At 59.1% G+C, this 57,671-nt stretch carries 40 protein-coding genes (2 of these 40 cut by a window edge); 15 read left to right on the forward strand and 25 right to left on the reverse strand.

Annotation, left to right across the window (positions count from 1 at the left end; genetic code table 11):
• Positions 1–84: the 5' end (the start) of a metal ABC transporter ATP-binding protein gene (locus tag ACIOZM_RS10795; protein ID WP_401213121.1), read on the reverse strand. Its footprint begins 585 nt before the window's first position; only the first 84 of its 669 coding nucleotides appear in the window; its start codon is at positions 82–84; its stop codon lies off the left edge, out of view.
• Positions 81–977 carry a GTP cyclohydrolase FolE2 gene (folE2, locus tag ACIOZM_RS10800; RefSeq protein ID WP_401213123.1) on the reverse strand — a complete coding sequence of 299 codons (897 nt, stop codon included), beginning with the start codon at positions 975–977 and terminating at the stop codon, positions 81–83. The genes ACIOZM_RS10795 and folE2 overlap by 4 nt, the downstream gene beginning before the upstream one ends.
• An 84-nt stretch (positions 978–1,061) precedes the next feature.
• Between folE2 and ACIOZM_RS10805 the strand changes: the two genes are divergently transcribed.
• Positions 1,062–2,261 (forward strand): N-acetylmuramoyl-L-alanine amidase, encoded by a 1,200-nt coding sequence (locus ACIOZM_RS10805; RefSeq protein ID WP_401213125.1) that lies wholly within the window; start codon positions 1,062–1,064, stop codon positions 2,259–2,261.
• Here ACIOZM_RS10805 and ACIOZM_RS10810 read toward each other — a convergent pair.
• The gene (locus ACIOZM_RS10810; RefSeq protein WP_401213128.1) at positions 2,258–2,635 is read right to left on the reverse strand and encodes a glutamine synthetase; all 378 of its coding nucleotides are present in this window, start codon (positions 2,633–2,635) and stop codon (positions 2,258–2,260) included. The two genes, ACIOZM_RS10805 and ACIOZM_RS10810, sit on opposite strands and share 4 nt — an antisense overlap.
• A gap of 233 nt (positions 2,636–2,868) precedes the next feature.
• Here ACIOZM_RS10810 and zigA point away from each other — a divergent pair, with 233 nt between their 5' ends.
• Both zigA and ACIOZM_RS10820 read left to right on the forward strand, forming a co-directional pair.
• The gene (gene zigA / locus ACIOZM_RS10815; RefSeq protein ID WP_401213131.1) at positions 2,869–4,074 is read left to right on the forward strand and encodes a zinc metallochaperone GTPase ZigA; all 1,206 of its coding nucleotides are present in this window, start codon (positions 2,869–2,871) and stop codon (positions 4,072–4,074) included.
• Positions 4,074–4,724: a DUF1826 domain-containing protein gene (locus ACIOZM_RS10820; protein WP_401213134.1), complete on the forward strand. Its 651-nt coding sequence runs from the start codon at positions 4,074–4,076 to the stop codon at positions 4,722–4,724. Before zigA ends, ACIOZM_RS10820 begins: the two co-directional genes overlap by 1 nt.
• A 4-nt stretch (positions 4,725–4,728) precedes the next feature.
• Here ACIOZM_RS10820 and ACIOZM_RS10825 read toward each other — a convergent pair whose 3' ends face one another.
• Positions 4,729–5,085: an NADH:ubiquinone oxidoreductase gene (locus ACIOZM_RS10825; protein WP_401213137.1), complete on the reverse strand. Its 357-nt coding sequence runs from the start codon at positions 5,083–5,085 to the stop codon at positions 4,729–4,731.
• A gap of 28 nt (positions 5,086–5,113) precedes the next feature.
• On the opposite strand from ACIOZM_RS10825, the gene ACIOZM_RS10830 reads away from it, so the two are divergent.
• The gene (locus ACIOZM_RS10830) at positions 5,114–6,079 is read left to right on the forward strand and encodes a CobW family GTP-binding protein (RefSeq protein ID WP_401213138.1); all 966 of its coding nucleotides are present in this window, start codon (positions 5,114–5,116) and stop codon (positions 6,077–6,079) included.
• 53 nt (positions 6,080–6,132) lie between these two features.
• On the opposite strand, the gene ACIOZM_RS10835 is transcribed toward ACIOZM_RS10830, so the two are convergent.
• Positions 6,133–6,546, reverse strand: a complete 414-nt coding sequence (locus ACIOZM_RS10835) for a DUF3301 domain-containing protein (protein WP_401213141.1) — start codon at positions 6,544–6,546, stop codon at positions 6,133–6,135.
• Between the two features lie 117 nt (positions 6,547–6,663).
• Between ACIOZM_RS10835 and pdxY the strand changes: the two genes are divergently transcribed.
• Positions 6,664–7,536, forward strand: coding sequence for a pyridoxal kinase PdxY (pdxY, locus tag ACIOZM_RS10840; RefSeq protein ID WP_401213144.1), 873 nt, complete (start codon positions 6,664–6,666; stop codon positions 7,534–7,536).
• A gap of 98 nt (positions 7,537–7,634) precedes the next feature.
• Here the strand turns inward: pdxY and ACIOZM_RS10845 are convergent, their stop codons facing one another.
• Positions 7,635–8,117: an acyl-CoA thioesterase gene (locus ACIOZM_RS10845; protein WP_003229693.1), complete on the reverse strand. Its 483-nt coding sequence runs from the start codon at positions 8,115–8,117 to the stop codon at positions 7,635–7,637.
• Between the two features lie 280 nt (positions 8,118–8,397).
• On the opposite strand from ACIOZM_RS10845, the gene ACIOZM_RS10850 reads away from it, so the two are divergent.
• Positions 8,398–10,161, forward strand: coding sequence for a cation:proton antiporter (locus ACIOZM_RS10850; RefSeq protein ID WP_401213146.1), 1,764 nt, complete (start codon positions 8,398–8,400; stop codon positions 10,159–10,161).
• A 21-nt stretch (positions 10,162–10,182) separates the two neighbouring features.
• Here the strand turns inward: ACIOZM_RS10850 and ACIOZM_RS10855 are convergent, their stop codons facing one another.
• From ACIOZM_RS10855 to uvrD, 4 genes are all read right to left on the reverse strand, one after another.
• Entirely contained in the window at positions 10,183–10,590 is a 408-nt protein-coding gene (locus tag ACIOZM_RS10855; protein ID WP_053163993.1) for an SMI1/KNR4 family protein, read from the reverse strand.
• A 138-nt stretch (positions 10,591–10,728) separates the two neighbouring features.
• Positions 10,729–11,604 carry a Tim44 domain-containing protein gene (locus ACIOZM_RS10860; protein ID WP_401213149.1) on the reverse strand — a complete coding sequence of 292 codons (876 nt, stop codon included), beginning with the start codon at positions 11,602–11,604 and terminating at the stop codon, positions 10,729–10,731.
• Positions 11,605–11,780: 176 nt separating this feature from the next.
• Positions 11,781–12,221: an EamA family transporter gene (locus ACIOZM_RS10865; protein ID WP_201229418.1), complete on the reverse strand. Its 441-nt coding sequence runs from the start codon at positions 12,219–12,221 to the stop codon at positions 11,781–11,783.
• Positions 12,222–12,366: 145 nt separating this feature from the next.
• Complete coding sequence (uvrD, locus tag ACIOZM_RS10870) at positions 12,367–14,550, reverse strand: DNA helicase II (protein ID WP_401213153.1); 2,184 nt, start codon at positions 14,548–14,550, stop codon at positions 12,367–12,369.
• A 257-nt stretch (positions 14,551–14,807) separates the two neighbouring features.
• Here uvrD and ACIOZM_RS10875 point away from each other — a divergent pair, with 257 nt between their 5' ends.
• The 3 genes from ACIOZM_RS10875 (at position 14,808) to ACIOZM_RS10885 (ending at position 19,141) form a co-directional block, all read left to right on the forward strand.
• Positions 14,808–17,681: a putative bifunctional diguanylate cyclase/phosphodiesterase gene (locus tag ACIOZM_RS10875; RefSeq protein WP_401213156.1), complete on the forward strand. Its 2,874-nt coding sequence runs from the start codon at positions 14,808–14,810 to the stop codon at positions 17,679–17,681.
• 150 nt (positions 17,682–17,831) lie between these two features.
• Positions 17,832–18,698 (forward strand): transcriptional regulator HexR, encoded by an 867-nt coding sequence (gene hexR / locus ACIOZM_RS10880; protein WP_007912071.1) that lies wholly within the window; start codon positions 17,832–17,834, stop codon positions 18,696–18,698.
• A gap of 239 nt (positions 18,699–18,937) precedes the next feature.
• Positions 18,938–19,141, forward strand: a complete 204-nt coding sequence (locus tag ACIOZM_RS10885) for a PA3496 family putative envelope integrity protein (protein WP_401213158.1) — start codon at positions 18,938–18,940, stop codon at positions 19,139–19,141.
• On the opposite strand, the gene ACIOZM_RS10890 is transcribed toward ACIOZM_RS10885, so the two are convergent.
• Positions 19,083–20,045 (reverse strand): LysR family transcriptional regulator, encoded by a 963-nt coding sequence (locus ACIOZM_RS10890; RefSeq protein WP_401213161.1) that lies wholly within the window; start codon positions 20,043–20,045, stop codon positions 19,083–19,085. The genes ACIOZM_RS10885 and ACIOZM_RS10890 overlap by 59 nt on opposite strands.
• A 190-nt stretch (positions 20,046–20,235) precedes the next feature.
• Here ACIOZM_RS10890 and ACIOZM_RS10895 point away from each other — a divergent pair, with 190 nt between their 5' ends.
• Positions 20,236–21,651, forward strand: coding sequence for an acetyl-CoA carboxylase biotin carboxylase subunit (locus tag ACIOZM_RS10895; RefSeq protein WP_401213163.1), 1,416 nt, complete (start codon positions 20,236–20,238; stop codon positions 21,649–21,651).
• 11 nt (positions 21,652–21,662) lie between these two features.
• Positions 21,663–23,471: a sodium-extruding oxaloacetate decarboxylase subunit alpha gene (oadA, locus tag ACIOZM_RS10900; protein ID WP_150649083.1), complete on the forward strand. Its 1,809-nt coding sequence runs from the start codon at positions 21,663–21,665 to the stop codon at positions 23,469–23,471.
• Positions 23,472–23,612: 141 nt separating this feature from the next.
• Here oadA and ACIOZM_RS10905 read toward each other — a convergent pair whose 3' ends face one another.
• The gene (locus tag ACIOZM_RS10905) at positions 23,613–25,766 is read right to left on the reverse strand and encodes an autotransporter domain-containing protein (protein ID WP_401213167.1); all 2,154 of its coding nucleotides are present in this window, start codon (positions 25,764–25,766) and stop codon (positions 23,613–23,615) included.
• A 200-nt stretch (positions 25,767–25,966) separates the two neighbouring features.
• Positions 25,967–28,933 carry an autotransporter domain-containing protein gene (locus ACIOZM_RS10910; protein WP_401213170.1) on the reverse strand — a complete coding sequence of 989 codons (2,967 nt, stop codon included), beginning with the start codon at positions 28,931–28,933 and terminating at the stop codon, positions 25,967–25,969.
• A 239-nt stretch (positions 28,934–29,172) separates the two neighbouring features.
• Between ACIOZM_RS10910 and ACIOZM_RS10915 the strand changes: the two genes are divergently transcribed.
• Both ACIOZM_RS10915 and ACIOZM_RS10920 read left to right on the forward strand, forming a co-directional pair.
• On the forward strand, positions 29,173–30,525 hold the full coding sequence (locus ACIOZM_RS10915) for a HipA domain-containing protein (protein ID WP_401213173.1): 1,353 nt from the start codon (positions 29,173–29,175) through the stop codon (positions 30,523–30,525).
• Complete coding sequence (locus ACIOZM_RS10920) at positions 30,522–30,800, forward strand: helix-turn-helix domain-containing protein (RefSeq protein ID WP_401213175.1); 279 nt, start codon at positions 30,522–30,524, stop codon at positions 30,798–30,800. Before ACIOZM_RS10915 ends, ACIOZM_RS10920 begins: the two co-directional genes overlap by 4 nt.
• 85 nt (positions 30,801–30,885) lie before the next feature.
• Here the strand turns inward: ACIOZM_RS10920 and ACIOZM_RS10925 are convergent, their stop codons facing one another.
• From ACIOZM_RS10925 to ACIOZM_RS10935, 3 genes are read right to left on the reverse strand one after another with little or no spacing between them, the layout of a single operon-like run.
• Positions 30,886–31,557: a GNAT family N-acetyltransferase gene (locus tag ACIOZM_RS10925; RefSeq protein WP_401213177.1), complete on the reverse strand. Its 672-nt coding sequence runs from the start codon at positions 31,555–31,557 to the stop codon at positions 30,886–30,888.
• A gap of 23 nt (positions 31,558–31,580) precedes the next feature.
• Positions 31,581–32,027 carry a GNAT family N-acetyltransferase gene (locus tag ACIOZM_RS10930; protein WP_401213181.1) on the reverse strand — a complete coding sequence of 149 codons (447 nt, stop codon included), beginning with the start codon at positions 32,025–32,027 and terminating at the stop codon, positions 31,581–31,583.
• Between the two features lie 10 nt (positions 32,028–32,037).
• Positions 32,038–32,661: an FMN-binding negative transcriptional regulator gene (locus ACIOZM_RS10935; protein ID WP_401213183.1), complete on the reverse strand. Its 624-nt coding sequence runs from the start codon at positions 32,659–32,661 to the stop codon at positions 32,038–32,040.
• A gap of 92 nt (positions 32,662–32,753) precedes the next feature.
• On the opposite strand from ACIOZM_RS10935, the gene ACIOZM_RS10940 reads away from it, so the two are divergent.
• Positions 32,754–34,307: a PLP-dependent aminotransferase family protein gene (locus ACIOZM_RS10940; protein ID WP_401213186.1), complete on the forward strand. Its 1,554-nt coding sequence runs from the start codon at positions 32,754–32,756 to the stop codon at positions 34,305–34,307.
• 22 nt (positions 34,308–34,329) lie between these two features.
• On the opposite strand, the gene ACIOZM_RS10945 is transcribed toward ACIOZM_RS10940, so the two are convergent.
• The 9 genes from ACIOZM_RS10945 to ACIOZM_RS10985 form a co-directional block, all read right to left on the reverse strand.
• Complete coding sequence (locus tag ACIOZM_RS10945; protein ID WP_401213188.1) at positions 34,330–38,922, reverse strand: dermonecrotic toxin domain-containing protein; 4,593 nt, start codon at positions 38,920–38,922, stop codon at positions 34,330–34,332.
• Between the two features lie 133 nt (positions 38,923–39,055).
• Positions 39,056–43,645, reverse strand: a complete 4,590-nt coding sequence (locus ACIOZM_RS10950) for a dermonecrotic toxin domain-containing protein (RefSeq protein ID WP_401213191.1) — start codon at positions 43,643–43,645, stop codon at positions 39,056–39,058.
• A 146-nt stretch (positions 43,646–43,791) separates the two neighbouring features.
• Positions 43,792–44,892: a polyamine ABC transporter substrate-binding protein gene (locus ACIOZM_RS10955; protein ID WP_401213194.1), complete on the reverse strand. Its 1,101-nt coding sequence runs from the start codon at positions 44,890–44,892 to the stop codon at positions 43,792–43,794.
• Positions 44,889–45,914 (reverse strand): histone deacetylase family protein, encoded by a 1,026-nt coding sequence (locus ACIOZM_RS10960; RefSeq protein ID WP_401213198.1) that lies wholly within the window; start codon positions 45,912–45,914, stop codon positions 44,889–44,891. The genes ACIOZM_RS10955 and ACIOZM_RS10960 overlap by 4 nt, the downstream gene beginning before the upstream one ends.
• A 265-nt stretch (positions 45,915–46,179) precedes the next feature.
• Positions 46,180–47,178: an AraC family transcriptional regulator gene (locus ACIOZM_RS10965; RefSeq protein WP_401213201.1), complete on the reverse strand. Its 999-nt coding sequence runs from the start codon at positions 47,176–47,178 to the stop codon at positions 46,180–46,182.
• An 88-nt stretch (positions 47,179–47,266) separates the two neighbouring features.
• Positions 47,267–51,805: a hypothetical protein gene (locus ACIOZM_RS10970; protein WP_401213203.1), complete on the reverse strand. Its 4,539-nt coding sequence runs from the start codon at positions 51,803–51,805 to the stop codon at positions 47,267–47,269.
• Positions 51,806–52,038: 233 nt separating this feature from the next.
• A complete protein-coding gene (locus ACIOZM_RS10975) occupies positions 52,039–53,043 on the reverse strand; it encodes an asparaginase (protein ID WP_401213206.1) in 1,005 nt (334 codons plus the stop codon).
• Between the two features lie 171 nt (positions 53,044–53,214).
• Entirely contained in the window at positions 53,215–54,666 is a 1,452-nt protein-coding gene (locus ACIOZM_RS10980) for an alanine/glycine:cation symporter family protein (RefSeq protein WP_401213209.1), read from the reverse strand.
• A gap of 501 nt (positions 54,667–55,167) precedes the next feature.
• Positions 55,168–56,592, reverse strand: coding sequence for an aspartate ammonia-lyase (locus ACIOZM_RS10985; RefSeq protein WP_401213211.1), 1,425 nt, complete (start codon positions 56,590–56,592; stop codon positions 55,168–55,170).
• A gap of 180 nt (positions 56,593–56,772) precedes the next feature.
• Between ACIOZM_RS10985 and ACIOZM_RS10990 the strand changes: the two genes are divergently transcribed.
• Positions 56,773–57,671: the 5' portion of a LysR substrate-binding domain-containing protein gene (locus ACIOZM_RS10990; RefSeq protein WP_401213213.1), read on the forward strand. The gene runs 10 nt beyond the window's last position; only the first 899 of its 909 coding nucleotides appear in the window; its start codon is at positions 56,773–56,775; the stop codon falls past the right edge of the window.

A 57,671-nucleotide genomic window follows, 5' to 3' on the forward strand; every position in this document is an offset into this window, starting at 1 on the left:
GCTGCCGCTTTCAAATTCCAGGGTAAGGGGCGAGGTCAGAGGCTGGCCGGGTGCGCCCCAGCTCAAGGCTTGGCAGCGGATCATGCGCTCTCCCGAGTCCAGTGACTTTCAGCGACCGCATCATGGGCGTGCAGACTTTCGGCGTGGATCACTCGTATGTGGAAAGCACTGACCCCCGGTGATCTGCGCAAGGCGAGATTGAGCCGACGTGCTGCGTCTTCGCAGAACATCAGGTTCTGGCCATTGGCGAGGGCGAACGCTTGCTCGTCGGCTCGTTTTACTGCGGTTTGCACGGCGGTGCCGAGCGCTGCTTCGGCGTCGTTGATGATGACGCTCAGCGGCAGTTCGTCGACAAACTCGTCGAGGTGAATATGAAGTTGGGCATTGCTGCGTTGACTGTGTGGTGTGGCGACGATGCCTTTGGTTGAACCGAGCCAGGCTAAAACCTCGGCGTGTTGCAGCGGCTTGTTGGCGAAATCATCAACGAATTGCGCTTGGATAAGTTGCCGGGCCAATGCAGCGGAGCAGGGGCAGGTAGAGGAATAAGCGACGTCGATTTTTAGTTCCACGTGGAACATCTGGTTTTTCAGGCTTGCTGCGATGCTCAGCGGATAGCTTTTCCAACCGGCCAATGGGCTGATCAGCGCAGGCCTTTTTAGCAGCAAATCGGTGTGAATATTCAGATAGGCGTTGTTAGATAAACCTTCATGACTGTCGAGAAATTGCTGGAGTACTCTGCGTAACAGGGCCGGTGAAAGGTTTTCTCTTTCGAGCACTTCCAGCGCCAGATACAGACGCGACATATGAATGCCGCGCGCCTCACCATCATTGAGACTCACCCCCGCATCGGCTTTCGCACTGACACGTTGGCCCTCCAGTGAAACAGGCAGAGCGATGCCGCACATGCCCACCCATTCGAGTGGCAACGTTTGGCGAGCAGCCTGCGCGGCGATATCCGGAAGTGTCAGCGCATTCATGTTCAAGTCCATCGTGTTGATTGAATTTGATGTTACATTATAACAATTCAAATCACGATGCCTTTTTCATGAACGGGCTTTCATATGCACAGACGCCATCTGCTTAATCTGATTCTGGCCAGCGCGGCCTTCGCTCTACCTTTCAGTGTTTCGGCGACGCAAATTCGAAATGCGCGGCTTTGGCGTTCGGATGACAAGTTGCGTTTGGTGTTCGATCTAAGCGGGCCCGTTCGCTATAAAACCTTTTCTCTAAGCGCTCCAGAACGGCTGATCATTGATCTTAGTGGCGCAAATTTGAGTGGCGATTTCAGTCAGCTGGCGCTGGAAAACACGGTGATCCGTTCGATTCGATCCGGACATTTTGGCCAGGGTGATACGCGGATTGTTCTCGATCTGGGCAGTCCAGTGTTATTGAACAGCTTCCTTTTGGCGCCGCAGGACGGCCAAGGACACCGGCTGGTGCTGGATCTGGTAAGCGCCAAAACGCCAGTTTTACCGATGGTTCCACGTGAAACACTTGAGACAAAGGGCCATCTGAAGCGCGACATTATTGTGGTTGTCGACGCTGGGCACGGTGGTAAAGACCCTGGTGCAGTCGGCTCCAAGGGCGAAAGAGAGAAAGATGTGGTGCTGTCTATCTCGCAACTACTCGCCAAACGCCTGAAAAAAGAGAAGGGATTCGACGTCAAACTGGTACGCAACGATGACTTCTTCGTCCCCTTGCGTAAGCGTGTGGAGATCGCCCGTCAGCACAAAGCCGACATGTTTATCTCGGTGCATGCGGATGCGGCGCCGCGTCTGACCGCTTCCGGCGCCTCGGTTTATTGCTTGTCTGAGGGGGGCGCAACTTCTGCGACTGCACGCTTTATGGCCCAGCGAGAGAACGGCGCAGATCTGCTCGGCGCGACCAGTCTGCTCAATCTAAAGGATAAGGACCCGATGCTCGCCGGAGTCATTCTCGACATGTCGATGAATGCGACCATCGCTGCAAGTTTGCAGCTTGGCAGCACGGTATTGGGCAGCTTGGCGGGCATCACCACGCTGCATCAGAAACGTGTGGAACAGGCGGGTTTTGCCGTGCTGAAGTCGCCAGATGTACCGTCGATTTTGGTGGAAACAGGCTTCATTTCCAATGTGCGTGATAGTCAGCGACTGGTTACCGCGAGGCATCAACAAGCTGTCGCCGATGGATTGTTTGAAGGATTGCAGCGTTATTTCCAGAAGAATCCCCCTGTCGATAGCTACATGGCCTGGCAACAGGAGCAGCAAAAAGCGCAGGTCTAGCAGCCGGTAATCCGGCTGCAAGTGAACTTGGCACTGCTACCACCGGAACTGGAGAAGCGATTGATCGTGGTCCAGCCGACGCGACGGGTATAGCCGACCCAGGCTTCCCCGTCGGAGGCGATGCCAGTGAAGAACGTCAGTTGCCCGAAGCGGCTGTTGGTCTGTGCCCAATAGCGCTGGCTGCTCTTGTCGAAACCCCGCAGGTAAATCGTGCTGCCGGCCGTGTTGACGCTATAAGCGTTGCCTTCGGCATCAACACAGGCCAGCAGATTAGCGCTGCGCGTGCAGTTGGCGAGGGCTGGAATTTGCGCCCAGGCGTTGGCTGCGCTCAACAGGGCAAGGCTCAATACCGCGCATTTCAACGCATTTTCCATCGCATTTCCTGAGGAGCAGATTAGGTGCAGCTTCCTGTTCTTTGTCGTCTACGGCAAGAGGGGGCTGGTATATTCATATTGTTATACTATAACATCAATTTGAATTGAGCCTGAGTCAGCCGATTTTCAAGCGTCTACTTCTGCGAGCACCTCGTTTGAAGCCAGAGAACGCCACGCGCTGCGCGAACGCACCATTTCGGGCGTTGATCGGCTACTACCGTGAGGATTACCCCATGTCTACCCAGCTTCCTGTGACCGTTCTTTCGGGCTTTCTCGGCGCCGGAAAAAGTACACTTTTGAATTACGTACTACGTAATAGAAACGGTTTGCGTGTGGCGGTGATCGTCAACGATATGAGCGAGATCAATATCGATGGCAGCGAAGTTCAGCGCGATGTCAGCCTGAACCGTGCAGAAGAGAAACTCGTGGAAATGAGTAACGGTTGTATCTGCTGTACGTTACGCGAGGACTTGCTTGAAGAGGTCAGCAAGCTCGCCCGTGATGGGCGCTTCGATTACCTGCTGATTGAATCGACCGGAATCTCCGAGCCGCTGCCGGTAGCGGAGACCTTCACTTTTCGCGATGAACAGGGGCAAAGCCTCTCCGATATCGCCCGTCTCGACACCATGGTCACCGTCGTCGACGGCATGAACTTCCTGCTCGATTACCAGGCTGCGGAAAGCCTCGCCTCTCGCGGTGAAACCCTTGGCGAGGAAGATGAACGTTCGATTACCGATCTGCTGATCGAGCAAATCGAGTTCGCCGACGTCCTGCTGATCAGCAAGATCGACCTTATCAGCAGCAGCGAGCGCGAAGAGCTGACGGCGATCCTCAAACGCCTCAATGCCACCGCCGAAATCGTGCCGATGGTGATGGGCGAGGTGCCGCTGGAGAAAATCCTCAATACCGGCCGCTTCGATTTCGACAAAGCCGCCCAGGCCCCCGGCTGGCTACAAGAGCTACGCGGCGAACACATCCCGGAAACCGCCGAGTACGGCATCGCATCCACGGCTTACCGCGCGCGCCGGCCGTTCCATCCGCAACGCTTTTTCAGCTTCATTGATCGTCAGTGGTTGAACGGCAAATTGCTGCGCTCCAAAGGGTTCTTCTGGCTCGCGAGCAAGCCTACCGACGCCGGTAGCTGGTCTCAGGCAGGCGGCTTGATGCGCCATGGTTTTGCCGGACTCTGGTGGCGGTTTGTGCCAAAAAACCAATGGCCAGAAGATCAGGAAAGCACCGCTGCGATCATGGAAAACTGGACCGCCAGCGTCGGAGATTGCCGTCAGGAGTTGGTGTTTATTGGGCAGAACATCGATTTCCTACAGCTTGCCGAGGAACTGGATGACTGCCTGCTGACCGATGCCGAAATGGCCATCGGTGCAGAAGGCTGGCGAATGCTGCCGGACCCGTTCGGCCCTTGGCATGAAGAGGCCGCCTGATGCTTGCGCTGAAACTCCAGCAAACCCGGACGCGCTATCAGCATCAGGGCCCGACCCCCAAAGCACTGGCGCGAATCCTTGAAGACCCGATCAACCTTGCCGTTTGGCAGCGCCAACTGCCGCTGCACATCGCCGAGTTCGCAAGTTTGTTGTTGTCGCTCAATGAGCCTTTGGCGGAATCGTTGTGCCTGGAATTACCGGATGAAGAGGCTGAACCCGATCTAACAGGATTGGCCGCAGGCTTTTGCGATCTGGAAGGTTATGAAGGCTTTATCGCCGATCTGAAATGGCTGACCAGCGCCTTCGCCTGCCTGCTCGGCGCCAAACGCATCGGCCTGCGTCTGCGGGTGCTGGACAAGGCCATGTGCCCGCGTTTTCACGTCGATCATGTGCCCGTGCGGCTGATCACCACCTATGCCGGCATCGGCAGCGAATGGCTCAAGGAAGGCGCGATGGATCGCCAGCAACTGGGTCAGCCGAACGCTGAGCCGCAAGACGCGCAGCAAATCCAGCAACTCGTCAGCGCTGACGTGGCGCTATTGAAAGGCGAGAAGTGGCACGGCAATGAAGGCTTCGGTCTGATCCACCGCTCGCCACAACTGGCCCTCGGCGAGCGGCGGCTGATATTGACCCTCGACTGGCTCGGCTGACGTCTCAGGGCTTGAGCCAGTTGCCGTGGCTCTGGCTCTCGCAGTACGGCTGCAAATACGCGGCGTCGGTGGCCACGCCGTAATAGTGGATATCCTGGCGATAGGGCATATTGGCGACTTGAGCGTTGCTGCACACACCGAAAGCGCCGCTCGGGCATTGGTCGACGTATTGCACTTCGACTTTTTGTCCGGCCAGATTGGGCTGGCAGAAGCCGTCGCTGAAGAGTTTCTCCGGGATGTTGCGATTCTGCTGGCAGACTTTCACGTCGAGTCGCTCGGCCTGGCTATGCACCACGCACGCCTGAGCCAGCGCTTCGCCCGACACCAGCATCAACAGCAACGACCATCCCATCCACCGCATCTTCGACCTCCTCAGAAAACTTGCGCCCATGTTGCAGAACATTCCTACCCATGTCATCGCCGGACCATTGGGCGCCGGCAAGACCAGCCTGATTCGCCACCTTATGGCCCAGCGACCGGCTGATGAGCGCTGGGCGGTGCTGATCAATGAGTTCGGCCAGATCGGCCTCGACGCCGCGCTGCTGACGCGCGATGCCGATGGTATCGCACTGGGCGAAGTGGCCGGCGGCTGCCTGTGTTGCGTGAATGGCGCGCCGTTTCAGATCGGTCTCGGGCGATTGCTGCGCAAGGCGAAACCGCACCGCTTGTTTATCGAGCCTTCCGGGCTCGGACATCCGGCACAGTTGCTCAAGCAACTTAGCGAGGCGCCGTGGCTCGGAGTTCTCGCGGTTCAGCCCTGCGTGCTGGTGCTGGACGCCCAAGCGCTGGCGGCGGGTAAGGTGTTGCCGGCAGCGCAACAGGGCGCGTTGGCCAGCGCGGGATTGTTGCTGCTCAACAAGGCCGATGATCTTGATCACATGACTCGGCAGAAAATCGTCGATCAGTTGCCGCCCGTCAGGCTGATCTGGACGCAGCAGGCGCAATTGCCCCTGAGTGAGTTACCGGGATTGGCCGCGCAAGCGGCGTTCGGTGTGGATAAGTTGGTCATTCCCAAAGGATTGGGGCAAATGCCGGCGATCTGGACTGATCCGACGGCGCCAATCTGCCTGAGTCAGGCGCAGGAGGGCGGTTGGAGCATTGGCTGGCGTTGGCATCCGAGTCAGGTGTTCGACAAGCAGCGCATGGCAGATTGGCTGCAAGGGCTGGACTGGCAGCGGGCGAAACTGGTTATCCACAGCTCGGACGGCTGGGTTTCGGCCAATGCTTTGGATAACGCTGAGTTGAGTTGGCAGGCAAGTGAATGGCGGCAGGATTCGCGGATCGAGCTGATTTTCAGCGAGGCGCAGGAAGTTGCGGCGCTACAGAAGGCAATGTCTGGCTGTCGGATGGGTTGAAGATCAAAAGATCGCAGCCTTCGGCAGCTCCTACAGGGTGAATCTGCAGCGAATTACGGCTTCCATTTGGTGTGTTCCTGGCGCCATTGGCTTAGCTCGATGACTTCGGCTCGCGGCTTCTGGACTTCGACCACAGGTGGCGTGTCGTCGAACGGGGCCGGGTAGGGCGCCAGTTCGATCTGCGCGCTATGGGCGCCGAACTGGGTGATGGTGCCGTTGTGACGGGTTTCGCCGGTCACGGTGAACTCGAAGTTGTACACCCGGGCCAGGCGCCGACGACCGCTGGCATCCTTGATGAAACCGATCTTCTTCAGCGCAACGTTGCCGTCGAGCAACTCGACGCGCACGTTCAGACAGTGCTGTTTGACCCGCTCCAGCGCCCGCTCGCGCAAGCCGTGGTTGTGCCAAAGCCACGCGCCGGCAGCGGCGAACAGCATCAGCACGAAAATGTTTTCGAGGGTCAGCATCAACAAGGAACTCCAAAAGATAGCGTCAGCTTAACTGCGTCGCCGGTCTGTCGTACAGGCTGCGTTTCGTCGCATACTGCGCGGCTTGAATTTCAATCGTTTTACGGAAAAACCCGAATGAAACGTACACCTCATCTGCTCGCCATTCAGTCCCATGTGGTGTTTGGCCACGCCGGCAACAGCGCTGCGGTCTTTCCGATGCAGCGGGTCGGGGTGAACGTCTGGCCGCTCAACACGGTGCAGTTCTCCAATCACACCCAATATGGCCAATGGGCGGGCGAAGTGCTGTCGCCGCACCTGATTCCCGAACTGGTCGAAGGCATCGCTGCGATTGGCGAGCTGGGCAACTGCGACGCGGTGCTGTCCGGTTATCTGGGCAGCGCGGCGCAGGGACGGGCGATTCTCAGCGGCGTGGCGCGGATCAAGTCGGTCAATCCCAAGGCTTTGTATCTGTGCGACCCGGTGATGGGCCATCCGGAGAAAGGTTGCAGTGTGCCGACCGAAGTCAGCGATTTCCTGCTAGAAGAAGCGGCTGCGGTGGCGGACTTCATGTGCCCGAACCAACTGGAGCTGGACAGCTTCTGCGGGCGCAAGCCAAGTTCGCTGTTCGACTGCCTGGCCATGGCGCGTTCATTGCTGGTGCGCGGGCCGAAAGCAGTGTTGGTCAAGCATCTGGACTATCCGGGCAAACCGTCCGACGTTTTCGAGATGTTGTTGGTGACCGCCGACGAGAGCTGGCATCTGCGCCGTCCGCTGTTGGCGTTTCCGCGTCAACCGGTGGGTGTGGGTGATCTGACGTCCGGACTGTTCCTCGCGCGGGTACTGCTGGGTGACAGCCTGGTGGCGGCGTTTGAATTTACCGCTGCTGCGGTGCACGAAGTGCTGCTGGAAACCCAGGCGTGTGCCAGTTACGAGTTGCAACTGGTGCGGGCGCAGGACCGGATTGCGCATCCTCGGGTGAAGTTCGAGGCCACAGCGATCAGCTTGTAACCCTTTTAAAGCGAAAAGATCGCAGCGTTCCGCAGCTCCTACATGGGAATCTAAACCCTGTAGGAGCTGCGGAACGCTGCGATCTTTTGCTTTTGATCTCAGGCGTCGCCCTTGATCTCCTGATAGCGCTTTTCCAGCTCCTGACGAATCTGCCGGCGCTGCTGGGCCTGCATGTAGCGGCGTTTGTCTTCGCTGTTCTGCGGTTGCAGCGGCGGGACGGCGGCCGGTTTGCGCTGATCATCGACCGCAACCATGGTGAAGAAGCAACTGTTGGTGTGGCGCACCGAGCGCTCGCGGATGTTCTCGGTCACCACTTTGATGCCGACTTCCATCGAGGTATTGCCGGTGTAGTTGACCGACGCGAGGAAGGTCACCAGTTCGCCGACATGAATCGGCTCGCGGAAAATCACCTGATCCACCGACAGCGTCACCACGTAGCGACCGGCATAACGGCTGGCGCAAGCGTAGGCCACTTCGTCGAGGTATTTGAGCAGGGTGCCGCCGTGGACATTGCCTGAGAAATTGGCCATGTCGGGGGTCATCAGTACCGTCATCGACAGCTGGGCGTTTCCGGGTTCCATAACGTTCTCACGGGTCAAGGCTGGGTTGCTGGAAGCACCTCTGCGGGTGCCTGGTCGCTTTTCAAAACCACCGTTATCGGGACGCCAGGCGACAGGTTGCCGTCACGCCGGGATCGATCTGTTTCCATATATTGCACCGCCTTTCAGCCGGAAGTCGCGGTGTTACCCTGCAAAAGCCCTTGCCCAAGGGTAATTCCTACACCCAAAGCGGTTTTTTACCCCGCTCGCCCAGACTTTTCTGACGTCTGCCCGCGAGCCATTCATTCAAGGAGCCCACGCCATGCATGCCATCAGCTTTATTCAGGATCTGGCAGTGATCATGTTGGTCGCGGGTGTGGTGACCGTACTGTTTCACCGTTTCAAGCAGCCGGTGGTGCTCGGCTACATCGTCGCCGGTTTCATCATTGGCCCGCACACGCCGCCATTCGGCCTGATCCATGATGAAGAGACGATCAAGACCCTCGCCGAGCTGGGGGTGATATTCCTGATGTTCTGCCTCGGGCTGGAGTTCAGCCTGCGCAAGCTGTTCAAGGTCGGTGCCACGGCGTTTATCGCGGCGTTCCTGGAAATCGTGCTGATGATCTGGATCGGCTACGAGATCGGCCGCTGGTTCGACTGGAACACCATGGACTCGCTGTTCCTCGGCGCAATTCTGGCGATCTCCTCGACCACCATCATCGTCAAGGCGCTCAACGATCTGAAGATGAAGAACGAGCGCTTTGCCCAATTGATCTTCGGCGTGCTGATCGTCGAAGACATCCTCGGCATCGGCATCATCGCCTTGCTGTCGAGCATCGCGGTCAGCGGCACGGTGAGTTCCGGCGAGGTGTTTTCCACGGTCGGCAAACTGTCGTTGTTCATGATCGTCGCGCTGGTGATCGGCATCCTGCTGGTGCCACGGCTGCTGGCCTACGTGGCCAAATTCGAAAGCAATGAGATGCTGCTGATCACCGTACTTGGCCTGTGTTTCGGCTTCTGTCTGCTGGTGGTCAAGCTTGAATACAGCATGGTGCTCGGCGCATTCCTGATCGGTGCGATCATGGCCGAGTCGCGGCAATTGCTGAAAATCGAGCGTCTGATCGAACCGGTTCGCGACCTGTTCAGCGCAATCTTCTTCGTCGCCATCGGCCTGATGCTCGACCCGCTGATTCTTCTGCAATACGCGTGGCCGATTGCGGTGATCACCGTGGCCGTGGTGCTGGGCAAGATGTTGTCCTGCGGCCTCGGGGCATTTATCGCCGGCAATGACGGACGCACCTCACTGCGCGTTGGCATGGGTCTGTCACAGATTGGCGAATTTTCCTTCATCATCGCCGCGTTGGGCATGACCTTGCAGGTCACCAGCAACTTCCTCTATCCGGTAGCGGTGGCGGTTTCGGTGATTACTACGCTGCTGACGCCTTACCTGATTCGCGCTGCCGACCCGCTGTCGATCAAGCTGTCTGCCGCCATGCCTCAACGTCTCGGGCGGGTGTTCGGCATGTATGGCGAATGGCTGCGCAGTATCCAGCCGCAGGGCGAGGGCGCGATGCTGGCGTCGATGATCCGGCGGATTCTGCTGCAGGTCGGGGTCAATCTGGCGCTGGTGATCGCGATATTTTTTACCGGCGCATTCTTTGCCGGGCGACTTTCGATCTGGATGCAGGACTGGATCAGCGATCCGAGTTGGCAGAAAGCGCTGATCTGGGGCGGCGCGCTGTTGCTGTCGCTACCGTTCCTGATCGCCGCCTATCGCAAGCTCAAGGCGCTGTCGATGTTGCTGGCGGAGATGGGCGTGAAGCCGGAGATGGCCGGGCGTCACACACAGCGAGTGCGCCGGGTGATCGCCGAAGTGATCCCGATTCTCTCGCTGCTGGTGATTTTCCTGCTGCTGGCAGCCTTGTCGGCCAGTATTTTGCCGACCAACAAGTTGCTGGTGCTGATCGCCGTGGTCGCGGCCGCCGTGGCCGCCGTGCTGTGGCGCTGGTTCATCCGGGTGCACACGCGGATGCAGGTGGCCTTGCTCGAAACCCTCGACAACCACAAGGAGTCGTCGGGGCACTGACCACCCGGGGCGTTGGGTCGATCAGCTTTCCAGCCAGACGTCCCGCGCCCAGTGCCATACCGATTCCCAGGTTTCTTCGGCAATCAGCTCTTCTTCGGCCTGCCACAACACCACGGTGCCGTCTTCTTCGACGCAGTAGTAGTCGTCGCCGTCCTGGCAGATCGGAATCAGGCTGCGGTCGACGCCGGCATCCCAGGCGTTGGCGGCAACGTCCGGCAGATAGGTGTGCGATTGCGGGTCGGTGACGGTCACCGGCTCCAGGCTGCCGTAGACCACGTCGCTCACGGTCAGCAGGAATTCTCTGAAGACGAACGGGATATCGATGAACAGTTGTTCTTCGATTTCCACCAGTTGGTCTTCGTCAGGCAACTCCAGCGGAACCGGTACGGGTTCGTTGGCTTCGCGCAATTGTTCGATAATTTCTTCCACGTCCGGGATCCTCTTGCTTGTATGGCGCGGTTTATATGGGGCGGTTTATACAGTAGCTCGCTATAGATGCAACTGCGAAATAGAAAAACCCCGGACGAGTCCGGGGTTTTCGTTACTGCATGCTTAACGCAGGGAGTATCAGCCGTTCTGGCGGATACCGGCGACCAGCCAAGGCTGGTTGTCGCCCTGCGGACGTTCCATGTTCCAGCTTTCGCTGAACACTTCGCCCTGGTCGAAACGCGAGTTTTTCGACACGCCGCTGAAGGTCAGGGTGGCGATGGTCTTGTCTGCGCGATCATCCACGCCATCCAGTTGTACCTGGAGGTTGTCGATGAAGGTCGACTGGAACGCATCACCCAGTTCAGCACGCTCACGCTTGAGGAACTCGAGCATTTGCGGGGTCACGAACTCGGCAATCTTGTCCATTTCGTTGGCATCCCAGTGCTGCTGCAGCGACTGGAAGTGGCTGCGTGCAGCTTCAAGGAAGCTGTGTTCGTTGAACCAGGCCGGCGCGTTGATCACCGGACGGGCGGCAGCAGGTGCAGCCGAACCACCGAAGATCGAACCCATTGCCGCTGGCTTCTGTTCGAACACTTCACGCTGCATCGGCGCGCCAGCCGGAGCCATGTGCTCCTGCTGCTTGCGTCGACGAGCGGCGATGAAGCGGAAGATCACGAACGCGATCACAGCCATGATCAGGATGTCGAAGATCTGCATGCCCTGGAAGCCGCCGCCCATGAACATGGAAGCGAGCAGGCCACCGGCGGCGATGCCGGCCAGAGGGCCGAGCCAGCGCGAAGCACCGCCGGCCTTGGCCGCGGCGCCAGCGGCACCGGCAGCACCAGCGGTCGCCGCAGCGCCGCCCATGCCTGGAGAAGAAGGAGCCATCTGGCTGGTCTGGTGCGACGGCGCAGCGCCGGCGCTTTTGCCACCACCAAAGCGCTTGGCGTTGGCGTCGAGGCTCATCGTCAGGCCGATGCACAACGCCATGGCGATGCTAAGAAAACGTTTCATAAAGGGAATTCCCGTTTGTGGAGACACGCGCGCCATGTTGCACAGCTGAAGTGTTACTGGCTAGCGAGAGAGTGTTTCGGGCTTTTGCCTGACAGGTTACGTTCAGCTCCGTCGAAGCAATAAGGCCATGTACTTTTGTCTGTAGGAAAACCGGACAGGTTTAGTGAGACAGGTGCTTAGCGACGAAACGCCAGCATCACCACACCGGCCGTGATCAGGCCGATGCCGCCCCATTGGCGCAGGTCGAGTTTTTCGCCCAGCAGGACCACGCCGAGCACCGCCACCAGCACCACGCTGAGTTTGTCGACCGGAGCGACCAGCGAGGCCGGGCCGACTTTCAGTGCGCGGAAGTAGCACAGCCACGACGCGCCTGTGCCCAGACCGGACAACAGCAGGAACAGGTAGCTCTTGGCGGAGATCGATCCCAATGACTGATATTGGCCCGTGGCGTACAAAATCAAGGCCAGGCTGACCAATACCACGATGGTGCGCAGCAGAGTGGCAAAGTCGGAATTGACGTTTTCGATGCCGACTTTGGCGAAGATCGCCGTCAGCGCGGCGAATGTGGCTGAAAGCAGTGCCCAGAATGTCCAGGAAGAAAAGAAGCCTGAGCCCATGCGTTTATCCTTTCTGATAATCCAGCGCCAAACCCTGTAGGAGTGAGCCTGCTCGCGATATCCATCGGTCATTCAACATATTGTCGTCTGACCCTCCACCATCGCGAGCAGGCTCACTCCTACAGAAACGCAATCGGGTAAGGCTTTAAATGGCTTCCAGCTTCGCGTAACCGAGCATCAACCACTTGCTGCCTTCGCTGAAGTTCACCTGCACCCGCGCCTGCGCTCCCGCACCTTCGAAGTTGAGGATCACCCCTTCACCGAAGATCGAATGCCGCACAGCCTGACCAAGGCTGAAGCCGGTTTCCGGAATCTCGCTGCCGCTGAACAGGTTGCTGCCACTCATCGACTGATTGCCGCCGAACGGTCGGCTGACGCTGTTCGACAGACGCACTTCCTGAATCAGACCTTTTGGCACTTCTCGTACGAAACGCGAGACCTTGTTGTAGGTTTCGCTGCCGTACAGGCGTCGGGTCTCAGCATAGGTCATCACCAGATTTTGCATCGCCCGGGTGATGCCGACGTAAGCCAGACGCCGTTCCTCTTCAAGACGACCCGGTTCTTCCAGGCTCATCTTGTGCGGGAACAGGCCTTCTTCCATGCCCACCAGGAACACGTAAGGGAATTCCAGGCCTTTGGCGCTGTGCAGCGTCATCAACTGAATGCTGTCTTCGTGTTCGTCGGCCTGAGTGTCGCCAGCCTCCAGCGAAGCGTGGCCGAGGAACGCTGCCAATGGCGTCAGTTCTTCGTCTTCCTCGGTGTTTTCGAAGTTGCGTGCGGCGCTGACCAGTTCCTCAAGGTTTTCTACCCGGGCCTGACCTTTCTCGCCTTTTTCCGCTTCGTGATAAGCGATCAGGCCGGATTGCTCGATGACGGTCTGGGTCATCAGGTGCAACGGCATCTCGGCGCACTTGGCGGCGAGGTTTTCGATCAGCTCGATAAAGGCACCGAGGGCGCCAGCCGCGCGGCCGGTCAGACCTTTGTTGGCGACCAGCAGACGCATGGCTTCCCACATCGACACATCGCTGTGGCGTGCATGTTCGCGGATCGCTTCGACGGTTTTCTCGCCGATGCCGCGTGCCGGAACGTTGATCACCCGCTCCAGTGCCGCGTCGTTGCCGCGACCTTCCAGCAAGCGCAGGTAGGCCATGGCGTTTTTGATTTCCGCACGCTCGAAGAAGCGTTGGCCGCCGTAGATGCGGTACGGAATGCGTTCGCGCAGCAAGGCTTCTTCCAAAACGCGCGATTGGGCGTTGGAGCGGTACAGAATCGCGATATCGCTGCGAGCCAGGCCGGTTTTCAGCGCACTTTCGATGGTTTCGACAACGTAGCGTGCTTCGTCGTGTTCATTGAACGCGGCGTACAGGTTGATCGCTTCGCCGTCGCCGCCATCGGTCCACAGCTCTTTACCGAGACGTCCGGTGTTGTTGGCGATCAGGGCGTTGGCCGCTTTGAGGATGCCGGCGGTGGAGCGGTAGTTCTGCTCCAGACGAATGGTCTCGGCGTCCGGGAAGTCGGCGGAGTACTGGTGGATGTTCTCGATTTTCGCGCCGCGCCAGCCGTAGATCGACTGGTCGTCGTCGCCGACCACCATCAGGCTGTCGCCGCCATGACCAAGCAGACGCAACCAGGCGTACTGCACGGCGTTGGTGTCCTGGAACTCGTCCACCAGAATGTGCCGGAAACGCTTCTGATAATGCGCCAGCAGACCTGGATGGTCGCGCCACAGGTCGAGAGCACGCAGCAGCAGTTCGGAGAAGTCGATAACGCCGGCGCGCAGACAGGCAGCCTCGTAGGCTTCATAAATGCTGCGCATGGTGGCCAGGTATAGATCACCGCTGGCCTGAATGTGTTTCGGGCGCAGACCTTCGTCTTTCTGCCCGTTGATAAACCACTGCGCCTGACGGGCCGGCCAGCGTTGCTCATCGAGCCCCAGCTCGCGGATCACCCGCTTGACCAGACGCTGCTGGTCATCGCTGTCGAGAATCTGGAAGGTCTGGCTCAGGCCGGCTTCCTGCCAATGGGCACGCAGCAAGCGGTGTGCCAGGCCGTGGAAGGTACCGACCCACATGCCGGCCGGGTTAATACCCATCAACTGCTCGATGCGGTGACGCATCTCGGCAGCGGCCTTGTTGGTGAAGGTCACCGACAGAATGGAGTGGGGCGAGGCGTTTTCGACCTGGATCAACCAGGCGATACGGTGCACCAGCACTCGGGTTTTACCGGAGCCAGCACCGGCCAGGACCAACTGACGGCCAACGGGGGCCGCTACGGCCTGGCGTTGGGCATCGTTGAGAGAGTTCAGCAGAAGGGAGAGATCATCGCGCATCGGCGCATTCTAGGGTGCGCCGCCAGCCCGGGCAAACCGAGCTTTGCATTAGCCGATGAAAGTCCTGCCAATGACGACCGGTCGGTCACTGGCTGAAGGCGTCAGCCCGTCTGGCTCCGCGGGTTTTGTCGGTGTCTTGGAGGCGAAAAGTTTCGGTGAAATTATGATCTGGAGCAGTTTGGCAAGTGGGTTGGCTTGTGTATGCTCCGTCCACGTTTCGGGCGCACGCCCCCCTTATAAGAACAAGAACGTTGCCCATGACCCTCAGCTCCGAACTGTCGGGCCCCTCTGTGGAACCCCGGGTTATCCGCAAGCATTACGCCATGGAGATGGCGGTCGAGCGCACGCGCCTGTTGTATCAAGGCTCGTTGTTGCCCACTCTTTTCATGTTGATCAATGGTCTGGTCTGCGCCGGTTTGCTCTGGAGCCCGCAGCGCTACTTCGTGGTCAGCATCTGGCTGGTGTGGTTGCTGTCGCTGGTGGCGTTACGGGTGATTCAGGTCGCCGCGTTCGATTCGGCGATCCCCAATCGCCAGGCTCAGCCAATCTGGGGCCGGATGTTCCTGCTCGGTTCGACTATGACCGGCCTGACGCTGGCCGGCGCCGGCATCGCCCTGGTGCCCGCCGACAATTTCATACAGCAAGCCTGGGTGTTCGGCCTGATCGGCGCCGCGACCTTGTCGGCGAGTGTTGCCTACGCGGTGAGCCTGCCGGCCTTTCTGTCCTTTACTTTGCCGTGTCTGCTGCCGGCCATCGGTTATCTGTTCTGGGGTGGCGACGAACTGGCGCGTGGCTGGGGCTGGCTGGGACTGATCCTGCTCGGATCGTTGAGCGTGGTGGCGTGGCAGGTCAATCGTCTGATCGATCGTGGTTTGCTGCGACGCTTCCAGAATCAGCACCTGATCGAACATTTGCAACAAGCCCAGGCCCGCAGCGACCAGCTCAATAAAGAGCTGGCCAAAGAGATCGAGCATCGCCGCTGTGCCGAGGGCAAGCTGCGCGAGGCGCAAGTCGCGCTGGAAGACCGCGTTGCCCAGCGCAGTCGCGAACTGGACGTCGCCAATCAGGCCCTGAGCAAAAGCGAGGCGCGGCTGGCGCTCGCGTTGAAGGCCAGCGAACTGGGCTTGTGGGACTGGAACCTGCAAACCGACGAAGTCCATCACACGCAGATTCAGGAACTGTTCGGCCTCGCCCCGGAATACGTCACGGCGATCCTGCGCGACCTCAAGCCACGACTGCATTCGGAAGACGTGCCGGCGCTCAAGCATGCGCTGATCGAACATCTGAAGGGCCGCACCGAGGACTATCAGATCGAATACCGCGTGCGTCACGGCGACGGTCATTGGGTCTGGATCGAAGACCGTGGGCGTGCGGTGGAGCGTAGCGAAAGCGGGCGGGTGATCCGCATGGTCGGCACCCGGCGCGATATCAGCGCCAGCAAAAACCTCGAACAGCAACGGCAACTGGCGGCAACGGTGTTTGAAGCGGCCAGCGAAGGCATTGTGATTCTTGACCCTGATTACGCGCTGATCGCGATCAATCAAGCGTTCAGCCGGGTCACCGGTTATGACATTGATGACATGCTCGGGCGCAACGTTGTCGAGTTGCCGTGCAGCCGCGATGCGCGCCGCCATTACGTCGCGATCCGCCATGAGCTGGAGCAGCATGGCAGTTGGCAGGGCGAACTGGTTGAAACCCGCAAGAATGGCGAGCTTTATCCGCAATGGCTGCAATTGAACGCTGTGCGCGATAGTCGGGGAAACGTCAGTCATATCGTAGGCTTCTTCGCCGATCTTTCGGCCCGCCGCGAATCCGAAGAGCGCATGCGCTATCTGACGCATTACGATGAACTGACCGGGCTGGCGAATCGCTCGCTGTTTCGCGAGCGTCTGCATGAAGCCCATCAGCGTGTGCGCCAGGGCGGGCGGCGCAGTCTGGCGTTGCTGCACATCAACCTTGATCGGTTCAAGTTGCTCAACGACAGCCTCGGTCACGAAGTTGCGGATCAGTTGCTGCAGAAAATGTCTCGACGGCTGGTCAACGCTTTGCCGGAGGCCGACACCATCGCCAGATTGTCCGGCGATGAGTTTGCCGTGCTGTTCGATGCGTACGGCAACTTGTCGAGTCTAGCGCGGGTGGCGACGCGGCTGTCGGCCAAGCTGCGCTTGCCGCTGACAGTTGAAGGGCATGAACTGGTGGTCAGTGCCTCGATGGGCATCAGTATGTTGCCGGACAACGCTCGGGAAATTTCCGCACTGGTCAGCCAGTCGAACATGGCCATGCAGCACGCCAAGCATCTGGGCGGGAACAACTTCCAGTTCTACACCGAGAGCTTGCAGGCCAGCACGCTTGAGCGCTTGCAGCTGGAAAATCAGCTGCGCAAAGCCATCGATGAAAAGCAGTTGAACGTGTACTACCAGCCGAAACTGTGCCTGGAGACCGGCCGCCTGAATGCGGCGGAAGCTCTGGTGCGCTGGGATCATCCGACCATGGGCCGGGTGCCGCCGGGGGACTTTATCGGGCTGGCGGAGGAGACCGGGCTGATCGGCCCTATCGGTGAATTCGTGCTGCGTCAGGCCTGCTGGCAGGCGTGCGAATGGCAGCGTCAGGGTCTGGCACCGATTCGGGTTTCGGTGAACCTGTCGGTGCATCAATTGCGTCAGGGCAAACTGGTCAGTCTGGTGCGTCAGGTACTGGAAGAAACCGGCCTGGCGCCGCACTGTCTGGAGCTGGAACTCACCGAAAGCCAGTTGCTCGACAGCGTCGAACACATCATCGCGACCTTCCAGCAACTGCGCGACCTCGGGGTGAAGCTGGCGATTGACGACTTCGGCACCGGCTACTCGTCGTTGAGTTATCTCAAGCGCATCCCGGTGGATTACGTAAAGATCGATCAGGCATTCATTCGCGGTCTGGGGCAGGGCAGTGAGGATGCGGCGATCACCCGGGCGATCATTGCCATGGCGCATGGGCTGTCGCTGAAAGTGGTGGCCGAGGGCGTCGAACGCGAGGATCAGCTGGAGTTCTTGCGCGCCGAGTGTTGCGATGAAGTGCAGGGCTATCTGATCAGTCGCCCGGTCGAGGCCATTGCGTTGGCCAGGCTTCTGCGTGAACAGGAAAACCCGTTTTAAGGGCTACATGCAGTGCATCGCGCCTGATACGGGGGCATCGAGTTACGCATTGAGCAGGCAAAAAGACAATTCATGTAGTATAACTACAAGCTTGCTACATCCTTGGCGTCTGCCCATAAACAGTCCTGCCCACAACAAGAGTCCAGCCCCTTGAATCTGCTGCAACACATTGCCCAGTCACGTCACCTGTTACGCAAGTCGGAGCTCAAGGTCGCCGACCACGTGCTGCTTGACCCTGCGGCGGTGATGCACAGTTCCATGGCCGACCTGGCCCACAGCGTTGGCATCAGTGAGCCGACCATCGTGCGTTTTTGCCGCGCCATCGGTTGCTCCGGTTTTCAGGATCTGAAACTCAAATTGGCCCAGAGCCTGGCCGCCGGTGCCAGCTTCGGCCAGTTCGCGATCCACGAAGACGACTCCGTCGCCGACTACAGTCTGAAGATTTTCGACACCACCCTGCACACGCTGATGGAGGTTCGCGAGAAGCTCGATCCGGTGGAATTGCAGCGCGCGGTGACGCTGATGTCGCAAGCGCAACGCGTCGAGTTCTACGGCTTTGGTGCGTCGGGCGCGGTGGCGGCGGATGCGCAGCATAAATTCTTCCGTTTGCTGCTGACCGCAGCGGCGTATTCCGATCCGCACATGCAGGCGATGTCGGCCGTAACCTTGAAGCCGACCGATGTGGCGATCTGCATTTCCCAGTCCGGCCGCTCCAAGGATCTGCTGATCACCGCCAACCTGGTGCGCGAGAGCGGTGCATCGTTGATTACCTTGTGCCCGAGCCAGACGCCGTTGGCTGAGCTGTCGACGGTCAATCTGGCGATCGATGTGCATGAAGACACTGAAATCTACACGCCGCTGACTTCGCGTATCGCCCATCTGGTGGTGATCGATGTGCTGGCGATGGGCGTAGCCATGGCGCGTGGGCCGAGCCTGGTCAACCACCTCAAGAGCGTGAAGCGCAGTCTGCGCAGCTTGCGGTTGTCGCCAAAAGCCGCGAAAGCCCTTGATGACTAAAGTCATCGTAAGGTCGTTCCGACCTTAATCGCGAGCAGGCTCGCTCCCACAGGGGGTCGCGGTGAACACAAACTCTGTGTCTTATCGGGATCAAATGTGGGAGCGAGCCTGCTCGCGATGGCATCTATGAAAACACCGCAACCATCCGCAAGTTTCATCTGTCTGTAACGTCCAAGCCGCCAAACCGTCATCCCTCGCGCCTATCGTGAAACTCCCGTAATCGCCTTGGGAGACTCGAAATGGCTCAGCCTTACGAAGAACGCAACAGCGCCGCGAAAACCCGTCGTCAGCAGGAAGACCAGCGCCGCATGGAATTCCGCCGAGCTATCGAAGATCGCTTCGAACTTCGCCAGCTTCAGGCCGAAATCGTCGACTTCCCGGACATCAATCACTGGCAGGCAGCACCCGCAGCTTCCCGTCGAAGCGCTCAACCAGCGCGCTGATCTGCGTCCGTTCGCTGCGGATAAACGCCAGGAAGGCGTGCGCCACCGGTGACAGGCGTTTGGCCTTGGCCTGAACCAGACACCAACTGCGCAGCAGCGGCAATTCCTCGACCGGCAACTCCACCAGTCCGCCGGTCGCCAGCTCCAGGTTCAGGGCATGGCGCGTCAACAGCGCCAGGCCCAGACCTGCCAATACGCACTCGCGCTGAGCTTCGGCGGATGCCACTTCCTGGGTCTGGGTGAAGTGCACGCGCTTCTCTTTGAAATACTCTTCGCACGCCAGTCGAGAACCCGAGCCGGGTTCGCGGATCAGCAGCGTATAGGGTTCCAGATCCTGTAAACGCAGCGGGCCCATGTGCGCCAACGGATGATCCGGTGGGGCGACGGCGACAATCGGGTTGTTAAGGAAAGGCAAGAATTCCAGGCCCATGTCCTGCGGGACCATCGACATGATCACCAGATCATCGCGGTTGTCGGAGAGGCGGCGGATCACTTGGCCGCGATTGACCACGGTCAGTTGCAGATTCACTTCCGGGTGCTGGCGCTTGAAGGCGGCGAACAGGTGCGGCACAAAATATTTGGCGCTGGATTCAACTGCCAGCTTCAATTGTCCCTGCAGCGATCCCTGCATGTCCGACAGTTGCATATCGAGGTTTTCCAGACGCCCGAAAATGTCCCGGCTGGCGCGTTGGAGTGCCTCAGCGGCTTCGGTCATGTAGAGTTTTTTGCCGACGTAATCGAACAATGGCTGGCCGATCAGCTCTTCCAGCTGACGAATCTGTAGGCTGACGGCCGGTTGCGTGAGAGACATTTCCTCGGCTGCGCGGCTGTAAGAGCGTAAATCACACACTTCGTTGAAGATCTGCAATTGACGCAATGTCATACGCATCAAGGACTTACGCATTTTTTATAGGCTCTGGCCGGCGGCTGATGGTTTAACTATAAGTCTTTGCTTATGCCTGACCCAATAATTATTCATTTTTGTTAATCCCTTGTGGGCGCTAGTGTGAAGACGCGACCAGATTGAAACATTTGGTCACGCGTCGACCTGGGTCTAGCAGGTCGTGATGCCACCGGCTCAAGGGAACCTCCAAGTGATAACAAAGATCCTGATCGCCAACCGTGGTGAGATTGCCGTACGAATCGTGCGAGCCTGCGCCGAAATGGGCATTCGCTCGGTTGCGATTTTTTCCGACGCCGACCGGCATGCCTTGCATGTGAAGCGTGCGGACGAGGCCCACAGCATTGGTGCCGAGCCACTGGCCGGTTACCTGAACCCGCGCAAGCTGGTGAACCTGGCGGTGGAAACCGGCTGCGATGCACTGCACCCGGGTTACGGTTTCCTTTCGGAAAACCCCGAGCTGGCGGACATCTGCGCCGAACGCGGAATCAAATTCATCGGTCCATCGGCTGAAGTGATTCGCCGCATGGGCGACAAGACCGAAGCCCGCCGCAGCATGATCAAGGCTGGCGTGCCGGTTACTCCGGGCACCGAAGGCAACGTCGCGGACATCGCCGAAGCGCTGACAGAAGGCGACCGTATCGGTTACCCGGTGATGCTCAAGGCCACCTCCGGTGGTGGCGGTCGCGGCATCCGTCGCTGCAACAGCCGCGAAGAACTCGAACAGAACTTCCCCCGGGTCATTTCCGAAGCGACCAAGGCCTTCGGTTCGGCGGAAGTGTTCCTGGAAAAGTGCATCGTCAATCCGAAACACATCGAAGCGCAGATTCTCGGCGACAGCTTCGGCAACGTCGTGCACCTGTTCGAGCGTGACTGCTCGATTCAGCGCCGCAACCAGAAGCTGATCGAAATCGCTCCGAGCCCGCAACTGACCCCGGAACAGCGCGCCTATATCGGCGACCTGTCGGTGCGTGCGGCCAAGGCCGTGGGTTACGAGAACGCCGGCACCGTGGAGTTCCTGCTCGCCGAGGGCGAGGTGTACTTCATGGAGATGAACACCCGGGTGCAGGTCGAACACACGATCACCGAAGAAATCACCGGGATCGACATCGTCCGCGAACAGATCCGCATCGCCTCCGGCCTGCCGCTGTCGGTGAAACAGGAAGACATCCAGCACCGTGGTTTCGCGTTGCAGTTCCGCATCAACGCCGAAGACCCGAAAAACAACTTCCTGCCGAGCTTCGGCAAGATCACCCGTTACTACGCCCCCGGTGGTCCCGGCGTGCGCACCGACACGGCGATCTACACCGGTTACACCATCCCGCCGTTCTACGACTCGATGTGCCTGAAGCTGGTTGTGTGGGCCCTGACCTGGGAAGAGGCGATGGACCGTGGGCTGCGCGCCCTCGACGACATGCGTCTGCAAGGCGTGAAGACCACCGCCGCGTACTACCAGGAAATCCTGCGCAACCCGGAATTCCGCAGCGGCCAGTTCAATACCAGCTTCGTTGAAAGCCACCCTGAACTGACCAACTACTCGATCAAGCGCAAACCCGAAGAGCTGGCCCTGGCCATCGCCGCCGCCATCGCCGCCCACGCAGGCCTGTGAGGAATACAACAATGTCCAAGAAGATCTTTGTCACCGACACCATCCTGCGCGACGCTCACCAATCGCTGCTCGCCACCCGCATGCGCACCGAAGACATGCTGCCGATCTGCGACAAGCTCGACAAAGTCGGCTACTGGTCGCTGGAGTGCTGGGGCGGCGCGACGTTCGACGCCTGCGTCCGCTTCCTCAAGGAAGATCCGTGGGAGCGTCTGCGCCAACTGCGCGCGGCGTTGCCTAACACCCGTCTGCAAATGCTCCTGCGTGGGCAGAACCTGCTGGGCTACCGCCATTACAGCGACGACGTGGTCAAGGCCTTCGTCGCCAAGGCAGCGGTCAACGGCATCGACGTGTTCCGTATCTTCGACGCGATGAACGACGTGCGTAACCTGCGCGTGGCCATCGAAGCGGTGAAAGCTGCCGGCAAACATGCCCAAGGCACCATCGCGTACACCACCAGCCCGGTGCACACCATCGACGCGTTCGTTACCCAGGCCAAGCAGATGGAAGCCATGGGTTGCGACTCGGTGGCGATCAAGGACATGGCCGGTCTGCTGACCCCTTATGCAACCGGTGAACTGGTTCGCGCATTGAAAGCCGAACAGTCGCTGCCAGTGTTCATCCACTCGCATGACACTGCCGGCCTCGCGACCATGTGCCAGCTCAAGGCTATCGAGAACGGTGCCGATCACATCGACACCGCAATCTCCAGCTTCGCTTCGGGCACCAGCCATCCAGGTACTGAATCGATGGTCGCGGCGCTCAAGGGCACCGAGTACGACACCGGTCTGAACCTCGAACTGCTGCAAGAGATCGGCCTGTACTTCTATGCCGTGCGCAAGAAGTACCACCAGTTCGAAAGCGAGTTCACCGCCGTCGACACCCGCGTGCAAGTCAACCAGGTGCCTGGCGGGATGATCTCCAATCTTGCCAACCAGCTGAAAGAGCAGGGCGCGCTCAACCGCATGGGCGAAGTGCTGGCGGAAATCCCGCGCGTGCGTGAAGACCTCGGCTTCCCGCCGCTGGTGACCCCGACATCGCAGATCGTCGGCACCCAGGCGTTCTTCAACGTGCTGGCCGGCGAGCGCTACAAGACCATCACCAATGAAGTGAAGCTCTACCTGCAAGGCGGCTACGGCAAGGCGCCGGGCGTGGTCAACGAAAAACTGCGTCGTCAGGCGATCGGCAGTGAAGAGGTAATCGACGTACGTCCCGCCGACTTGCTCAAGCCGGAAATGACCAAGCTGCGTGCCGACATCGGCGCGCTGGCCAAGTCCGAAGAAGACGTGCTGACCTTCGCCATGTTCCCGGACATCGGGCGCAAATTCCTTGAGGAGCGTGCCGCCGGCACCCTGACCCCGGAAGTGCTGCTGCCGATCCCGGAAGCAGGCAGCGTGGCCTCGGCTGGCGGCGAAGGTGTGCCGACCGAGTTCGTCATCGACGTTCACGGCGAGACCTACCGCGTCGACATCACGGGTGTCGGCGTCAAGGCTGAAGGCAAGCGTCACTTCTACCTGTCCATCGACGGCATGCCGGAAGAAGTGGTGTTCGAACCGCTCAACGAATTCGTCAGCGGTGGCAGCAGCAAGCGCAAGCAGGCTTCGGCCCCTGGCCATGTCAGCACCACCATGCCGGGCAACATCGTTGATGTACTGGTCAAGGAAGGCGACACCGTCAAGGCTGGCCAGGCTGTACTGATTACCGAAGCAATGAAGATGGAAACCGAAGTCCAGGCTGCGATTGCCGGCAAGGTCACTGCCATTCACGTTGCCAAGGGCGACCGGGTCAACCCGGGCGAAATCCTGATCGAGATCGAAGGCTGAGATAACCGCCTCGATACAACGCTTTAAACCTCGGGGGGGCATGTGCTCCCCTTTTTTTTCGCCCGTTGGAAGCTGCCACAGGCTGAAATCTTCAAGATCAAAAGATCGCAGCGTGCCGCAGCTCCTACAGAATGCGTTTTGTCAGAACGCCATTCGCCATTGGCCCATTACGCCGTGGCTGCGGCTGTCGGTGCCGGCCTCGGCGGTGAGGCCAACGCCAACGGTGTGACGTGCCGAGAGGGTGAGATCCAGACCTGCATCGAGCATCAGGCTATTGCGATCTGTCTCGGCGCCGGCCACCTCAAAGCTTTTTCCTCCGCTCACCAATTGCTGACGTGTTTCGTTGGAGAGCTCGCCATAGGTGTGCTTCACGCTCGCACTCAAGCGCGGAGTCAGCTGCATGCCGTTGTCCAGACGATTGATTTTCGCAACGCGCAGGCCGAGGGTGCTGCTCAGATTGTCCTGAGTCTGGCCGTGCACTTTGAGCGCGGCATCGCCTCCTTTCTCGGTGTAATCATCACGTTGATAGCGCTGATAACCAAGGCTGGCGAACGGCTCGATGCTGACATTGCCTCGTCCGAGGTTGTAGCCGACTTCGGCAAAGGCTTGCTGGGTGTTGGCGTCGTAGTTGCTCTTGAGGCGGTCGCTGAATCCGCTGAACGCTACCCGGCGCTTGCCGCTTCCATCATGGCCAGCGTATGACGCGCCGAGCCGCAGCGCGAATGGTCCGTCCTGACGTACCGCGTAGGCGCCGAGGTGCCAGCTGTCGAGGTCGCCATCGAACTGCCGGGCATCCAGCCGGGTCTGCGATTTCGCGCCCATCAGGCCGACATGCCATTGCTCGTCGAGTCGCCAGTCGGCGCCCAGTACCAAGCCTTGGGAGGAATGTTTCAGGGTGTCGAAGTCGCGATCAACCTTGCCGCCATGCCCTAGAGCTTGCAGCCAGACCCGACCGGAACCTTCACCGCCAGCGGCCAGACTTGGCGCATTGGCTGATCCACTTGAGCCGTTGCGGTTATCCAGTTGATGCATCGCCGAGAGCATGCTGGCGCTGACCGGATTAATGCTGCTCAGGGTGGCGTTTGCGAGATTGGCGTTGCTGCCGGCAGCGAGTTGTTCAAGCGCCAGGCTCGCCGTTGGCTTGTTGGTACCGAGCAGCGCAGCAACAGCGGTGTTTGCACGGGGCGAGGCGCTGATGTTTTTTACCGGTTGATCAGTGGATTCGGGCTGTTGTGGCTGTTGCGGTTGGGAAGGTGGCAGAGGCTGCGAAGGTGTTTCTTCAATGCTTTTAGCGAGTGCCTGACTGCTATCTGTGGTCGCCAGTTGGTCGAGCGGCGTTTCATTTCGGGTGTAGGTCAAACCCACGAATTGTTTGTCGTATTTCAGCGTGGGTGTCATGTAGGCGAGGTTGTTTTCCACCGTGCCGAACTCGCCTACGACTGTGGCGGCGGTAAGGATCGTATGCTGACTGCTTTGCGGATAGTCACCAGCGGTGATCAGCTTGAGCGTCGCATCGCCAAGATTGGCCGTACCTTTGACGTCGATGGTCGGGCTCGCTCCGGATGCATCGACTGCGTACAGCAACACGGCCGTGCGGGACAGCGTCAGGTCTCTCTCGATCACGGGAGCGCCATACACCTGATCCACGGAAAAGCGCCCGTCAACCTTCAGTCCGCCAATCGCACCGCTGCCAGCGAAATGCCCGGTTTCGCTTACGCTGACATTCCCGTCGATAAAGCCCAAGTTGGTCAAATCACCACCGGCAAGAACAGTGGCGTTTCCGTTGATTTTGCCTTTGTTGATCAGGATTCCTTCAGTCAACGCCTGGCCGGTGATGGTTCCTTCATTGGAAAGTGAAGCTTTGGTTCGGACCAATGCGCCCATATTGAAGTCTTCGGTCCCGGTGCTGGTCCATTTGCCTTGCTTGACCTCCAGTCCATCGAAATTTCTGGTTTCGCCCAATATTCCCCCCTTGGCTGCATCCAGTTGCAGGACGTTGTTGCCGCCTCCACCGTCCACTAACCCGGCGAAGCTGCCGCGAGCTTGCAAGATGACAAGGTCATCTCGGTCGTCGAAGTGCTGGGATACACCATTGGTCGCAGGGATCTTTGTTTTAAAGGGAGGGTGTTTGAATGTGGTGTCGGCGTTGAGGAAGTTCTCGAGTATCTCGATCAGCTCTTCGGCTGGCGGCACCGGATCGGGAGGCTGCTGTGCCTGAGTGAGCTGGACGCAACCCAGCGTCAGCGCAATTGCCAAAGCCAGTTTTTGTGGTTGGTATCGGTGTTGAGCAGGCATCAAGTGCGGTCTCTTTTGAAATGAGACCGAACTCTAGGTTGATGACCCAGTGGGCCGATGTCAGCTACTTCCCACGGTATTGCGGGGCGAGGTCAGTGCGTTTTGCGGAAAATCGACGACGGCGCCGGATCGGGAGATTTTGCCCGACTGGAGCGGCGCCTTTTCCTATAACGTTTGCAGACGCCACCCGCTGGCAATAATCAGAAACTCATCTGCCACTGCCCAATCAACCCATGATTACGGCTGTTGCTGCCAATCTCTCCGCTATACCCCACGCCTAATGTATGGCGCGCCGAAATCCCCACATCCAGTCCCGCTTCCAGCACCAGACTGTCGCGATCCAGCGACGAGCCATCAACATTGAACGCAGTGCCGCCGACCACGAATGCCTGGCGCGTCGAACTGCTGACATCGCCATAAGTGTGTTTCCAGCCGACCGCCATGCGCGGGGTCAGACTCATGCCGTTGTCCAGGCTGCTGAGGTGCGCGAGGCGCAGGCCGAAGGTGCTGTTGAAGTTGTCCTGAGTCTGGCCGTCGACTTGCAACGCTGCGGCGCCACCCTTTTCCTGATAGCTGTCGCGGTGGTAGCGCTGGTAGCCGAGGCTGGCGAACGGTTCAGCGCTGAGGCGGCCGCTGCCCATGGCGTAACCGAGTTCGGCGAAGGCTTGCTGGCTGTCGGCGTCGTAATCACCTTTGGGCCGATCGCTGAAACCGTTGAACGCCACCGTGCGTTTGCTCTCGCCTTGATGGCCGCTGTACGCCGCGCCCAGACGCAGCGAGTACGGGCCGCTCTGACGCAACGCGTAAACCCCGGCGTGCCAGCTCTCGACATTGCCATCGACGCCGGTCGCGTCCAGATCGGTCTTCGAGTAACCGCCGAGCACGCCCAGACGCCATTGCGGCGTAAGCGACCAGTCGGCGCCGAGCACGCTGCCTTTAGTGCGCTGCTCCAGGCCACTGTTGCCGTGTTCGCCATCGAGCTTGCCGTAGCCGCCGATGGCTTGCAGCCAGAGGCGTCCACGGGCGTTCGGGTCGTTCAGGTCGTTCAGGTTACGTGCTTCGGAAGGTACGCCGTTTGCCGCGAGCACCGGAGTGTCGCGTTGATCCAGTCCAACCATCAGGCCCGGGCTGCCGCCCATTTGTTGCATTGCCGAAAGCATGCTGCTGCCGACCTGACTGCTGGCGCCGAGGGTGGCGCTGGTCAGGTTGGCGTTGCTGGCGCCAGCGAGTTGCTCGATGGCGGCGCCAGCACTGTTTTGGGTAGTGTTGAGCAATGCGTTGTACAGCGCATTGTTTTTGCCCATCGAAGCGAGGCTGTTGGCCGCGTTGCTGCCGTTGCCGGTGACGGCAAACTCATTGAACGCTACGTCGTTGCGGGTGTAGGTCAGATCGACCTGAGTCGGGGTGTAGGCGAGTGTCGGCGTGAGGAACGCGTAGTCGCTGGTGACTGTGCCGAAAGTGCCGTTGACCCGCGCCGCTTGCAGCACGGTGTATTGGCTCTGCCACGGATAAGTGCCGGTGCCAGAATTGATCGCCAATGTTGATCCATTGAGATTGGCCGTGCCGCCGACGATCACCGGGGCACTGCTGCCGTCGGCGTTGACGCCGTAGGAGAGGGTCGAAGCGCTGCCCATGTTCAAATCCTGAACGATGGTTGCCTGGCCGAGGCTGGTGTTGGTGCGCAAGGTGCCGTTGACGTTGAGATTGCCGACCGAGCCGCCACCGGCATACACGCCGCCAGCATCTACGGTCAGAGTGCCGGCAATACCGCCCTGATTGATCAGTGTCGCGCCGTTGCGCACCGCGCCGCCGTCACTGAAATCACCGCTGCCAGTAAGGGTCCACGCACCTTGCTTGACCTCCAGCCACTCGAAGTTGCGACTGGCACCGAAGCTGCCGCCCGCTGCGTCGTCCATCACCACCTGATCGTACCCGCTGCCGCCATCGACCACGCCGACGAAGCGGCTGCCATTCTTCAGGGTCAGGCTGTCGTTGCCGCCGCCCAGATCCAGCGCCAGGCCATTGCTGCCGCTGATGGTGCCGCCGTTGATCACGCTGTCGGCGAACTCGCCGATGAACTTCACACCGAAACCGTCGAGGCCCTGAATCGTGCCGAAGTTTTCCAGCGTGGTGGCCCCGACTCCGGAGCCGCCGCTACCGTCGTCCACCAGAATTGCCGCGTTGGCGCCGCTGATCAGCGCACCGCTGGCGTTGTGAATGTAACCGCCGCCTAGTGCGATGCCTTCGCTGCCATTGGCGAAACCGCCCTTGTCCACGCCACCGGCGCCGACGCCTTGAATCGTGCCGTAGTTTTCGATGTGGGCGATCTTGTCGATATCCACGCCATCGCCGTCGCCATTGGGTTGCAGCCCGGAGTAGGCACCCGTGATGGTGCCGTGGTTGATCACTGTGCCGTCACCATCGGAGCCAAAACCGGAACCGTTGCGCCCGGTGATTTGCCCATAGTTGACCAGCGTTGCACCGAGGTCGGTGGTGATGCCGTGACGGCCGCCGGAAATCACCCCGTAGTTGGTCACGCTGACACCGCTTGCGGAGTCGATATCGATGCCGTCGAATTTTTCGTCGGCGTTGTGCGAGTCGCCGGTGGAAATCTCGCCGTAGTTGGTAATCGTCGCATTGGCGCCGGTCTTCATACCGTCACTGGCATCGCCGCGAATCAGCCCGCCCGCGCGGTTGATGATCGTGGTTTTGACCCCGTCACTGCGCAGCGCATCCAGATCCAGCGCCTGGCCGGTGGTCGAGCGAATGATGCCGCTGTTGTCGATCAACAGACTGCCGCTGACGAAATTGCTGTCGATGCGCAACGCATCATTGGAACCGAGAATCTGCCCGCCACTGCGGTTGTAGATTTTGTAGTCACGCGCCTTGGTCAGGTCTCCGCTGCTGTCGATGGCCCGGCCACCGCTGGAGATGATCTTGCCCGAGTTATCGATCACCACACCGACGCCGTTGGTGCTGTCCTTCAGGCTTACGGCCTTGCCGCTGTTGGTGATACTGCCCGGCGCCGAAACCGTCAGCGTGTCGCTACCGCCCAGGGTTTGCGAGGCGGTGGTGGCGGTATCGATCTGCACGGTTTTGCCGTGGGCGATGTTGGCAGTCATCAGCAGGGCAATGGCGAGAGACAGACGCTGAGGCGGGAAGGGCATGGGGGGACGGCCTTTTTGTTATAAGCGGGGCGTCCTGTATAGCGGAGGGTTTTTACAAAATGATGTCTAAAGTGTGATTGATCACATCTGCATTATTTTGCGTTTTGATGGAGGATATAAACAGCGTATCTGCATTTTGTTGCAGATCAATCATGTCATGTTGAACTAAAAATGCACTATATTGCATTTAAAGCCAAACAAAGGCTGCGTGAAATGCATTTCAGTGCAGGTGGAAAACCATGTACAACCTGACATTACAGATATTCACCGCTGGCCAATGGCAAGACGCCATGGTCTTGAGTTTCGACAATCCTGAACAGGGGTTCGAAAGTCGCTGCAGTTTTGGTTACGAGACCGCTTACCTGGTCGATAACATCGACGATATAGGATCTCGTTTTTCCAAGGCTGTGAGTGCGCGGTTCCCACTGGATTGGGAAGGACGGCGGTCCGGCACACCCGCGTTTGTACATGACATTGCGCCGGCAGGCGCCGCCAGAAGGTTTCTCTTGGCACGCTTGGGAAACGAGAAACCTGTAAACATCAGCGCTGACCTTTATCTGCTCGGCCGGAGCACTCCGGCACCCATCGGCAACATGCGGATAAAAGAGTCGGCCGAGGCTGTGGATGAGCGTAAGCCAATCGGATTCCAGCGCGAGGATGTCATCAATCGTGACAACCGTTTTCTGGAGTACGCCTATGAACTGGGCGCGGCGATTGGCGGTGCCACAGGTGCTGGCGGGGAAGCTCCGAAGTTGCTGCTCGTCGAGAACCGTGCCGGCCTTTTGTATCCCGACGCGGTACTGGCTGATGAAGAGGTCAGTCAGCACTGGTTTGTGAAGTTTGCTCGAAACAAAGGAGGCCTGACTGATCAGGATATCCTGCGAAGCGAATTTCATTACTACAGGGCCTTACAGACACTCGGTATCGAAACGGTCGCTGCAGCAGGTCTGGCATTGGAGGAAGCGAGTAAACCCAGTCTGTGGATGCAGCGCTTTGATCGCATTGCGGCGGACGGGGAAGTAAGGCGTTTGGCTGTCGAGTCGATTTACTCGTTGGCTGAGGTAACAACGCCAGGCAGCGCAATGAACCATATGGATGTCATCCGCATGCTCGCCGGACTCTGGCGCGAGGCGGGTCAGGCAAGTCAGATTCCGACGCTCGTTGCGGACTATCTACGCCGGGATTTGATCAACAAAATCCTCGGTAATTCTGATAACCACGGCCGTAATACCGCAATCATCCGGCAAGCCAACACGTTTCGCCTGGCGCCCATTTATGATTTGGCACCCATGGTCATGGATGACGAAGGCGTGACCCGTTCGACCAAATGGCCAAAAGAGCTGGAGCGGGCGGGAAATGTCGATTGGCGTGGAGTTTGCCGCGCACTTGCAGATATTGCTGATCCAGATGATCCATTGGCTGCGTTGGCTGACGCGCCCGACTCATTCGAGCGCTTGCGCGGGGATGCACAGCGCTTGGCTGCACTTCCCGATATTCTGACTGCCAGCGGTTTGCCGGATCGAACCATGAACCATCCGAGCATTGCATTGAAGAATCTGGAGCAACGTTTGAAAGAGTGGGATCTGAAATGAGCATGACCGTTGCCGAGCGCACTGTGCTCATCGAGAACATTCAAGAGGCACTGGCACAAGGAACCCTGGAGATCGGTGAAGCGGTTCGCCGTTTGCGCGTTGAAGTGACGGGATTGCATCAGACCCAGTTCGCGAAAATGTGCAAAATCTCGGTACGCACGCTGGTGCATATTGAGCATGGCGAAGGTAATCAGACGTTGAAGTCACTGAATGCCGTGTTTCGCCCCTTTGGACTGAAAATGGGCGTAGTGCGAATTCGCCGGGACGTTAACTGAAGATCAAAAGATCGCAGCCTTCGGCAGCGCCTGCACAAGACAAATGCAGGCGCTGCCGAAGGCTGCGATCTTTGCTTTTACAGGCTTAAGCGCGGCACTCGACCAAGCCTTTCACCTGCCCGTCAGGCGTCTGATTTTCGTCGGACAGCCACTGCTCGAACCCCGCCGCAATCGCCGGCCATTCCGAATCCAGAATCGAGTACCACGCGGTATCGCGGTTCTCGCCCTTGACCACCATGTGCTGGCGGAATACGCCTTCGAAGCTGAAGCCCAGGCGTTCGGCGGCGTATTTGGAGCGGGCGTTGCCGTTGTTGCATTTCCATTCCAGGCGCCGGTAGCCCAGCGCGAAAGATTCCTTGGCCAGCAGGTACACCGCTTCGGTGCTTTTCGGTGAGCGCTGCATCGGCGCGCCGAAGGTAACGTGGCCGATTTCGATACGGCCCTGCGCCGGGACGATCGACATAAGGCTGAGGATGCCTTGCACCTGACCCGTGACGCGGTCGATGACGCTGAAGAAATACGGATCGCTGCTGGCCGCGTTGTTGTTTAGCCAGTCATTGAAAGCGCTGCGCTCGGGGAACGGGCCGTAAGGCAGGTAGTTCCACAGTTTCGGATCGGCATCGGGACCTTCGAGGGCTTTGAACAGATCGTCGCCGTGGCGTGCAGGGTCAAGTCTTTCCAGACGGATGAAGCGGCCTTCGAGCAGTGTGGTCGAGGGCGGCGGTACGCCTTTCCAATCGGCGAGTGAGGTGGTCATGGCGCGATTTTCCTTGAAGAGTCTCAGATGGCTTTGCGGAACTGGATAAACCCCGGGCGTTCGGCGATGCGCTCGTAGAGCTGGATCGCCGTGGCGTTGGTTTCGTGGGTCAGCCAGTGGACTTTGCAGCATCCGTCAGCCTTGGCGGTGGCGTAGACGTGTTCGATCAGCAGGCGACCGACGCCAGTGCCACGGGTTTGTGGCGCGACCAGCAGGTCTTGCAGATAGCAGGAGTTTTCAATGCTCCAGTTCGAACGATGGTAGATGAAATGCACCATGCCCACGGCTTTGCCATCGGCCCAGGCGAGCGCGGCGTGGGTCGGTTCGCCCGGGTCGAGAAAACGCTGCCAGGTGCTGTGCGTAACGGCGTCCGGCAATTCGGTGTTGTAAAAGCGCAGGTAGGCCTGCCACAGCGGCAGCCAGGCGGCGTGGTCGCTGGCGGTGACCGGGCGGATGTCGATTTGACTCATGGTGATTTCCTTAACGCATCAAGTGGGCGAGTGTCTGGTCGTTGATCTCGGGGCTGGCGGCCAGTCCTTCGCGCACTCCGGTGATGTCGGCGTCGCTGCGGTTCTGGCTGAGCTTGCGTTTGCCTTCGAGACGGTCGATGGGAATCGCGAAACCGACAATGGCCTTGAGCATGCCGTCGATGTAGTCGGCGGGCGCATCGTCAACCTTCCACGGTTGCGCGCGGCCGGCTTCATGGCGGTCGGTGAGAGTGCTGACGATGTCGAGCAGGCGTCCGCCATCGCTGAAGGTTTCGGCGTGGCCATAGGCGTGCACGGCGACGTAGTTCCAGGTCGGCACGACTTTGCCGTGCTCGGCCTTGCTCGGGTAAAAGCCCGGGCTGACGTAGGCGTCGGGGCCGGCAAAGATCAGCATGGCTTCGGCGCCGTCGCGCAGGTCTTTCCACTGTGGATTGGCTTTGGCCAGATGTCCGTAGAGCGTGCCGTTCTCACCTTGTTCGCGATGCAGCAGCACCGGTATGTGGCTGGCTTGCAGGCCCTGTTCGCCGTGGGTCACCAAAATGGCGAGGCGAGTGGCGAGGATCAATTCGTGCAGTTGCGACAAATCGTCGATGGCAAAGGCGCGGGGCGTGTACATGGAGAAATTTTCCTTGGCGAATGCCTGCATCCTAGGCAGGCTATTGGTCTGTTGTAAGAGCCATTGATGACCAATTTCATAGGTCCATTGTCATGCCCGAATCCACCACGCCAGCAATGCCGTTCAATCCGGCCGGGATTGAACTCGACCGCCGTCAGGGCCTGAGCCTGCAACTTTTCCAGGCACTGCGCCTGCGCGTGCTGGATGGGCGACTGGGCAGTGGCACCCGACTGCCGGCCAGCCGTGATCTGGCGGCGGCGTTGGGTATTTCGCGTAATAGCGTGGTGCGCGCCTACGATCAACTCTATGCAGAGGGGTACATCGAGGGGCGTGTCGGTGACGGAACCTATGTGGCGCAACTGCCGCAAACACAACCTGCGGCAAAAAAACTATCCACAAAACTATCCACAGGGTTTTCAACAGGCTTACCCACAGCCTTATCCACAAAATCGCCAAATACACCTGGGATTTTATCCAGTAAAGTTATCCACAGCAGTGCTTTACAGACCCTCGAACACAACCATTTACCGACGCCACCGAGCGGCCCGCCGCGCGCTTTTCGGGTGGGCGTGCCAGCCTTCGATCTGTTCCCATTCGACGTCTGGGCCAAGCTCAACGCGGCTTTCTGGCGAAAACCGGCTTTGCAGCAGTTGTGCTACGGCGATCCGGCGGGGGACGAGCGACTGCGTGGATTGATTGCCGCTTATTTGCGCAGTTCCCGGGGCATGCAGTGCTCGGCTGAGCAAATTGTGATCACCAGTGGCGCTCAACAGGCCATTAGCCTTTGTGCACAGCTGCTGGTGGAGCCGGGCGCGGTGGTCGGCATCGAAAATCCCGGCTATCGGGCAGCCGGCCATGCCTTTGCCGTGGCGGGAGCGCGGTTGCACGGGGTGCCGGTGGATGAAGAGGGCATTGATTGCGCGGCACTGGCGAATTTGAGCGATTGCCGACTGGCCTATGTCACGCCGTCACATCAATATCCGACAGGGGTGGTCATGAGTCTGGCGCGGCGACTTGAGTTGCTGGCCTGGGCGGAGCGCAATCAAGGCTGGATCATCGAGGACGACTACGATGGCGAGTATCGCTACAGCGGCGCACCGCTGGCGCCTTTGGCAGCGCTGGATCGCGAAGGTCGGGTGCTCTACGTCGGGACGTTCGGCAAGGTGGCGTTTCCGGCATTGCGCCTGGGTTATCTGGTGTTGCCGGCCGGGCTGGTACAGGCCTTCGCCCGACGCCGGGCGGTGGATGTGCGGCATTCCGAAGTCAGCACCCAAGCGGTGATGGCCGAGTTCATGGCGGCCGGGCATTTCCAGCGGCATATCCGTCGTATGCGCCGTGCTGCGTTGAGTCGGCGCAATTGCCTTTTGGCGCATTGGCCGAAGGATGTTGACGGTGTCGGAAGCCTGCCTGCCGTGGCCGCCGGGCTGCACCTGACCGTCTCGGTGAGCAGCCTTGTCCGCGAGCGCGAATTGATCGCCAAAGCGCAAAGTGTCGGAGTCGAGGTCAATGGCCTGAGCAACTACTGGTTACCCGACTCCCACACTCCGGCAGATCAACGCGCCGGATTGGTTCTTGGTTTTGCCGCCGTGCCGGAGGCGGATATTCAAGTTGCGCTGGCACGGTTGCGCAGTGTCTGGTGCAAATGATTCAGCCAGCGCTTCTTGCGCTTCAATCGACCTTTTCATCCGGGTGGAGAAACAGATCCAGTACCTTTGGATGGACGATCCTGCGCAGCACGTTATCTACCGCATCGAAGCTTTCCAGTTCCTGACGCGTCTTGGCGGGCAACTCCTGCAGAAAGTTGTCGGCAAATTTGAGGTGTGCAGCGGTGAACTGGTCGTCGGGGTCGGTCAGGGCGTCGTAATGAAAGTGCGCAACCCACAAAGGCTTGTTCTGGCGTGCTTTGTCGAAAACCCGGTACTCCTGAAAATAGTCTTTGCGCTGTTTGGTGCGGATTCGTCCCCGCGGGTCTTTGTTGATCTGCACCAGATCGTGATCGTGTAGCCATTGCAGGTAGCTCTCCCTGGGCTTGCGTCCTGTGAGCATGGCGCCATAGACATTGACGCCTTCACGGCGCATTCGGATTGCTGCGTTGCGTAGCTCGGAGCTCAAGCTGGCCACTGGAAACTCTGCGTGTCTGCGGGCGAGCACGGCATCAACATTGGCAGCAGCGTGATCAAGACGAGTTGCCTGTTGATCGAACAGGTCTTTCATGTCCGCCGGAATACGCGAAGGTCGCTGGGCATCTGTGCGCAGGCGTTTAATGATCGGATCAAGCTCATTGACCATGGTCATGGCATTGCCAATCAGCGCTTCATCGCCTGGCGTTGGCGCCGGTATCGGGCGTCGGGCGGTGCTCTTGACGATGGGCATCTCTTCGAGTGCTGGTGATGTTTCGGTGGACGCCGCTTTCTGCGTTTCAATAATCCGCGGTCTGGACTTGTTCACCTTACCGACTGCACGTGAAGTGGAAGGCGTCGGCTCCAGTCTGGCCATCGCGGCAGTGGGTATTTCTTCCGGCTCCGGCAGCAGTTCAAGCAGGCGATGCCGCGCTTGCTGATGGAACTCCGCAACCAGTTGCTGAACCCGCTGGAAGCGGCTGGTTTCCAGTTGCGTGGACGAACTGGTGAACAGATCCTGTAGCCGATGTTCGGCATCTGCCAGGCGGTCTACCAATACGATGAGCTGCTCGATGCTCAGGTTCGGGTTTTTCACTGCTCTCGTGATACCGGCGCGGCTGAACAGTGTGTGGCCTGCGTCGGCGGCGCCATCGAAAACCGGAATGATCAGTTGCCGTAACGGCTCCAGCGTACTGTCCGGTGCATCACGCAACGAGAGCTCGATGGACATGCCGATTTCATTCGCCTGCAAGTCATGGCGCGAAAGTGCGGGCATCAGTCTTTGCAACTCTGCCGCCACTTTGCGGGTAGTGCCAGTGTGATGGTTCAGCCGTTCCTGTGAAGTGTGCAGCAGAGTGAGGCGCTCGATCATTTCATCGCTCACAGCGATGGCTTTGCGCGCAGCTTCCATTTGTATCGGGCGTGCTCGGGTTTCGGCTGGTTCCAGAGCGCTGAGTTGCGGCGCGACGATCCTTGCATACTCGCGCAACTTCATACGCATCCAACCGTTCAGGTAGCGATTCTGTTCGATCGTCAAACGCATCAGTTGTGCCTGATAAAAGACGCCTGCGCCACCGGCTTCACGCCATTTTTCGAGATCGAGCAGTGCCTGGCTGTAACCGCTGGCCAATGTGTCGGACTTACTGATGTAAGTGGCGATATCTTCTTCAGACATCGCGGCAGAGAGGTCATTGTGTTCCGGCAGCCGCAGGGCTTCATCCAGATCGGCCTTGTTGGTGGCTTCCTGTTCCATGAACCGATGCAGTGCGGCCCAGGCCTCGTCCTTGCGTTTGATTTTCTCGCGGCGCAGGGTTTCGATTCTTCCCGTCGGGCCGCCGCCGCGTAGCCGCAGTTTCAGTTCCCAGTGCCAGTGCCGGGATTGCGCGTCGAACTTCACGCACAAGCCCGGGTGTGTGGCGGCATTTGGATCGAGGACGAATACTGGCTCATCTGGTTCGGCACTGACTTGAAACCAGCGCTCACCGACTTTGGCGTATTGCTTGCCCGCGAATTCATAAAGGTGGTCGGTATTGGCTATGGCCCCCTCGGGCAGATTCGGCCTGGGTACTTTCAAGCGTTCGATGGTTTGCAAAAACGCCGCATGTGCGTTGATCCGAATCAGCGTCACTGGAGCCAGGGTGGAGGAGTGTGTATCAGACAGGGGGTCTGTCAGCGACATGGTGTCGTGAATGGTGACAGGTGCCTTGCGCTGGGGTTGCGTGACGAGACGCGGCTCATCGGCAAGTGCGCGCTTGAAGACAGCTTCCTCAATCAACGGACTTGATAGCCGCAGGCGTCGTACCGCAGTTCTTTGCGCAAGCAAGATACCCAGCGTCAGCAACACATCACCGATTGAAGACCATTCACCGGACGTGTCGCCTGCGGCATGGGCATCCAGCGCTTGCTGAATCTGATTGATGGTTTGCCAGACCCAGACCGCGGCACCCGCCGGGCCACTGAGAAAATTGGTTGCCACACCAAACAGCGCCCAGCCGCTGTCCGCCAGCAATGCCCAGCGGCGCTCGGCGTTGGAAGTCGATTGGCGGTCGGCAAGCTCGACCATCGCCAGGCTGTTGTTGTCGAAAAGAGTCGAGCAAATATCGCCGCTCAAGTGCGCTTTCGCGAGACTGACGGCGGCGCTCAGGTCCAAGTGACGGAACGGGTCGAAAGCCAGGTCGGCAATGACCCAGGGCGATGGCAAGCCACTGGAAAATACATACTGAGCGTATTCGAAACTCAAGGCGCGGGTCGGCAGCCAGGCCAGCACCGAATCACGCAATTCGCCCGGCTGGTAAAACGCATACAACATGTTTTGTTCGGACGGAAACTGGCGTAGCGGTTGATCCAGCAGAGGGCGATAAAGCAGGCAAGGACCGCTCGCGCCTTCGCGCGGGCTGATGATGTACATGTTCGCGATAGTGTCGGGCGTACTGCCGCGCCGAAAATGCGGGATGAATGCCAGCGGCCGGATCTGTGCCTGCCACTCGGCAGCAGGTGTGTGAGCGGTGATCGAGGTCATCAACTGACAGACCTGGCGGTAACCCTGCTCGTCGACATCACCTTGCTGCTTGAGTTTGCACTCCAGCGCCAGCACCGGCAGGAGCATCGGCAGTTGACGGCTATAGCGCAGCTTGTGCCGCCGGGCCTGTTGCGGATCGTCGATCAGGGTACTTTTGATCAGCTTCGGATAGTTCTCGCCGATGTTGATCTCGCTGGCAATCCGCAACAGAAACTTGCTCGTCATCCAGTCTGGAGTCAGTGCTCCATCGACATATGCCACCTTTGCGAGGTAGGGCGAAGTGTTGTGCAGGGCGAACTCGCCCAGGCTCTGGACTCTGACCTGACGTGGATCGGGCAGGGTGAAACCACCGACTTCGAAGCTCTGAGTAACGGTGATCCGTACATCGTCGAGGCGCAATAGCGTAGCGTCTGCTCCTGTCCGTTCGGCGATGATGGCGGCGCGCATTTGCTGTTGCGCATAGTCCATGATCAGCGGCACAGGGCTGCTGTCGAAAACATCGCTGGCGGACTCGCCTCTGAGCTTGCCCAGAGCCGTCAGGTAGCCGCTGTAGGCCTGAATGTCTTCCAGCGAACCCTTCATCAGCCATTCAGGTATCGCACTTTCAAGCTGTTCGATGTGCGCGGTGATCTGAGTGTCGCTTGCGTTGCTGTCCTGCCGTATCGCGAGCCCTTTCGCGGGTGAGCGACTTGCCGGATCAAGGGCATCGATGGAGTCGACCTGGCAGCCCACCAATGCCCAGACCATTGCATCAAAAATATTGCCCTCGGGCTCATAAAGCCGCCACTTCAAGCCTTGTCCTCTGAGGTCGAGGTCAATGCGGCCGGGCAGGGTGGCTCCCAGCTGCGCCATGGAGCCGAAAGATTCACAACCCTCATCGATGGTATACAGCGTGATCAACTCACGGCTGCCCAGGGTCGCAGTCAGAACCAGAGCCCCGGTCAGCATCAGGTGACGGGTCTGGCTACTTTCCGCAAGGTCAAAGACGACATCGATGTCTATCAGGCTGGCGCGTATGTTTACCAGACCCGCATGGGTAGCGGCGCGTAGAGCCTTGTCCGGGAACTGCGAAACGTGGCGTGCCAGAGCACACTCGTTTGCATCCCAGCCATCTACCGACTGAACGTGCAGCGACTGTTGCAGGGTGTCCGATAACTGTTGCCAGCGCGGCACTGTGTCGACGGCTGCGTTCCAGTAGTCCAGTTGGCTTTGCGCGAATCCGACGAATAACGCCGGGGCATGATCATTCAATATCGTGGTGACGGCGTCCATGCTGATCGGCAAATGCACAGGTTCGCTGGCCCGAGGGGTCAGGGTCAGGAAGTGTTCGCCTTCGATGTAGTTGGCTGTGACCCGGGTAAAAGCCAGACGTGCCAATACGTGGGTCAGCGATTCGAACTGGTTGCCGTGGCTTACCAGATCGTCACCCTGGCGATGCCAGACAGGCGACATCAGCATGGTTTTGTCCGGGTCGAGCGATTGCTGGGGAAACCTTTGGTTCAGGGCTTTGCGCAGCAACTGCGCGGCAGCGTCATGCAGGGTCGGGCCGCCGCTGGATTGCTCGACGAGTCGGCTCTTGTTCAGCAGCGGTGGGGCGATGTCTGTGCGAGTTGTTTCTGGCATGGGATCGGTACCGGTTGGGTGGGCGATGCGGCATTTGCCGTCTGCAACCGAAAGTACCGAGATGCCTGTCCACTCAGGTGGTAGATATATATAGGTTGAAAAAACGAGCCCGTCCCAGCCGGGCTCGTGAGGTTCAGGCGTTTAATCGATGGAAGAACAAGGCATCGGCCTGAGCGTGACTTATGGTGCTGCGATGAATCGCGATCAGCTCCTGATTGCTGCGGTTCTCGCGCGCGACGTAGGCACCGCCCAGTCGTCGTTGCTCGACAGTTTTCAGATGCGCAGCGGTGAATGTCGGCAATGGATCGGTGGCCCCTGCGTAATGGAAATGCGCGTACCACAGGACCTTGCCCGTCGGTTTGTCGAGGATCGGATACTCCAGCAGATAATCCTTGCGCGGGCCTTTGAGTCGACGGCGTTCGGAGGCACTGTCGATGGTCACTTCCCCCTTGCTGTACAGCCATTCGACCCGTGCCGCCGTCGGGGCCTGCTGTTTGGTAATTTCGATTCTCGCGGCGCGACCCCGGGCGTAAAGCGTTGTGGCCTCTGCGTCGAGCGACTGCTGCAATACAGCTGCGGAGGCGATTTTGCTGGCGGTATGGTTCCCCGCAGTCAGGGCCTGATCGATTTTCTCCATGGCCTCACGCAGGCGCGCTGCATGCAGATAGTAAATCTCCTCGATCTCTGTCGGATTGCGCTGTGCCCGCTCGATGTGCGCCTGGGTACGTCTTTTGAAGGCGGATACGCCATCGAGCAACTCTTGCCCGGCTTGCAGGGATTTCGGCAGATCATGGTTCGGCCTGGCAGAGGTCAGCGGTTTGGCGGGAACCCTTTCGACCCAGGTGCCCGGGGATTTTTCGTGAAAGGTCGCAATAACCTTTCCGGTCAACGGCGCCACCACGTCTACCAGATGGCTGTCCTGGCCGTCAGCGCCGCGACGCGGCTGACCAACCAGCGTGCCCTTGTAACGTGTCTTGATGATTTTTTTCGCAGGGGTGACCGGCGATTTCGACGGTCCGGCGACCGGCTCCAACAGACGCTGGTCACGCAGCAGGCTCGACAGCTGTTGTACGGCGTCCTGATGGAACTCGGCGACATGCTCTTTGATTTGATCGAGTTGTTCCGGTACTACCTGCTGGGGGTACTCGGTCAAAAGATCAGCGAATCGCTGGTCGATGACATCGAACTGCTCCACCAGATTATTCATCGCCTCTACGCGTTCGCCGAGCTGATTGAAACTCTGCTCAGAGCCCAGATCCAGGACACTCTGGATGTTCAGCGAGGCATCTTCGATAAGAGATTCGAGGGCCAGTCGTGCGCCTGCGTGCGTGGATGCCGGGTCGGCCTTGAGGCATAGCTCCGACCCCAGTGTGATTTGCAGCAGCTTCAGGTCTTCCAGTGAAAACGATGGCAGCCTGGCTTTGTACTGGCGACTGATCTCGACCGCCTCTTTACCCAGCAGCATCATTTGCGCGAAGCGTGTGTGGGCGAACCGGATTTTTTCGATAAGCCTCTTTGTCAGGTTGGACATGCTCTCAAAGGGCGCATAGCGATCAGCAGCGGGTGTGCTGACATTTGATTCCAGCAGCGCGAGAGTTGCCTCCAGGTTTTCGCGGAACGCCGGGAACGTCTCATCGATCCATGATTGCATCAGAAACAGTTGCAAAGAAAACCGGTCGAGCATGGCGGTGCGGTAGTTGGGTACCGCTTCGAGAATGTTCAGCTCTTTCAGGCTCTCGATGTGTGTGCTGTAGTCGTTGATCTGAGTGTCGAGCGTATCGAGAAACTGCTGGCGGGCGCTTGCGGCATTCTCGGGGGTGGCCTCCAGCATGCTGCGCCGGACATTGACCAGGTCGTTGCGCTTGTCTTCCAGACTGGCATCAAAGACGGCAATGTCCTGTTTCTTCTTGCGCAGAAGCTCTGCGTTCTTTTCCTGTAATTGCTTGAGCCGACTTTTGAGGCCTCCGGCCCGCAGCCGCAGTCGCAGATCGACAAACCATTCGCCGCGCGCATTGCCGACCAGCAAGGGACCTGTGCGTCTTGATTGTTGGCGCGTGTCGATGATCTGAACGTCATCGTTGTCATTTACCGCGACTTCGAACCAGCGAGCCCCTACCGGTGCAAACCATTTCTGACCGTTGCTGTGCAGATACCGGTGTAGGCCTTCGGTTGCAGGCGCTGTCAGTTCTTCTGGACGGCTGATTTTCAGGCTGTCGAGCACGGTGGCTAAATCGGTTGGTGAGTTCTCCAATGCGCCGATGGCGTGCAATGACAACTCGTGATTGTGCGGCAGTTTATGCTCGGCTATGTCTGGTAGCCGGGCGATGCTGATGCGGCCAGGGACAATGGACTCGTTGGCCGTTTGCGGTTTTTTCTTGAGGAGGGCCGCGCCGCGTTGTGGTGTCTTGCGTGTTGCAGCGCGATGGGCGAGCGCCATGCCGAGCGACAAAAGGATATCGGTCAGTGCTGTCCAGGCGGGTTGTTGCTGCTCCTGGCCTTCGGCGATCTCTTGTAGATTGTCCATGATCTGCCAGATCCACGCCGCCGTGCCGACACCGCGTCCGAGAAACGGTAATGCCGCGTTGAAAAGTGCCCAGCCACCTCGTTTCAACGTCGCCCAACGGGCTTCGGCGTTGGACACGGAGTCACGATCAGCCTGAGTGATCAGCGCTTCGGCGTTGGCCAGGAACAAGCTTCCCGGTACGTCGTGTTCAAGCACGCGGTTGCCCAGCGAAACGGTACCGGCGAGATCAGGCGACAGTTTCGGGTCGATCAACAGTTGCGGAATGGTCCATACCGAAGGCAGTGCACCGGGGAAGACATATTGTGAATAATTGAAGCGCACGCTGTCCGGTAGCCAGGCGAGCACTGACTGACGCAATGTTCTCGAATGCCTGATGGCGTACAACAGATTCGCCGTAGACGGGTATTGCAACAGCGGCGCATCAAGTAGTGGGCGGTAAAGCAGGCAGGGGCCTTTGTCTGCGTCGCGCGGGCCGATCACAAACATGTTGACCACTTCGTCCGCGTTGTCGCCAGTGTGGCCGTCGATAACGAATGCCAGTGCGCGGATCACGATCTCCTGCCCATCGACTCGCCGCTCCGTCGGTTCTGCGGCCAGCGCTGCCACGACGTACTGGTAACCCTGTTCATCGAGGCCTGCCTCGCCACGAATTTTGTGTTGCAGCGCCAGTAACGGCAGCTCAACGGGCAATTGGCGACAGTAGAGCTGGCGTAGATGTGTGGCCTGGGTCTGGTCTTCGATCAAACTGTTTTTGAGCAGGGCCGGGTAGGTTTTACCGATGTCCGCCGCAGTGACCAGGTTTTCCAGATATGCCGGGGTCATCCATGAGGGGGTTGGTGTCACACCGTCCCGGTAGTGCACGGACTTGTTACCCAGTGGCAAGCCCGCAAGATTTTGCAGTGCCAGCTCTACCAGTGACAGCGTCAAAGTCTGCTCATGCTCCGGCGGGACGAAGGTACCCCAGACCACCAGGCTGGTAATGGTCATCTCGACGTCTTGCAATCTGGCATTGCGGGCTGGTGCCCGGCTGATCGCTTTGTTCAGCTCGGTCAGGGTGAACACCTGGATGCCGGGGACTTCTTCTTGAAAAGTCTTGCCTGCGTTTTGTTGTTGTATCGCGACAAGATCGAGCAAGTGACGGCTGTAGCGGGACTGGTCGGCCGGAGCGGCACTGGCCAGCCATTGCGGCAGTGGGTGCTCCCGGCCGGTCAAGCGCGGTGACGGTTGCTGCGCTGTAGCGTTCGCGCCATCGCCTGCGCCAAGGTGCGGAACAAATGCCGAGCGATCGGGACGCTGGAAAAAGTCGATGTCACCAATTGCCTCGGCTTCCAGCGCAATGAGCGTACACGCTTGCTGATCAAAGAAATTCCCCAGCGGTTCGAACAACCGCCATTTCACGTCCATTGATTCGCCCTGCGCTCCAAGTGGCAATTGCAGCGATTTTTCCAGTCCGGCGAAGCTGTCGAAACGTCGAAAGCCCTGTGTGATCGAGTGCGTGATGATCAGCGTGCGTTGACCGAGGGTACCCACCAGAACGGCGACTTCGAGAATGTTGAGGTGCGCGCGGGCAGAGGCAGAGCCTGCATCCAGATCAAGGTCGATCAGGTACGCGCGGGTCCGGTAGGGATCGCTGGGCGTTCGTGCGGTTTTATCCGGATTGGTGAACACGGCTCGCGCCATCGCCTGCTCATCAGTATCCCAGCCGTTGTCAGCGCTGACATTCCACAATTGCTGCAAGCTGTGCGAGAGCTGGTGCCAGCGCGGCATGGAAGAGCCGAACGGGTTATTCCAGTAGTCGATCTGCTGTTCCTGCAAGGCTCTGAACAGTAACGGCGCGAACTCGTTGAGCACGGCACCGACTGCTTCGATCTCCACCGCAAGCTGGATGGAAAGCTCATTACGCGGTTGTTGGGTGAGGAAATGTTCGCCGTCGATGAAGGTTACTGCAGTACCTGAAAGGGCAAGTCTGACCAGCACATCAGTCAGCGATTCGAACTGGCAAGGACCTGCTTCGATCCCGTCGTTGTTAATGATCCAGGTGGGCGTGGCGACCATGGTCCGTGTCGGATCGATGGACAGTAGCGGGTACATTTTGGCGAGTATCGGGATCAGCGTGTTGGAGGCGACTTCGGTAAGTGAGGGGCCGCTCACCAGTTGGGTGAGTACATCGACAGCGCTGGGCGTGGTGCTTTCGGGCATGACCATATCCTTGTCTGATGTGACGGCCGCTGCGATATGCAGCGCCGGACCAAGGCAAGGTAGGGCAGCGACTTCGGCGTCGGGCGGTACATAAATATTGCAGGCAAAAAAAGACCCGCCGAAGCGGGTCTTTGACTGGGTGAGCCTCAGGTCCCGGACTTGATTTTGGTCCACGCCCGGGTGCGCGCACGTTCGGCGTCACGCGGCAGCGGCTGTAGGGTATACAGCGTGCTCATCGCGGCATCGGTCGGGTACAGATTGGGGTTGTTGCGGATCGCCGGATCGACCAGTTCGGTGGCGTCCTTGTTCGGATTCGGATAACCGACAAAGTCGCTGACCGGTGCAATCACCGCAGGTTGCAGCAGGTAGTTGATGAAGGTGTAGGCGTCCTCGGTGTTCTTCGCGCCCTTGGGAATCGCGAGCATATCGAACCAGATCGGCGCGCCTTCCTTCGGCAAACGCATGTCCACCACCACGCCGTTCTTGGCTTCCTTGGCACGGTTGGCGGCTTGCGAGAAGCTGCCGGAATAACCGACCGCCACACAGATGTCACCATTGGCGATGTCGGCCATGTACTTGGATGAATGGAAGTAGGTTATGTACGGACGAATCTTCATCAGCAGTGCTTCGGCCTTGGCATAGTCCGCCGGGTTCTTGCTGTTCGGATCGAGGCCGAGGTGTTGAAGGGCCAGCGGCAGAATCTCCGACGGCGAGTCGAGCAGGGCGACGCCGCACTGCTTGAGCTTGCTGATGTTTTCTTCCTTGAAAATCAGATCCCAACTGTCCACCGGAGCGTTGTCACCCAGCGCAGCCTTGACCTTGGCCGGGTTGAAACCGATCAGGATGGTGCCGTACATGTACGGCACGGCGAATTTGTTGCCCGGGTCGTTGGCCTCGATCAACTTCATCAGTTTCGGATCGAGGTGATTCCAGTTCGGCAGCTTGCTGCGATCCAGTGGCTGGAACACCCCGGCTTCGATTTGCTTGGCGAGAAACACGTTGGATGGCACCACCACGTCGTAGCCGGAGTTGCCGGTCAGCAGCTTGGCTTCCAGCGCTTCGTTGGTGTCGAAGATGTCATAGATCAGTTTGGTCTGGGTGTTCTGCGCCTTGAAGTCTTCCAGCGCCTTTGGCGTGATGTAGTCGAACCAGTTATAGACGCGCAGGGTGCGTTCTTCGGCGTGGACGGCGCTGCTCAGAAACGCGGCGCACAGCGCCGGGGCGATGAAGTGCTTGAGTCGGCTCATTGTTCAAAACCTTCCAGCACGTTCACCGCGTTGATGCCGATTTCTTCCACCGCGTAGCCGCCTTCCATGACGAACAGCGTCGGTTTGCCCAGCGCGGCGATACGCTTGCCCATCGCCAGGTAGTCCGGGCTGTCGAGCTTGAACTGCGAGATCGGATCGTCCTTGAACGTATCGACACCCAGCGACACCACAATGATGTCGGCGCCGTAGTTGTCGATCTCGTTGCAGGCCTGATCCAGCGCGGCGCTCCAGGTGTCCCAGCCGGAACCGGCCGGCAGCGGATAGTTGAAGTTGAAGCCTTCACCGGCGCCTTCGCCCAGTTCGTCTTCGTAGCCGAGGAAGAACGGGAACTCCGCTTCCGGATGACCGTGAATCGAGGTGAACAGCACGTCGCTGCGCTCGTAGAAAATCGATTGCGTGCCGTTACCGTGGTGGTAATCGACGTCGAGGATCGCGACCTTCTTGTGGCCCTGATCGATGAATGCCTGCGCAGCGATGGCGGCGTTGTTGAGGTAGCAATAACCGCCCATCAAGTCGCCAGCAGCGTGGTGTCCCGGTGGTCGGCACAGGGCAAAGGCACTGCGTGCTCCACGTTGTATTTCGGCTTGTGCGGTCAGCGCTACTTGCGCCGCGCTATAGGCCGCTTGCCAAGTGCCGGCAGTGATCGGTGCGCCGCCGTCGAAGCTGTAATAACCGAGCTGGCCGTGCAGGCTGGTTGGTTTGATCTGGCGCAAGGTGCGTGCCGGCCAGGTGTAGGGCAGCAGGTCTCCGTCGGTTTCGAGTTCGGCCCAGCGTGCCCAGGCACCCTTGAAGAAGTCGAGATAGTCGCGGCTGTGGATGCGCGCGATCGGTTCGAGGCCGAAGTCTTTCGGCGCCTCGACCGGACCGAGTTCCTGGTGCTTCACGCGTTGCAGAACGTGGTCGGCGCGCGACGGCATCTCGAAGCAAGGCTTGAGTTGCCCGTCGATCAATTCGCAGCGGCCATGGTGCAGGTGGTGATCGTCTGAGTAGATCGTCAGCATTTGTTGTTCTCCGCAGGGCTGATTCGGTTGACCCCAGTGTTGCGGCGCGAGGCGAATCGGAGAACGGCAGGAAAGGCCAAAAGGGGATCGATATGGCCAAAACGTTTGACCGGAATTCGCTCCTTTATGAGGCAAGCCTGTCTCGGTAATGGACGCGAACACAAAACCTGTGGGAGCTGGCTTGCCAGCGATAGCGGAGTGTCAGGTGACATCAATGCTGGCTGTGCCGACCTCATCGCTGGCAAGCCAGCTCCCACAATTTTGCTTATCCGTGTGGCCGGAACTGGCTCGGCGCAACACCGCTCCAGCGCACGAAAGCGTGGCGGAAGCTCGCGGTCTCGCTGAAACCCAGGGTTTCGGCGATGCGGTAGATCGGCAACTGATCCTCGCACAACATCTGCTTGGCCCGTTCGAAACGCAGCTCGTCGAGCAGTTCCTGATAGCTGCTGCCCATGTCCTTGAGGTGCCGGCGCAAGGTGCGCGGCGAGCACTTCATTTGCTGCGCCAAGCCCTCAAGGCCCGGTGCCGCATTCAACTGGGCACTGAGCAATTGGCGAATCCGCCCCAGCCATGCCTGGCGCCCGGTGAATTCAGTGTTCTGCTTGCGGCAGCGCTCGGCCATCGCCTGATGGGTGATCACGTCGGCCAGCGGCAGCGGTTGATCGAGCCAGCACCGGTCGAACGCGAAGGCGTTGTCCTTGGCAGAAAAATGCACCGGGCAGGCAAAATGCTCGGCATAACTTTCGCGATATTGCGGTGCGACATGTTCGAGGCGTGCCGCCAGCAACGGCATTGGATGCCCGAGCAAGTCATCGCAAATGACTTTCAGCGATACCAGACAGAACTCGGCATTGAACACCGCCATCGCCGGACTCTCACGGTAGTCGGCGGCGACGAACCAGACGCGCTCGCCGTCGTCCTCCAGACTCAACTCGAAAAGTGTTCCCAGCAGCGCCGGATAACGGATCGCCAGGCGTAAAGCGTCACCGAAGGTGGCACAGGTGAGCAGTGCGTAACCAAGTATGCCGTAGCAGGAAACGTGCATTCGCTGGCCCAGTTCCAGACCGATATCGTGCTTGAGTGCGACGGCGTTGGCGCAGACCTGCATCTCCTGATTAGTGGTGATGCGCGTGTCCGCCCGGCTAAGATCGGCTGCGCTGATGCCGCTGCCGGCCAAAAGCATGTCACTGCTGGCCTCTTCGTTGCTGAACGCATTGAGCACCAGAGAGACGGCGTTCAAGGTCGTGAGGTGAGAGTGGAGCATGGACGGTCCTCGCCATGGTTGAGCATTGAATGCAGCAAGTAGCGTGCCGCGCCTCGGCGGCGCAGCATAATGGCTGCGCCGCCGCGGATCAGGCCGCTGTGAAGAACAGTCTCCTGGCTTGTTCGGTGCCGATCATGCTGCGATAGAACGTGAGTGTTTTGGCGTCATTCAGTCCTTTTGCCGAATCGGCTGCCAACCCCTGCGCGTATTCCGTCGGGGTTTTGAGTCGTGCGTAAAGGTAGGCGTCGGCGGTAGTCCACCCCTGCGAGTAATGAAAATGTGCATACCACAGGACTTCGCGGGTGGTTCGATCGGTGATGGTGTATTCGTCCAGATAAATGCGTCTGGCAGCCTTGAGTCGGCGTCGCGAGACTGTTCGCTTTACAGTGATGGCTTTTTTGTTTTTCAACCATTCGACGCCAGCCGGTGTCGGGTCTTGCTGCCGGGTCATTTTCAATCGCGCATCGATGGCTTGTTGATACAGGGCCTCCACCGCGTCGTTGAGGTTCTTGTTGATCCTGGAGGCCGATAGCGTGGTGTTTTCGGTGACATTGCCTTCGGTCAGTGCCTGCTCGATGGCTGCGCTGAGGTGTTCGAGTCTTATGGCCTGCTCCTGATACAGGTACTCGACGCCTGCCGGGGTGTGGCTGTTCTGGCTGGCATGCTCAAGCATCCGCACTTTGAAGGCAGGAATTGCGTCGAGCAATTTCTGCGCGCTGTTGAGGCTGGTTTGAAGGTCTACGGGAGCCGCATGTTCTGTGGGTGTACTGAGCCGCTCCACCCAAATCCCTGGGCTTTTTTCATGAAATGTCGCAATGACTCTGTGCGTCAGCGGCGAAGTGATATCGACGAGTCCGGTGTCCAGCCCCAGCGCTGAAAGTCTGGGCTCGCCGATCAGCACGCCGTTGTAGCGGGTCCTGATAAATTTTTTCTTCGGTCTGGGTGGCTGTACGGGGAGCGAGGGTCGGGATCTGGCTGCATCCCTTTCGTCGAGATCCTGTACGAGTCGAGCGGCACCGCGCTTGCTGAGTGCATCGAGTGCCTGGCGGAGTTGTTTGAAAGGCTCCTCGACGACATGTGCCGCGTAAGCCTGACGCAAATCCTGCAATCGATCATCGATAACACTGAACTGCTCGAGCAGTCCATTGAGGCTTTCGATTCGCTCATCGATCCGGTTGGCGCTGCGTTCCTCCAGTGAATCACGCAAGGCTTGCACGGCAATGTCGGCGGTATCGACGATCCGGTCGAGTGTCGACCACGCTTCTGCCTGTGTCGTTATGCTGGTTTGGGTCAGGCACAGGTTGCGTGCCATGGTGATCTGGAGCGCACGCAGGTCATCGATCGAGAAAGCAGGGAGCCGGGCCTGGTTGGTTTGAATCAGTCGTAAGCCTTCTTTCTCGAGGGATTTGAGTTCATTGATACGAGTTTGAATCTGCTCCAGTCGCTCGATCATGTCCCGGTTCATCCCGCTCATGAGGTGAGCGTCTTCGATATTTCGCAAATGCGGGTTCGACTCTTGTTGCTCTATCTGCCGCAGAACGGTTCTGAGTTGCGGAGTGAAAGTGGTTGCCGCCTCTCGGATACCGGCATGGATCAGTTCCAGTTGGGCTCTCTGATAGCCGAGCGCTCTCTGCAGATAATCCGGAGTTGGAGCGAAGACTTGCAGGGTTTGCAGGTTTTGCAGGTTTTGCAGGGCTGTTTTGTAGGCTGCCCGTTGGGATTCGAGCTTTTGCAGGTACAACTGACGCTTGGTCGCAGCAGTGCCCGGCGTTGCCGAGGTCATTGCATCAAGCGCCTGTTTCAACTCGCTCTGCGCGATGGTTTTCTGCTGTTCAAACGCGCTCAGCAAGGTACGTAGCTTTGCCGCTTTCTCGCTGGCTTCAAGCGCAGCCCTCAAGGTCAGACGTTTTGAACCGCCGCCACGTAAACGCAGGCGCATGTCAATGAACCATTCCCCCCTACGGTTGCCGATCAACAAAGGGCCGGCACGTTCCGGCGTTTGTGGATCGATGATGCTGACGTTAGCCTCGTTGTCCACGCTGACTTCGAACCAGCGTTGTCCGACAGGGGCATACCATTTGTGTCCGGATTTGTAGAGGTTTTGGTAGTGACCTTCCTCGGCATGGCGTGCTCCGAGATCGACTGGTTTGCTGATCTTGAAACTGTCGAGCAAGGTTGCCAGGGCACTGCTCGAACGATTGACCGCGCCGCTGATTTGCAGGGTCTGGTCCGGGTCCGGTAAAGCGTTCGGAGCAAGAGCAGGCAGTTTTTTCAGGGTCAGAGGGCGTTTCTCCAGCAGATGTCGGAACTCGGCGTCGATGGTTACCGGACGCCTGGCCGATGACCGGTGGGTGGCAATGTGAAGGGTGATTGCCATGCCGAGATTGAGCAGAACATCAATGAAAGCGGCCGACCTGGCCTGATCGTCCTGTTGCTCTGCGGCATCGGTCAACTCCTGCAACTGATCCATGATTTGCCAGATCCAGGCCGCTACACCCACGGTGCGTCCCAGAAACGGCAGTACCGCAGAAAAGATCAGCCAGCCAGCCTGTTTGAAACTGGCCCAGCGGCTTTCAGCATTCGACACTGATTGGCGATCGGCGAGTTCAATCAATGCGTCGGTATTGGCCTTGAACAGGGCGCTGAACGGGTCTGCGTCCAATGGCGTACCAGCGAGGTTCAGCGGGCCTGTCAGTCGCGATACCTTGTCCGGGTCCACCAGGAAATCCGCGACAATCCAGGGGGATGGCAGTGCTCCCGGGAACACATAGTTTGCGTAATCGGAGCGAACATCATCCGCCATCCACGCCAATACCGAGTCCCGCAGGCTCGCGGATTGCTGGATGGCGTAGATCAAATTGCTCGGCGAGGGATACTGGGTCAGCGGCTGGTCGAGCATCGGCCGATACAGCAGGCACGGCCCGGTTGACGGGTCTTGGGGGCCGATGACGAACATGTTTGCGACGATATCCGGGGATGTTTCGCTCTGGCGTTGCGGGAGAAATGCCAGGGGGCGGATCACGATGGGTTGCCCTTCGACGGTTCTGCCGACCGCGTCGGGCTCCATGAGGGCACACACATACCGGTAACCCAGAGTGTCGATGTTGGCCCTGGAGCGAATCTTGTTTTGCAACGCCAGCAGCGGTAACTGGATACGCAGGTGTTGACTGTACAGCGACTGCCGTAGTCTGGCCTGTTCAGGGTCGTTGACCAGTTTTTGCTTGATCAGGGCCGGGTAGTCGCTGCCGATGTTGATTTCTTTGACCAGGCTTTCCACATAAGCAACCGTCAGCCATGCGGGTAATGCAGTGCCTTGAGTGGAGTGCAGGGTCTTGTCACCGAGGGGAACGGCGATCAGATTCTGCAACGCCAGATCGGTCAGGCTTAAGGTGGTGCGCTCGAACTTGCCCGGCACGATAAATGTGCCCCAGATGACCAGGCTCTTGATGCGCATCTCGATCTTTTCCAGATCCAGCGTCGCGGCATCAGGATGCTTTTTCAGCATTGCCTGTTTCAATCTGTCCAGTGCGTATTGCTGGATGGAGGGAATGTCATCCAGGTATGTCTTGCCGGCATTGAGACTGTGCAGGGCCGCCAGATCCTTCAGGTGGCGTGAGTAGTTGTTCAGTTCTGAAAGGGGCGCGTTTTTCAGCCACTCGGGCAGTTTGTTTCTGAACCATTCGACATCAGCGCCGCTATGCCCGATGGACTCTTCGGCAGGTGCCGATGATCGAAGTGAGCGGTCAACAGGGCCCATATAGCGCAGGTCGGTGAAGTCCAGAGCGCCAATGGCATCGACCTGCATGGAAATCAGGCGGCAGGCCTGTTGTTCGAAGAAGTTGCCGTCGGGCTCCCACAGCCGCCATTGCAGTTCGCGAAAGCTACCGGACAGGTTCGCGTGTGCAGGCAACGCCGCCGCAAAGGCATCAAGGGAAGCGAACTTCTCGTAGCCCTTGAATAATGAGTAGGTCAGAACGTCGGTTTGTGCCGAGTCGCTGCTCATCAATACTGCGATCGACAGTTTGTTGGGATGCTTGATGTTGTGTTCATCGACCAGATAACTGTCGATAAGAAAGGCTTTGCCCGAGTGCCCATCGAGTGCCCGCTCGGCGCGCCCCGGGGTGTTGAAAAAGTCCCGGGCGAGCTGACAATCGGCGGCGTTCCAGCCCTCGACTTGATCGACATTCCACAAGTTGCGCAAGGTACTGGCAAGTTCGTGCCAGCGTGGATGGCCATCTGCGTTGGTTTTGTTCCAGTATTCGACTTGTTGCTCCTGATAGGCACCAAGCATCACCGGAGCCAGCAGATTGAGCAGGTTGGCAATTTCATCGATGCGCACCGGCAAATGAATGGCCGGATCGTAGATCGGTTGCCGGGTCAGGAAGTGCTCGCCTGCGATATAAAGAGCGGGTACGGCCAGTACGGCCTGATTGGCGAGGATGTCGGTCAGCGTCTGATAGCTGGGCGGGCCGGCTACGATCTGGCCATCAATGATCGTCCAGCCGGGGGTGCCGACCATCGTGATGCTGGGGTCGATATCCAGAGTGGGATAAAGAGCCTGCAACGAGATTCGCAAAAGCTCGGTGGCGACCTCGCGAAAGTCGGGGCCGACATACAACTGAGTCATCAGCGCGTCGGTCGGGGAGTGAAGCGTCGGTGGGTTTTGCGTGGGCGGTAAAACCGGAGATTGCATAATGCGTCCCTGCCTTGAAAGTCCTGAAAGTTGCCGGAGATGACTCTCGGTCTTTCCATGCTGGGACTTTGTGCATCAGGCCGGGTGGTAGATATATATATGCGCAGGGATTGATCGGTTTGTGCGGGGCTGCGGCAAGCTTGCTGCCGCGACCCCACAGGAGCGTCTCAGATCAGCTCGCCACACAGGTCGAGTTCGATCAGACGTCGCACTTCTGCATTGTCCAGGCCCGCTCCGAGCAATGCATGCAACTTGCCGAACGCCGCTTCACGGGTCATGCCGCCCCCGGACAGCACGCCAACACCGCGCAAACGGCTGCCAGCCTCGTAGACATCCAGTTCGACGCCGCCCTCATGGCACTGAGTAACCGCAACCACCACCACGCCGTTATCCCGCGCACGGCCGAGGCTGGCGAGAAATCGCGGGTTGTCGCTCGGCCCGGTGCCGCTGCCGTAGCACTCCATAACCAGACCTTTGATCCCGCTGTCGAGCAGGCCATCGAGGACTGCCGCGCTGATACCCGGAAACAGCGGTAGCACTGCGACATTGGCCAGTTGCCTGGGCTGGTTGTAGCTCAGCGCTGCCGGGATCGAAGGCGCTTTCACGCCGCCGCCCTGACGCTCCAGACGCTTGAATGGATGACGACCGAAGCTGCGCACTTTCGCGCAACGGGTCGGCGTCAGCAGCTCACCGTGGAAGTACAGATGCACGCCCGGCGCCAGGCCCTGACCGAGGGCGACCAGTGCGCCGCCGAGGTTTTCCCAGGCATCGCTGTCGGTGACACCGGCCGGCAGCATCGAACCGGTGAAGCACACGCGGGCATGCAGGCCGAGCAACTGGAAGCTCATCGCCGCAGCGCTATAGGCCAGAGTGTCGGTGCCGTGGAGGATCAGCACGCTGTCGCAACCTTGCACGTCGACGGCATCGACCACTGCTTCACGCAATTGCTGCCAGTAGGCAGGGGTCATGTTGGCGCTGTCGATCAGCGGCGACATCTCGCGAAAGCGCCACTGCGGCACCACGAGTTCAGGCTGGCTGTGCAGATAGTCGCGCATCCGCGCTTCGAAACCGGAAGCCGGGGCCAGACCGTTGGCGCTGGCCTGCATGCCGATGGTGCCACCGGTATACAAAACCATGACGTGTTGAGCGGCGGGGTAGGAATTGGCAATCATCTGGAGCTCTCCACAAAAGATGACATGTAGGAGTGAGCCTGCTCGCGATTACGGTCAATCATTCAACATTGATGTCGACTGATGCACCGCAATCGCGAGCAGGCTCACTCCTACAGGTTATGCATTGCACTTTAACTGACGGGCGCAGAGGGTGCGCCCGTCATTTACCCATCAGCGTTGCGCTGCGGGTACACCTTGCGACTCGGCTTCAACCTTGCCGGCGGCGGCAGGCGGATTGGCTGGCCAGGCTTTGCGGTCCAGGTCCAGATCCGGGAACTTGCTCGAATCGAACACTGGAGTCTTGATCCCGGCTGCACGCTGGTCATCGTAGTCACGCAGGATGCGCATGCCGACCTTGAACAGCATGAACAGCGCGATCAGGTTGACGAACGCGAGCATGGTCATGGTGATGTCGGCGAAGGCGAACACGGTGCTGAGGTTTTCGATGGCGCCCCAGAAAATCAACACCAGTACCAGTGCGCGGTAGCCGATCAGCGCCTTGCGGTTTTCACCGATCAGGAAGCGCAGATTGCTTTCGCCCAGGTAGTAGTTGTAGAGAATCGAGGTGAACACGAACAGCGCCAGTGCGACCGAGATGAACATCCGGCCCCATTCACCGACCACGGCGGCCAGCGAGTTCTGGGTCAGGGCAATGCCGTCGCCTTCGAAGCCCGGGGTGTAGAAACCCGAGAGCAGGATCAGCAGCGCGGTGCAGGTGCAGATCACGAAGGTATCCAAGAACACGCTGAACGCCTGAACCACACCCTGAGCCACCGGGTGCTCGACCGAAGCCACGGCGGCCACGTTTGGCGCACTGCCCAGACCGGCTTCGTTGGCAAACACGCCACGCTTCACGCCCATGACGATGGCGCTGCCGATCAGACCGCCGAAGGCCTGGTCGAGACCGAAGGCGCTCTTGACGATGGTCATCAGCATCGCTGGAACGTGATCGAATTGCAGCACGATCACGTACAGGGTCACGCCGATGTAGACCAGGGTTTTCACCGGTACCAGCAGGTCAGCGACCTTGGCGATCCGCTTGATCCCGCCGACGAACACCAGACCCAGCAACACCGCCAGACCGAGGCCGGTGTAAGTGGTGTCGAGGCCGAAAGCGTTGTTCAGCGAGTGAGTCACGGCGTGAGCTTGCAGACCGTTGAACGCGAAGCCGAAGGTCACCAGCAACAGGAACGCCATGACCATACCCAACCAGCGCTTCTGCAGACCGTGCTGGATGTAGTAGGACGGGCCGCCACGGAAGGTGCCATCGGAGTCGGTACGTTTGTAGAGCTGACCGAGCGAGCATTCAAAGAAGCTGCTGGACATGCCGACCAGTGCGGTTACCCACATCCAGAACACGGCACCTGGCCCACCGAGGGTCACGGCAATGCCGACACCGGCGATGTTACCTGCACCGACGCGGCCGGCGAGACTGAGCATCAGGGCCTGGAATGAGCTGAGTTGCCCGGCGCTGCTTTTCAGGCTGTCGCGGAACACCGCGAACATGTGGAAGAAATGACGCAATTGAACGAAACGCGAGCGAATCGTGAAGTAGCTACCGAGCCCGACAATGAGCACGATCAGTACTTTCCCTGAGAGGAAGTCGTTGATGACTTCGAGCATGGATTTTTCCTCGCTGTTTTTTGTGTAAGCAAATGCTGGATGTTCAGAAACATCGCGTTACACCGACAAGCGCACGGCAAGGCAGGTGAGGCGCAGGTTTCGTCCCGGTTCCAATTTCGCGGGTTTGTTATTAGTTCGGGTTTCGCATGGGTTGTGGCCTCGTTACCGACGACCGCTCACGCGAAGAGGGGCGGCACTATACCGATCAGTGACGCGCCCGTCTGCACGGTAGTGGTGCAAGCGACGAAACGAGGCTTTGAAACACCCGACGTTACCGGCGCCGGGCTTTTGTAGGAGTGAGCCTGCTCGCGATGCAGACGCCGCGGTTTTACAGCACCACCGCGTTATCGTTCATCGCGAGCAGGCTCCCTCCTACAGAAGACGTTTGTCCTTTCAAGCAGTTAAAAAAAAGGGCTTGGGGATAAAATCCCCAAGCCCTCAAAAGGTGAGAGGTGTCTAGTCCCTCGACCTGGTGAGCGGTGCTACAAGTTACGTGTCGGTTCAGCCTTTAAGCGGAACCAGACGCGGAGCAATCATGTTTTCCGGGCGCAGGATGTCGGCGAGCATGGCTTCGTCGAGCAGACCTTCTTCGCGCACCAGTTCCAGTACGCCGCGGCCGCTTTCAAGCGCGAGGCCGGCGATACGGGTGGCGTTTTTGTAGCCGATGTACGGGTTCAGTGCGGTGACCAGACCGATCGAGTGCTCGACCAGTTCACGGCAGCGCGCTTCGTTGGCGGTGATGCCGACGATGCAGTGTTCGCGCAGCATGTCCATGGCGCGTTGCAGCAGGCGGATCGAGTCGAAGATCTTGAAAGCGATCAGCGGCTCCATCACGTTCAGTTGCAGTTGGCCGCCTTCGGCTGCCATGGTCAGCGCCAGATCGTTACCGATGACCTGGAACGCAACCTGGTTTACCGCTTCCGGGATAACCGGGTTGACCTTGCCTGGCATGATCGAGCTGCCCGGCTGACGTGCCGGCAGGTTGATTTCGTTGATGCCGGTGCGCGGGCCGCTGGACAGCAGGCGCAGGTCGTTGCAGATCTTCGACAGCTTGACCGCGGTGCGCTTGAGCATGCCGGAGAACAGCACGAAGGCGCCCATGTCGGAAGTGGCTTCGATCAGGTCGGCGGCTGGAACCAGCGGTTGACCGCTGATCAGGGCCAGACGCTGAACGGCCAGAGCCTGATAACGCGGGTCGGCGTTGATGCCGGTACCGATCGCGGTACCGCCCAGGTTCACTTCAGTCAGCAGTTCCGGGGCCAGCGTCTTCAGACGGGCCAGGTCTTCGCCCATGGTGGTGGCGAAAGCACGGAATTCCTGACCGAGGGTCATCGGCACGGCGTCTTGCAGTTGGGTACGGCCCATTTTCAGGACGTGGTTGAATTCCTGACCTTTGGCCGCGAATGCCTGAATCAGGCTGTCGAGGCTGGCGAGCAGGGCGTCGTGACCCAGCAGCAGACCCAGGCGGATCGCCGTCGGGTAGGCGTCGTTGGTCGACTGCGCCATGTTGACGTCGTCGTTCGGGTGCAGGAACTGGTACTCGCCTTTCTGGTGACCCATTGCTTCGAGCGCAATGTTGGCGATCACTTCGTTGGCGTTCATGTTGGTGGAAGTACCGGCGCCACCTTGAATCATGTCGACCACGAACTCTTCGTGGAAATCACCGCGGATCAATCGGGCACAGGCTTCGCTGATGGCAGCGTGCTTGGCTTCGCTCAGATGACCCAACTCACGGTTGGCGTCAGCAGCGGCCTGTTTGACCATTGCCAGACCCACAACCAGTTTCGGGTAATGCGAAATCGGAACGCCGGAGAGACGGAAGTTATTCACCGCTCGCAGGGTCTGGATGCCGTAATACGCTTGAGCCGGTACTTCGAGGGCGCCAAGCAGGTCGTTTTCTGTGCGGAAAGATGCAGCGGAGGACATGATAGAAATCATCTCGATATGGACCCGGTCTGTGCCGGAACGCTGCGAATGCTAGGCTTGTGGGAAATTTTGGGCCAATGCTGTTAAGCACTGGCCTATGCACATTCGGCATAATGCCCGTGTGACGCCGCCTGCGCGGCAGACGTGTGACCTGTTTTGGTGCGTGTCCGGGAGGACGTGATGAATCTGGAAAGCAAATGGCTCGAGGACTTCAGTGCTCTGGCCGCCACCCGCAGCTTCTCGCAGGCAGCCGAACGGCGCTTCGTGACTCAGCCGGCTTTCAGTCGGCGGATTCGCAGTCTCGAAGCGGCGTTGGGGCTGACTTTGGTAAACCGCTCGCGCACGCCGATCGAACTGACGGCGGCGGGGCAACTGTTTCTGGTGACTGCACGTACGGTGGTCGAGCAGCTCGGTGAAGTGCTGCGTCATCTGCATCATCTGGAAGGCGGGCAGGGCGAAGTCATGCAAGTCGCCGCCGCGCATTCGTTGGCGCTGGGCTTCTTTCCGCGCTGGATTGCGCAGTTGCGCAATGAAGGGCTGAACATTGCCACGCGGCTGGTGGCGACCAACGTTGGCGACGCGGTGCATGCGTTGCGTGAGGGCGGTTGCGATTTGATGTTGGCGTTCTATGACCCGGACGCGGCGATGCAGATGGACCCGGAGATTTTTCCTTCCTTGCATTTGGGGCAGACGGAAATGTTACCGGTGTGTGCCGCCGATGCGGATGGCAAGCCGCTGTTTGATCTGGAAGGTGATGCAAGTGTGCCGCTGCTGGCTTATAGCGCCGGGGCGTTTCTTGGGCGTTCGGTGAATGGCTTGTTGCGTCAGCGTGCTTTGCGCTTTACCACTATCTATGAGACTGCGATGGCGGACAGCTTGAAGAGTATGGCGCTGGAAGGGTTGGGGATTGCCTGGGTGCCGCAGTTGAGTGTTCGGGCTGAACTGGCGCGCGGCGAACTCGTCGTCTGTGGCGGCCCGCAGTGGCACGTGCCGCTGGAAATTCGCCTGTATCGCTGCGCCCTGGTGCGCAAGGCCAACGTGCGCCTGCTGTGGCGCAAACTGGAAGGCGGCGCCGCGCA

The sequence above is a fragment of the Pseudomonas sp. NPDC087346 genome, assembly GCF_044744235.1.
Taxonomy (GTDB): domain Bacteria; phylum Pseudomonadota; class Gammaproteobacteria; order Pseudomonadales; family Pseudomonadaceae; genus Aquipseudomonas.

What these genes read in the sequence shown, in the direction of transcription:
- ACIOZM_RS10935 (WP_401213183.1), bottom strand. Translation starts at nt 32,661, where the DNA reads ATGTACACGCCCCGCGCCTTTGCCATCGACGATTTGTCGCAACTGCAC.
- ACIOZM_RS10960 (WP_401213198.1), bottom strand. Translation starts at nt 45,914, where the DNA reads ATGCTGACGATCTACTCAGACGATCACCACCTGCACCATGGCCGCTGC.
- ACIOZM_RS10975 (WP_401213206.1), bottom strand. Translation starts at nt 53,043, where the DNA reads ATGATTGCCAATTCCTACCCCGCCGCTCAACACGTCATGGTTTTGTAT.
- oadA (WP_150649083.1), top strand. Translation starts at nt 21,663, where the DNA reads ATGTCCAAGAAGATCTTTGTCACCGACACCATCCTGCGCGACGCTCAC.
- ACIOZM_RS10825 (WP_401213137.1), bottom strand. Translation starts at nt 5,085, where the DNA reads ATGCGGTGGATGGGATGGTCGTTGCTGTTGATGCTGGTGTCGGGCGAA.
- ACIOZM_RS10875 (WP_401213156.1), top strand. Translation starts at nt 14,808, where the DNA reads ATGACCCTCAGCTCCGAACTGTCGGGCCCCTCTGTGGAACCCCGGGTT.
- ACIOZM_RS10835 (WP_401213141.1), bottom strand. Translation starts at nt 6,546, where the DNA reads ATGCTGACCCTCGAAAACATTTTCGTGCTGATGCTGTTCGCCGCTGCC.
- ACIOZM_RS10885 (WP_401213158.1), top strand. Translation starts at nt 18,938, where the DNA reads ATGGCTCAGCCTTACGAAGAACGCAACAGCGCCGCGAAAACCCGTCGT.
- ACIOZM_RS10850 (WP_401213146.1), top strand. Translation starts at nt 8,398, where the DNA reads ATGCATGCCATCAGCTTTATTCAGGATCTGGCAGTGATCATGTTGGTC.
- ACIOZM_RS10950 (WP_401213191.1), bottom strand. Translation starts at nt 43,645, where the DNA reads ATGCCCGAAAGCACCACGCCCAGCGCTGTCGATGTACTCACCCAACTG.
- ACIOZM_RS10940 (WP_401213186.1), top strand. Translation starts at nt 32,754, where the DNA reads ATGCCCGAATCCACCACGCCAGCAATGCCGTTCAATCCGGCCGGGATT.
- uvrD (WP_401213153.1), bottom strand. Translation starts at nt 14,550, where the DNA reads ATGCGCGATGATCTCTCCCTTCTGCTGAACTCTCTCAACGATGCCCAA.
- ACIOZM_RS10805 (WP_401213125.1), top strand. Translation starts at nt 1,062, where the DNA reads ATGCACAGACGCCATCTGCTTAATCTGATTCTGGCCAGCGCGGCCTTC.
- ACIOZM_RS10955 (WP_401213194.1), bottom strand. Translation starts at nt 44,892, where the DNA reads ATGAGCCGACTCAAGCACTTCATCGCCCCGGCGCTGTGCGCCGCGTTT.
- zigA (WP_401213131.1), top strand. Translation starts at nt 2,869, where the DNA reads ATGTCTACCCAGCTTCCTGTGACCGTTCTTTCGGGCTTTCTCGGCGCC.
- ACIOZM_RS10985 (WP_401213211.1), bottom strand. Translation starts at nt 56,592, where the DNA reads ATGTCCTCCGCTGCATCTTTCCGCACAGAAAACGACCTGCTTGGCGCC.
- ACIOZM_RS10820 (WP_401213134.1), top strand. Translation starts at nt 4,074, where the DNA reads ATGCTTGCGCTGAAACTCCAGCAAACCCGGACGCGCTATCAGCATCAG.
- ACIOZM_RS10810 (WP_401213128.1), bottom strand. Translation starts at nt 2,635, where the DNA reads ATGGAAAATGCGTTGAAATGCGCGGTATTGAGCCTTGCCCTGTTGAGC.
- ACIOZM_RS10945 (WP_401213188.1), bottom strand. Translation starts at nt 38,922, where the DNA reads ATGCCAGAAACAACTCGCACAGACATCGCCCCACCGCTGCTGAACAAG.
- ACIOZM_RS10925 (WP_401213177.1), bottom strand. Translation starts at nt 31,557, where the DNA reads ATGACCACCTCACTCGCCGATTGGAAAGGCGTACCGCCGCCCTCGACC.
- ACIOZM_RS10970 (WP_401213203.1), bottom strand. Translation starts at nt 51,805, where the DNA reads ATGACTCAGTTGTATGTCGGCCCCGACTTTCGCGAGGTCGCCACCGAG.
- ACIOZM_RS10845 (WP_003229693.1), bottom strand. Translation starts at nt 8,117, where the DNA reads ATGGAACCCGGAAACGCCCAGCTGTCGATGACGGTACTGATGACCCCC.
- ACIOZM_RS10860 (WP_401213149.1), bottom strand. Translation starts at nt 11,604, where the DNA reads ATGAAACGTTTTCTTAGCATCGCCATGGCGTTGTGCATCGGCCTGACG.
- ACIOZM_RS10910 (WP_401213170.1), bottom strand. Translation starts at nt 28,933, where the DNA reads ATGCCCTTCCCGCCTCAGCGTCTGTCTCTCGCCATTGCCCTGCTGATG.
- ACIOZM_RS10865 (WP_201229418.1), bottom strand. Translation starts at nt 12,221, where the DNA reads ATGGGCTCAGGCTTCTTTTCTTCCTGGACATTCTGGGCACTGCTTTCA.
- pdxY (WP_401213144.1), top strand. Translation starts at nt 6,664, where the DNA reads ATGAAACGTACACCTCATCTGCTCGCCATTCAGTCCCATGTGGTGTTT.
- ACIOZM_RS10890 (WP_401213161.1), bottom strand. Translation starts at nt 20,045, where the DNA reads ATGCGTAAGTCCTTGATGCGTATGACATTGCGTCAATTGCAGATCTTC.
- folE2 (WP_401213123.1), bottom strand. Translation starts at nt 977, where the DNA reads ATGAATGCGCTGACACTTCCGGATATCGCCGCGCAGGCTGCTCGCCAA.
- ACIOZM_RS10915 (WP_401213173.1), top strand. Translation starts at nt 29,173, where the DNA reads ATGTACAACCTGACATTACAGATATTCACCGCTGGCCAATGGCAAGAC.
- ACIOZM_RS10830 (WP_401213138.1), top strand. Translation starts at nt 5,114, where the DNA reads ATGTTGCAGAACATTCCTACCCATGTCATCGCCGGACCATTGGGCGCC.
- ACIOZM_RS10920 (WP_401213175.1), top strand. Translation starts at nt 30,522, where the DNA reads ATGAGCATGACCGTTGCCGAGCGCACTGTGCTCATCGAGAACATTCAA.
- ACIOZM_RS10905 (WP_401213167.1), bottom strand. Translation starts at nt 25,766, where the DNA reads ATGCCTGCTCAACACCGATACCAACCACAAAAACTGGCTTTGGCAATT.
- ACIOZM_RS10980 (WP_401213209.1), bottom strand. Translation starts at nt 54,666, where the DNA reads ATGCTCGAAGTCATCAACGACTTCCTCTCAGGGAAAGTACTGATCGTG.
- ACIOZM_RS10930 (WP_401213181.1), bottom strand. Translation starts at nt 32,027, where the DNA reads ATGAGTCAAATCGACATCCGCCCGGTCACCGCCAGCGACCACGCCGCC.
- ACIOZM_RS10965 (WP_401213201.1), bottom strand. Translation starts at nt 47,178, where the DNA reads ATGCTCCACTCTCACCTCACGACCTTGAACGCCGTCTCTCTGGTGCTC.